This is a genomic window from Micromonospora sp. CPCC 205554 (assembly GCF_036902745.1).
GTDB classification, from domain to species: Bacteria; Actinomycetota; Actinomycetes; order Mycobacteriales; family Micromonosporaceae; genus Micromonospora; species Micromonospora tulbaghiae.
On record NZ_JBAKHP010000002.1, the window covers coordinates 512,115 to 568,274 of the forward strand.

54 protein-coding genes and 3 tRNA genes (1 of these 57 cut by a window edge) are annotated in these 56,160 nt (G+C 73.9%); 31 read left to right on the forward strand and 26 right to left on the reverse strand.

Annotated features, from left to right (window positions below):
• Window positions 1–63: 63 nt before the first annotated feature.
• Window positions 64–139, reverse strand: a tRNA-Lys gene (locus V6U82_RS05410).
• Between the two features lie 187 nt (window positions 140–326).
• On the opposite strand from V6U82_RS05410, the gene V6U82_RS05415 reads away from it, so the two are divergent.
• Window positions 327–1,601, forward strand: coding sequence for an Ig-like domain-containing protein (locus V6U82_RS05415; RefSeq protein WP_334459566.1), 1,275 nt, complete (start codon window positions 327–329; stop codon window positions 1,599–1,601).
• A gap of 162 nt (window positions 1,602–1,763) precedes the next feature.
• Window positions 1,764–3,059, forward strand: coding sequence for a L,D-transpeptidase (locus V6U82_RS05420; protein WP_128137092.1), 1,296 nt, complete (start codon window positions 1,764–1,766; stop codon window positions 3,057–3,059).
• A gap of 47 nt (window positions 3,060–3,106) precedes the next feature.
• Here the strand turns inward: V6U82_RS05420 and V6U82_RS05425 are convergent.
• Window positions 3,107–3,182: transfer RNA gene (locus tag V6U82_RS05425), tRNA-His, on the reverse strand.
• Window positions 3,183–3,271: 89 nt separating this feature from the next.
• A complete protein-coding gene (gene orn / locus V6U82_RS05430; RefSeq protein ID WP_334459569.1) occupies window positions 3,272–3,862 on the reverse strand; it encodes an oligoribonuclease in 591 nt (196 codons plus the stop codon).
• 74 nt (window positions 3,863–3,936) lie between these two features.
• On the opposite strand from orn, the gene V6U82_RS05435 reads away from it, so the two are divergent.
• The gene (locus V6U82_RS05435; RefSeq protein ID WP_334459570.1) at window positions 3,937–5,232 is read left to right on the forward strand and encodes a glycosyltransferase 87 family protein; all 1,296 of its coding nucleotides are present in this window, start codon (window positions 3,937–3,939) and stop codon (window positions 5,230–5,232) included.
• Window positions 5,233–5,335: 103 nt separating this feature from the next.
• Here V6U82_RS05435 and V6U82_RS05440 read toward each other — a convergent pair whose 3' ends face one another.
• The 3 genes from V6U82_RS05440 to V6U82_RS05450 form a co-directional block, all read right to left on the reverse strand.
• Entirely contained in the window at window positions 5,336–6,187 is an 852-nt protein-coding gene (locus V6U82_RS05440; RefSeq protein ID WP_334459571.1) for a hypothetical protein, read from the reverse strand.
• 140 nt (window positions 6,188–6,327) lie between these two features.
• A complete protein-coding gene (locus V6U82_RS05445; RefSeq protein WP_128138309.1) occupies window positions 6,328–7,053 on the reverse strand; it encodes a YcnI family copper-binding membrane protein in 726 nt (241 codons plus the stop codon).
• A 16-nt stretch (window positions 7,054–7,069) separates the two neighbouring features.
• Window positions 7,070–8,737 (reverse strand): copper resistance CopC/CopD family protein, encoded by a 1,668-nt coding sequence (locus V6U82_RS05450; protein WP_442933421.1) that lies wholly within the window; start codon window positions 8,735–8,737, stop codon window positions 7,070–7,072.
• Window positions 8,738–8,958: 221 nt separating this feature from the next.
• Between V6U82_RS05450 and V6U82_RS05455 the strand changes: the two genes are divergently transcribed.
• Genes V6U82_RS05455 through V6U82_RS05470 form a run of 4 tightly spaced genes read left to right on the forward strand, consistent with a single transcriptional unit; the run spans window position 8,959 to window position 11,895 of the window.
• The gene (locus V6U82_RS05455) at window positions 8,959–9,546 is read left to right on the forward strand and encodes a sigma-70 family RNA polymerase sigma factor (protein WP_334459573.1); all 588 of its coding nucleotides are present in this window, start codon (window positions 8,959–8,961) and stop codon (window positions 9,544–9,546) included.
• Between the two features lie 30 nt (window positions 9,547–9,576).
• Window positions 9,577–10,101, forward strand: coding sequence for a MauE/DoxX family redox-associated membrane protein (locus V6U82_RS05460; protein WP_128139121.1), 525 nt, complete (start codon window positions 9,577–9,579; stop codon window positions 10,099–10,101).
• Complete coding sequence (locus tag V6U82_RS05465) at window positions 10,094–10,810, forward strand: thioredoxin domain-containing protein (RefSeq protein WP_334459575.1); 717 nt, start codon at window positions 10,094–10,096, stop codon at window positions 10,808–10,810. Before V6U82_RS05460 ends, V6U82_RS05465 begins: the two co-directional genes overlap by 8 nt.
• Window positions 10,807–11,895, forward strand: coding sequence for a hypothetical protein (locus V6U82_RS05470; protein ID WP_334459576.1), 1,089 nt, complete (start codon window positions 10,807–10,809; stop codon window positions 11,893–11,895). The genes V6U82_RS05465 and V6U82_RS05470 overlap by 4 nt, the downstream gene beginning before the upstream one ends.
• 562 nt (window positions 11,896–12,457) lie before the next feature.
• Here the strand turns inward: V6U82_RS05470 and V6U82_RS05475 are convergent.
• From V6U82_RS05475 to V6U82_RS05490, 4 genes are read right to left on the reverse strand one after another with little or no spacing between them, the layout of a single operon-like run.
• Window positions 12,458–13,219 (reverse strand): energy-coupling factor ABC transporter ATP-binding protein, encoded by a 762-nt coding sequence (locus V6U82_RS05475; RefSeq protein WP_334459577.1) that lies wholly within the window; start codon window positions 13,217–13,219, stop codon window positions 12,458–12,460.
• The gene (cbiQ, locus tag V6U82_RS05480) at window positions 13,216–13,986 is read right to left on the reverse strand and encodes a cobalt ECF transporter T component CbiQ (protein WP_013284390.1); all 771 of its coding nucleotides are present in this window, start codon (window positions 13,984–13,986) and stop codon (window positions 13,216–13,218) included. Before cbiQ ends, V6U82_RS05475 begins: the two co-directional genes overlap by 4 nt.
• Window positions 13,987–13,988: 2 nt before the next feature.
• Entirely contained in the window at window positions 13,989–14,408 is a 420-nt protein-coding gene (locus tag V6U82_RS05485) for a PDGLE domain-containing protein (protein ID WP_334459579.1), read from the reverse strand.
• The gene (locus V6U82_RS05490) at window positions 14,405–15,124 is read right to left on the reverse strand and encodes an energy-coupling factor ABC transporter permease (protein ID WP_128138558.1); all 720 of its coding nucleotides are present in this window, start codon (window positions 15,122–15,124) and stop codon (window positions 14,405–14,407) included. Before V6U82_RS05490 ends, V6U82_RS05485 begins: the two co-directional genes overlap by 4 nt.
• Window positions 15,125–15,247: 123 nt before the next feature.
• Here V6U82_RS05490 and bcp point away from each other — a divergent pair, with 123 nt between their 5' ends.
• The 3 genes from bcp (at window position 15,248) to V6U82_RS05505 (ending at window position 16,502) form a co-directional block, all read left to right on the forward strand.
• Window positions 15,248–15,718 (forward strand): thioredoxin-dependent thiol peroxidase, encoded by a 471-nt coding sequence (gene bcp / locus V6U82_RS05495; RefSeq protein WP_334459581.1) that lies wholly within the window; start codon window positions 15,248–15,250, stop codon window positions 15,716–15,718.
• 112 nt (window positions 15,719–15,830) lie between these two features.
• Window positions 15,831–15,916, forward strand: a tRNA-Leu gene (locus V6U82_RS05500).
• 64 nt (window positions 15,917–15,980) lie between these two features.
• Window positions 15,981–16,502, forward strand: coding sequence for a GNAT family N-acetyltransferase (locus tag V6U82_RS05505; protein ID WP_334459582.1), 522 nt, complete (start codon window positions 15,981–15,983; stop codon window positions 16,500–16,502).
• A gap of 101 nt (window positions 16,503–16,603) precedes the next feature.
• Here the strand turns inward: V6U82_RS05505 and V6U82_RS05510 are convergent, their stop codons facing one another.
• Window positions 16,604–17,692: an expansin EXLX1 family cellulose-binding protein gene (locus tag V6U82_RS05510; protein WP_334459583.1), complete on the reverse strand. Its 1,089-nt coding sequence runs from the start codon at window positions 17,690–17,692 to the stop codon at window positions 16,604–16,606.
• Between the two features lie 54 nt (window positions 17,693–17,746).
• Window positions 17,747–18,046, reverse strand: coding sequence for a hypothetical protein (locus V6U82_RS05515; RefSeq protein ID WP_334459584.1), 300 nt, complete (start codon window positions 18,044–18,046; stop codon window positions 17,747–17,749).
• Window positions 18,047–18,212: 166 nt separating this feature from the next.
• Here V6U82_RS05515 and V6U82_RS05520 point away from each other — a divergent pair, with 166 nt between their 5' ends.
• Together V6U82_RS05520 and V6U82_RS05525 are read left to right on the forward strand one after the other, a co-directional pair.
• Window positions 18,213–19,280: an LCP family protein gene (locus V6U82_RS05520; RefSeq protein ID WP_334459585.1), complete on the forward strand. Its 1,068-nt coding sequence runs from the start codon at window positions 18,213–18,215 to the stop codon at window positions 19,278–19,280.
• A gap of 109 nt (window positions 19,281–19,389) precedes the next feature.
• Complete coding sequence (locus V6U82_RS05525) at window positions 19,390–20,844, forward strand: sugar transferase (RefSeq protein WP_334459586.1); 1,455 nt, start codon at window positions 19,390–19,392, stop codon at window positions 20,842–20,844.
• Here V6U82_RS05525 and rfbD read toward each other — a convergent pair.
• Window positions 20,813–21,691 carry a dTDP-4-dehydrorhamnose reductase gene (gene rfbD, locus V6U82_RS05530; RefSeq protein ID WP_334459588.1) on the reverse strand — a complete coding sequence of 293 codons (879 nt, stop codon included), beginning with the start codon at window positions 21,689–21,691 and terminating at the stop codon, window positions 20,813–20,815. The two genes, V6U82_RS05525 and rfbD, sit on opposite strands and share 32 nt — an antisense overlap.
• Window positions 21,691–22,689: a dTDP-glucose 4,6-dehydratase gene (gene rfbB / locus V6U82_RS05535; RefSeq protein ID WP_128138171.1), complete on the reverse strand. Its 999-nt coding sequence runs from the start codon at window positions 22,687–22,689 to the stop codon at window positions 21,691–21,693. Before rfbB ends, rfbD begins: the two co-directional genes overlap by 1 nt.
• A gap of 86 nt (window positions 22,690–22,775) precedes the next feature.
• On the opposite strand from rfbB, the gene rfbA reads away from it, so the two are divergent.
• Together rfbA and rfbC are read left to right on the forward strand one after the other, a co-directional pair.
• The gene (rfbA, locus tag V6U82_RS05540) at window positions 22,776–23,663 is read left to right on the forward strand and encodes a glucose-1-phosphate thymidylyltransferase RfbA (protein ID WP_334459589.1); all 888 of its coding nucleotides are present in this window, start codon (window positions 22,776–22,778) and stop codon (window positions 23,661–23,663) included.
• Entirely contained in the window at window positions 23,660–24,268 is a 609-nt protein-coding gene (rfbC, locus tag V6U82_RS05545) for a dTDP-4-dehydrorhamnose 3,5-epimerase (protein ID WP_334459590.1), read from the forward strand. Before rfbA ends, rfbC begins: the two co-directional genes overlap by 4 nt.
• On the opposite strand, the gene V6U82_RS05550 is transcribed toward rfbC, so the two are convergent.
• Window positions 24,214–25,131 (reverse strand): YveK family protein, encoded by a 918-nt coding sequence (locus tag V6U82_RS05550; RefSeq protein ID WP_334459591.1) that lies wholly within the window; start codon window positions 25,129–25,131, stop codon window positions 24,214–24,216. The two genes, rfbC and V6U82_RS05550, sit on opposite strands and share 55 nt — an antisense overlap.
• 173 nt (window positions 25,132–25,304) lie before the next feature.
• On the opposite strand from V6U82_RS05550, the gene V6U82_RS05555 reads away from it, so the two are divergent.
• Genes V6U82_RS05555 through V6U82_RS05585 form a run of 7 tightly spaced genes read left to right on the forward strand, consistent with a single transcriptional unit; the run spans window position 25,305 to window position 33,257 of the window.
• Complete coding sequence (locus V6U82_RS05555) at window positions 25,305–26,501, forward strand: hypothetical protein (RefSeq protein WP_334459592.1); 1,197 nt, start codon at window positions 25,305–25,307, stop codon at window positions 26,499–26,501.
• A gap of 2 nt (window positions 26,502–26,503) precedes the next feature.
• Window positions 26,504–27,355 (forward strand): glycosyltransferase, encoded by an 852-nt coding sequence (locus V6U82_RS05560; protein ID WP_145755034.1) that lies wholly within the window; start codon window positions 26,504–26,506, stop codon window positions 27,353–27,355.
• The gene (locus tag V6U82_RS05565; protein ID WP_334459595.1) at window positions 27,352–28,446 is read left to right on the forward strand and encodes a glycosyltransferase family 4 protein; all 1,095 of its coding nucleotides are present in this window, start codon (window positions 27,352–27,354) and stop codon (window positions 28,444–28,446) included. The genes V6U82_RS05560 and V6U82_RS05565 overlap by 4 nt, the downstream gene beginning before the upstream one ends.
• Complete coding sequence (locus tag V6U82_RS05570; protein WP_334459596.1) at window positions 28,433–29,764, forward strand: hypothetical protein; 1,332 nt, start codon at window positions 28,433–28,435, stop codon at window positions 29,762–29,764. The genes V6U82_RS05565 and V6U82_RS05570 overlap by 14 nt, the downstream gene beginning before the upstream one ends.
• A complete protein-coding gene (locus V6U82_RS05575) occupies window positions 29,761–30,678 on the forward strand; it encodes a glycosyltransferase family 2 protein (RefSeq protein ID WP_334459598.1) in 918 nt (305 codons plus the stop codon). Before V6U82_RS05570 ends, V6U82_RS05575 begins: the two co-directional genes overlap by 4 nt.
• Window positions 30,678–31,517 (forward strand): glycosyltransferase family 2 protein, encoded by an 840-nt coding sequence (locus tag V6U82_RS05580; RefSeq protein WP_128137167.1) that lies wholly within the window; start codon window positions 30,678–30,680, stop codon window positions 31,515–31,517. Before V6U82_RS05575 ends, V6U82_RS05580 begins: the two co-directional genes overlap by 1 nt.
• A gap of 54 nt (window positions 31,518–31,571) precedes the next feature.
• Window positions 31,572–33,257 carry a glycosyltransferase family 39 protein gene (locus V6U82_RS05585; RefSeq protein ID WP_334459600.1) on the forward strand — a complete coding sequence of 562 codons (1,686 nt, stop codon included), beginning with the start codon at window positions 31,572–31,574 and terminating at the stop codon, window positions 33,255–33,257.
• Here the strand turns inward: V6U82_RS05585 and V6U82_RS05590 are convergent.
• A complete protein-coding gene (locus V6U82_RS05590) occupies window positions 33,254–34,456 on the reverse strand; it encodes a hypothetical protein (RefSeq protein ID WP_128137168.1) in 1,203 nt (400 codons plus the stop codon). The genes V6U82_RS05585 and V6U82_RS05590 overlap by 4 nt on opposite strands.
• A 114-nt stretch (window positions 34,457–34,570) precedes the next feature.
• Between V6U82_RS05590 and V6U82_RS05595 the strand changes: the two genes are divergently transcribed.
• From V6U82_RS05595 to hutH, 6 genes are read left to right on the forward strand one after another with little or no spacing between them, the layout of a single operon-like run.
• Window positions 34,571–35,416: a MurR/RpiR family transcriptional regulator gene (locus tag V6U82_RS05595; protein WP_334459602.1), complete on the forward strand. Its 846-nt coding sequence runs from the start codon at window positions 34,571–34,573 to the stop codon at window positions 35,414–35,416.
• Between the two features lie 12 nt (window positions 35,417–35,428).
• Window positions 35,429–37,084, forward strand: a complete 1,656-nt coding sequence (gene hutU / locus V6U82_RS05600; RefSeq protein WP_334459604.1) for a urocanate hydratase — start codon at window positions 35,429–35,431, stop codon at window positions 37,082–37,084.
• A gap of 40 nt (window positions 37,085–37,124) precedes the next feature.
• Window positions 37,125–38,324 (forward strand): allantoate amidohydrolase, encoded by a 1,200-nt coding sequence (locus tag V6U82_RS05605; protein WP_334459606.1) that lies wholly within the window; start codon window positions 37,125–37,127, stop codon window positions 38,322–38,324.
• A complete protein-coding gene (locus V6U82_RS05610) occupies window positions 38,321–39,685 on the forward strand; it encodes a formimidoylglutamate deiminase (protein ID WP_334459680.1) in 1,365 nt (454 codons plus the stop codon). Before V6U82_RS05605 ends, V6U82_RS05610 begins: the two co-directional genes overlap by 4 nt.
• A complete protein-coding gene (gene hutI, locus V6U82_RS05615; protein ID WP_334459607.1) occupies window positions 39,682–40,851 on the forward strand; it encodes an imidazolonepropionase in 1,170 nt (389 codons plus the stop codon). Before V6U82_RS05610 ends, hutI begins: the two co-directional genes overlap by 4 nt.
• The gene (gene hutH, locus V6U82_RS05620; RefSeq protein ID WP_334459608.1) at window positions 40,848–42,386 is read left to right on the forward strand and encodes a histidine ammonia-lyase; all 1,539 of its coding nucleotides are present in this window, start codon (window positions 40,848–40,850) and stop codon (window positions 42,384–42,386) included. The genes hutI and hutH overlap by 4 nt, the downstream gene beginning before the upstream one ends.
• 78 nt (window positions 42,387–42,464) lie before the next feature.
• Here the strand turns inward: hutH and rdgB are convergent, their stop codons facing one another.
• From rdgB to V6U82_RS05665, 9 genes are all read right to left on the reverse strand, one after another.
• Complete coding sequence (gene rdgB, locus V6U82_RS05625) at window positions 42,465–43,082, reverse strand: RdgB/HAM1 family non-canonical purine NTP pyrophosphatase (RefSeq protein WP_334459609.1); 618 nt, start codon at window positions 43,080–43,082, stop codon at window positions 42,465–42,467.
• Window positions 43,079–43,804, reverse strand: coding sequence for a ribonuclease PH (rph, locus tag V6U82_RS05630; RefSeq protein ID WP_128138204.1), 726 nt, complete (start codon window positions 43,802–43,804; stop codon window positions 43,079–43,081). Before rph ends, rdgB begins: the two co-directional genes overlap by 4 nt.
• Before the next feature lie 73 nt (window positions 43,805–43,877).
• Complete coding sequence (locus V6U82_RS05635; protein WP_128138203.1) at window positions 43,878–44,624, reverse strand: MBL fold metallo-hydrolase; 747 nt, start codon at window positions 44,622–44,624, stop codon at window positions 43,878–43,880.
• A 225-nt stretch (window positions 44,625–44,849) separates the two neighbouring features.
• Window positions 44,850–45,815: a PLP-dependent cysteine synthase family protein gene (locus V6U82_RS05640; RefSeq protein WP_013284359.1), complete on the reverse strand. Its 966-nt coding sequence runs from the start codon at window positions 45,813–45,815 to the stop codon at window positions 44,850–44,852.
• Window positions 45,816–45,826: 11 nt separating this feature from the next.
• Window positions 45,827–46,165 carry a MoaD family protein gene (locus tag V6U82_RS05645; protein WP_047892373.1) on the reverse strand — a complete coding sequence of 113 codons (339 nt, stop codon included), beginning with the start codon at window positions 46,163–46,165 and terminating at the stop codon, window positions 45,827–45,829.
• A 67-nt stretch (window positions 46,166–46,232) separates the two neighbouring features.
• The gene (locus V6U82_RS05650; RefSeq protein ID WP_128138201.1) at window positions 46,233–46,721 is read right to left on the reverse strand and encodes a Mov34/MPN/PAD-1 family protein; all 489 of its coding nucleotides are present in this window, start codon (window positions 46,719–46,721) and stop codon (window positions 46,233–46,235) included.
• A gap of 55 nt (window positions 46,722–46,776) precedes the next feature.
• Window positions 46,777–47,274: a DUF2017 domain-containing protein gene (locus tag V6U82_RS05655; RefSeq protein ID WP_181726683.1), complete on the reverse strand. Its 498-nt coding sequence runs from the start codon at window positions 47,272–47,274 to the stop codon at window positions 46,777–46,779.
• Window positions 47,275–47,335: 61 nt separating this feature from the next.
• Window positions 47,336–47,626, reverse strand: coding sequence for an ATP-dependent Clp protease adapter ClpS (gene clpS, locus V6U82_RS05660; RefSeq protein ID WP_018786685.1), 291 nt, complete (start codon window positions 47,624–47,626; stop codon window positions 47,336–47,338).
• A 115-nt stretch (window positions 47,627–47,741) separates the two neighbouring features.
• Window positions 47,742–49,283, reverse strand: coding sequence for a hypothetical protein (locus tag V6U82_RS05665; RefSeq protein ID WP_334459614.1), 1,542 nt, complete (start codon window positions 49,281–49,283; stop codon window positions 47,742–47,744).
• Window positions 49,284–49,477: 194 nt separating this feature from the next.
• On the opposite strand from V6U82_RS05665, the gene V6U82_RS05670 reads away from it, so the two are divergent.
• From V6U82_RS05670 to V6U82_RS05685, 4 genes are read left to right on the forward strand one after another with little or no spacing between them, the layout of a single operon-like run.
• Window positions 49,478–52,150: a helix-turn-helix transcriptional regulator gene (locus V6U82_RS05670; RefSeq protein ID WP_334459615.1), complete on the forward strand. Its 2,673-nt coding sequence runs from the start codon at window positions 49,478–49,480 to the stop codon at window positions 52,148–52,150.
• A 16-nt stretch (window positions 52,151–52,166) separates the two neighbouring features.
• Window positions 52,167–53,453, forward strand: a complete 1,287-nt coding sequence (locus tag V6U82_RS05675; RefSeq protein ID WP_334459616.1) for a nicotinate phosphoribosyltransferase — start codon at window positions 52,167–52,169, stop codon at window positions 53,451–53,453.
• Between the two features lie 15 nt (window positions 53,454–53,468).
• The gene (locus V6U82_RS05680) at window positions 53,469–54,050 is read left to right on the forward strand and encodes an isochorismatase family protein (RefSeq protein WP_120571414.1); all 582 of its coding nucleotides are present in this window, start codon (window positions 53,469–53,471) and stop codon (window positions 54,048–54,050) included.
• Window positions 54,051–54,089: 39 nt separating this feature from the next.
• Complete coding sequence (locus V6U82_RS05685; protein WP_334459619.1) at window positions 54,090–55,337, forward strand: MFS transporter; 1,248 nt, start codon at window positions 54,090–54,092, stop codon at window positions 55,335–55,337.
• A 638-nt stretch (window positions 55,338–55,975) separates the two neighbouring features.
• Here the strand turns inward: V6U82_RS05685 and ctaD are convergent.
• Window positions 55,976–56,160: the end of an aa3-type cytochrome oxidase subunit I gene (gene ctaD, locus V6U82_RS05690; protein WP_128137613.1), read on the reverse strand. 1,573 nt of this gene lie beyond the right edge of the window; 185 of the gene's 1,758 nt are visible here — the last part of the coding sequence; its start codon lies off the right edge, out of view — the gene reads right to left on this strand; its stop codon occupies window positions 55,976–55,978.

Below are 56,160 nucleotides of genomic sequence, written 5' to 3' on the forward strand. Positions count from 1 at the left end.
ACCCACGCCCGGACACGAAAAGGCCCTGACCGGCGTGGAACGCCTGGTCAGGGCCTTGATCGTTGGTGCGCCGCCAGGGACTCGAACCCCGAACCCGCGGATTAAGAGTCCGCTGCTCTGCCAGTTGAGCTAGCGGCGCTCGCTGACAACGGGAAGAAGATTAGCACGCCCGCCGAGCCGGGTTCCAATCCGATACCGGGGTCCACCCTTCGGACGAGCTTAACCGGCGAAAGCGACCAAAACGGTCACCTCATCCGGCGCGGGGGCGGGCGCGGGAGCGTCGATGCGGCACGATGTCCGCCAGGCACGCGAGGACAGGGGTGGGCATGGGCAGGTTCGCGCGGGCCGGGGCGACGGTGGGCGCCCTGGTCCTGACGGCGTCGCTGGCACTGACCGGGTGCGGCGGCGGCGACGAGGGGAAGAAGCCGGAGTTCGTGCCCGGCCAGCAGCAGGTCGGCGGCGTCTCGTCCTCCGCGCCCGACCCGAGCGTCGCACCCAGCGACAGCGCCGCCGCGCCGCCACTGACGGTGAGCCCGGCCGACGGCGCGAACGCCCGGCCGGTCAGCACCGAGATCAGCGCCCGCATCCCCGGTGGCGGCACCGTTTCGAAGGTGGTGCTCGCCACCGCCGACGGAACGAACGTCGCCGGGCGGATGCGGCGTGACGGCTCCAGCTGGGTGCCGTCGGCCGCGCTGAAGTACGGCACCAAGTACACCGCCACGGTCACCGGCGCCGGCAAGGACGGCCAGACCTACCAGGGCACCAGCACGTTCACCACGATGGCCAAGCCCAAGTCGATGATCGGCTCCGGCCTCTACATGTTCAGCGGCAAGACGTACGGGGTGGCCATGCCCGTGGTCGCCGAGTTCTCCCCGGGCATCCCGAAGAAGGACCGGGCCGCGGTGCAGAAGCGGATGTTCGTGCAGACCGACCCGCCGCAGCCCGGCGCCTGGCACTGGGTCGACAACGGCACCCAGGCGTACTACCGCGCGCCGGAGTACTGGAAGACGGGCACCACGATCACGGTCCGGCTGGCGCTGGCCGGGATCCCGCTGAGCAACGGCCGGTACGGCAACATCGACCGCAGCGCCACCGCCAAGATCGGCCGCGCGTTCGAGATGACGGTGGACAACGCGACCAAGCAGATGACGGTCTCCGAGAACGGCTCGGTCATCCGTACGCTGCCGGTCAGCCTGGGCAAGAAGAGCACCCCCTCCTCGAGCGGAACCATGGTGGTGATGGAGAAGAAGGAGTCCACCGTCTTCGACACCCGCAGCGAGCCGGACCCGGCCAACCGCTACGTCACCGAGATCGACTTCGCCCAGCGGATCACCTGGGGTGGCGAGTACATCCACGCCGCGCCCTGGTCCGAGGGTGTGCAGGGGCGCCGCAACGTCTCGCACGGCTGCGTCAACGTGTCGATGGCCAACGGCCGGTGGCTGTTCGGCAAGACGATGGTGGGTGACCCGATCACGGTGAAGGGCACCGAGCGCCGCCTGGCCTCGGGCAACGGCTGGACGGCGTGGAGCATGAGCTGGTCGCAGTTCGTCGCCGGCAGCGCACTGCCGGTTCCGCAGGGCGGGCAGCCGGCGCCGTTCTGACCGGCGTAACGTGGTCGGACACGCCACCTCCGACGAAGCGCCGGACGACAGGGGAATCGTTACACCCGCGCGGGGTGTTCCGTTTCACGTCCGGCAACGCGTACCCGCTCCGGCGCGTCTGACCTGAGACGACGGGGAACGGCATCACCTTGTGAGGGAGTCATGCGAGCTGGGCAGGACGAACCGATCCGGGGCGTGAGCGCCCGACGCGTCGGCCGCCGCCGTGCGCTGGCAGCCGGGCTGCTCGCCGCCGCGATGGCCCTGACCGCCTGCACCAGCGGCGGCGGCGACAAGCCGTCGAGCTGGCAGGGCGGCGGCGACGGCGGCGAGAAGGCGCCGAAGGCGACGGCCACCATCAGCGAGCCCGCCGCCGACGCCAAGGACGTGCCCGCGTCCACCGCCATCACCTTCACCACGAAGGAGGCGCAGGACACCACGGTCGAGCTGAAGGACGCCGCCGGCAAGGTCGTCGACGGCACGCTCGCGGCGGACGGCGGGAGCTGGCTGCCGTCAGCGGCCCTGGAGTACGGGCAGACGTACACGGCGACCGTGACCGCGACCGGCGACGACGGCAAGGCCGCCACCGCGACCAGCACGTTCACCACGATGGCGAAGCCGGCCAAGCAGATCCGGGTCACCAGCTTCCTGGGCGACAACCAGGTCGTGGGCGTGGCCATGCCGCTGATCGTGAAGTTCGGCCGGGCCATCCCGGAGGACTACCGCGACGACGTCCAGCGCCGGATGACCGTCACCTCGAAGCCGGCCCAGGAGGGCATCTGGCACTGGGTGAGCCCGACCGAGGTGCGCTACCGGCCCAAGACGTTCTGGAAGGCCAACAGCACCGTCAGCTACAAGGTGCAGGCCGGCGGGCTGCCGCTGGGCGGTGGCTGGTACGGCCGCGCCGACCTCAGCGTCGACATCAAGATCGGCCCGTCGTTCGTGATGACCGTCGACAACCGCACCAAGCGGATGACGGTCACCCGCGACGGCAAGGTGGTCAAGACCATCCCGGTGAGCCTGGGCAAGAAGAGCACCCCCTCCTCCAGCGGCACCATGGTGGTGATCGAGAAGCTCCGGCACACGGTCTTCGACACCATGGAGGAGCTGGGCCCGGAGGAGGGCTACCGCACCGAGATCGACTACGCCCAGCGGCTCACCTGGGGCGGCGAGTTCATCCACGCCGCGCCGTGGTCCGAGGGCGTGCAGGGCCGCACGAACGTGTCGCACGGCTGCGTCAACGTGTCGATGAAGGAAGGCAACTGGCTGTTCGCCAACACCCGCATCGGTGACCCGATCACCGTCAAGGGCACCGAGCGCAAGCTCCAGAACGGCAACGGCTGGACCGACTGGAACATGAGCTGGGACGAGTACGTCAAGGGCAGCGCCCTGCCGTACGAGCCGCCGGCCGCCGACACCACGCCGGACGCCGGCACGCCGAGCGTCGAGCCCACCCCCTGACCCTCGCACACGACGAAGCCCCCTCCCGGAGGAGGGGGCTTCGTCGATGGGGTGACTGATGGGAATTGAACCCACGACAACCGGGACCACAACCCGGTGCTCTGCCAACTGAGCTACAGCCACCATGCTCGCCGCTCCGGTCGCCCGGGCGGTGCGCGGACTAATCATAGCCACACTCCGGCCGACCCCGTCCACCGGGTTCGGCGCGGGCGTCAGAGCTGGGCGGCGATCGCCTTCGCGGCCTCGACGTCCGGCCCCGGCAGCGGGACGAACACGGTCCGCCGGTAGTACTCCAGCTCGCGGATGCTCTCCCGGATGTCGGCGAGCGCCCGGTGGGCCAGGCCCTTCTGCGGCTGCCCGAAGTACACCCGCGGGTACCAGCGCCGGCACAGCTCCTTGATCGAGGAGACGTCGATCATCCGGTAGTGCAGGTGCGCGTCGAGCCGGGTCATGTCGCGGGCCAGGAAACCCCGGTCGGTGGCGATCGAGTTGCCGCACAGCGGGGCCGTACGCGGATCCTTCACGTAGCTGGTCACGTAGTCGAGCACCATGTCCTCGGCCTCGGCCAGCGTCACCGTGGAGCGGCGTACCTCCTCGGTGAGGCCGGACTTGGCGTGCATGCTGCGCACGATCTCCGGCATGCCGTCGAGCGCCTCGTCGTCGGCGTGGATCACCACGTCGACGCCGTCTCCGAGCACGTTGAGGTCGGGATCGGTGACGAGCGCGGCGACCTCGATCAGGGCGTCCCGCCGCAGGTCGAGCCCGGTCATCTCACAGTCGATCCAGACGAGAAGATCAGCCACCGGAACAGACTACGCGCCGCCGACGCGCCCGCGCCTCGGCCCGGCGGCCGAGGTGGACCGCTAGGGTTTCCTGCGTGCCAGCCGAACCCGTCGCCCCACCCGCCGTCCCCCGTGACGACGCGGGCGGGCGTACGGCTCGCCGGGTGGTCGTGGTGCTGGCGCTGATCGCGATCCTGCCGGCGCCCTACCTGCGCAACCTGCGGCACGACTACTACGACCAGAAGATCTACATGTCGGCGATGGACTGGTGGGCGGCCGGGCACCCGCTCTACGACTACGTCCAGCCGGACCGGGTGCAGGGCGCGCTCTACTTCACCTATCCGCCGTTCGCGGCGCTGCTCCTGGCGCCGTTCGGATATCTGCGGCTCGGGGTGGCCATCGCCGCCTTCGCGGTGCTGACGGTGGCCGCGGTGGTGGTGACCACGCGCTGGCTGGTGCTGCCGGTGCTGCGGCGGCACGACCTGCCGCTGGGGTTCGGCCTCACCGTCGCCGTGCTGCTGGTGCTCGCCGTGGAGAGCACCCGGGAGACGATCACGCTCGGGCAGATCAACATGCTGCTCGTGGTGCTGATCCTCGGCGACCTGCTGTTCGCCGTACCGCAGGGTCGGCGCTGGGCCGGCGTGGGCGTGGGGCTGGCGGCGGCGCTCAAGCTCTTCCCCGGCATCTTCGTGCTCTACCTGCTCGCCGCCCGGAAGTGGCGGGCGGCGGCCGTGGCGGCGGTGACCGCGGCGGTGGCCACGCTGCTGGCGGCGGCGGTCGCGCCGGGCGACTCGTGGCGGTTCTGGACCCATGAGCTGTGGGTGACCGACCGGGTGGGCCGCCCCGACTACACCGGCAACCAGTCGCTGTTCGGGCTGCTCAGCCGCCTGACCGCGCCGGCCGAGCCGGACCGGCTGCTGTGGCTGCTGCTCGCGCTGGCGGTGGCCGCGTTCGGGCTGTGGCGGGCGGCGCGCGCGTCCCGGGCGGGGGACGCGCTGGTGGGTCTCACCCTGACCGGGCTGGTGGGCGGGCTGGTCAGCCCGATCACCTGGATCCACCACCTGTACTGGTTCATCCCCGCGGTGGTGGTGCTCGTCGACGCGGCACTGGACGCCGATCCGGCGACGCCCGCCGGGGCCCGCCGTCGCGGCGGCCTCTTCGCGCTGGCCGCCGTCGTCGGCCTGCCGATCGTGTACGGGTTGGTGACGTTCCAGGACTGGGGCACCGCCATCGTGCACACGGACGACCCGGTCGACTTCGTGGTCCGCAACATGTACGTCCTGCTGAGCCTGCTGGTGCTCGTGGCGCTGCCGATCCGCCGGCACGCGGACGAGAAACCGATGACTCGGACTGAACGGACACACCTCGCAACAAACGGCGATCAGCGCTAATCTGGTACCAACTACCTCAGTTTTCTCCCAGGTAGCACCGATCCCCCGGTGAAAGAACGGCCCTCCGCGTCGGCAGCGCGGAGGGCCGTTCGGGTTCTCCTCGTCAGTCCTGGTCGTCGGCGCACCGGCTGGGCGGCGCAGCGATCGCCGCGCGGGTCCGCCCACCGGACCCGGAGCCCACCGCCACCAGGTGCCGCTCGGGTCGCGACGCCGGGCCCGGCTGGCGGCCCAGCCCGCTCAGCGAGGTGACGCCGAGACGCCCGGCCAGCACCGGCACCTGGTCCGGCTCGACCACGAAGACCACCTCACGCGGCCGCAGCGGGCGCAGCAGCACCACCACGGCGAGAACCACCAGCAGCGACCCGCCGGCCAGCAGCGCCCACGCCAGCCCGGGGAACCATCCGGCCCGCAACTCGGCACGCATCCGCAGGTCGAGCCCGTCCGCGCCGTCCACGCGCATCACGACCAGGCTCAACGACCGGCCGGACAGTTCCGACGGGCTCCACTCAAGGGATCCGACGCCCTCGCGTACCCAGAAGGGGGCCGTCATCGGCGCGGCGGTGCCGGCGCCGGCGGTGGCCGGGTCGAGATCGACCGGCAGCGGGCCCCGGGTGACCGCGACGCGGCGCACGGTGCTGTGCGGGACGTCGGCCAGCCACCGGCGCACCTGGTCGGCCGGGGCGAGGCCGAGGAAGACCTCGCCGTCGTCGTCCCGCGCGGTCAGGTGCAGCCGGGCCTGCCCGGTGCGCGCCAGCGGCAGGTCGGCGCGCAGCAACGCGTCCACGTCGGCCACCAGCACCGCGCGGGCCGGCGTGCGGACCGGCTCGAACCGGGCGCCGAAACCGCCGTCCGGGTCGGCGTGCCGGGCGGCGAGCCAGAGACCCCCACCCGCCAGCAGCGCCGGAATCCCCAACGCCAGCAGCACCACGCCGGCGATCGTGCGTACGAAACGCATTCGCGTCGTCCCTCTCGGTAGCCAACTACCCGGCCGACCTTACCGACGCGCGTCGGCCGATCGCCGGATATCGGCGGCACCCGTCCGGGACGGCGACCGGCCCGGCGGATCGTTCCGCCGGGCCGGTGAACCGCTCGCGTTCAGGACTTCGCGGCGGGCTCCCGACGGGTACGCGCGAACGCCAGGCCGCCGAGGGCCAGGCCGCCCAGTCCGGCGACCAGGCCGGCCACACCGAGGGCGGTGGCGGCGCCGGAGCCGTCGTCGTCATCGTCGTCGTCCGCGGCGGCGGACGGCGCGCTCGCGCCCGGCGAGGCGGGCGCCGCGGCGGCGAGCTTGAGCACCGGCGCCGGGTTCTCCGGCTCCTCCGCGCCCGGCGTGGGCTCCTCGATCCACCGGGAGACGTTGCCGTCGGAGTACGTCTGGAGCACCTTGAACACCATCGTGTCGGCCTGCGGCAGCGGGCCCATCGACACCGGGAACTCCTGGAACTCGCCCGGCTTCACACCGCCGTTCGGCGCGGCGGTGAAGGTCAGCTTGGAGACGGCCTCGGTGAGCTGGCTGCCGTGCACCTCGATCGGCGGGTCGACCTTGCGCTTCTCCACCGCGACCGTCCAGCCCGCCACCGGCATGGTGGAGACCGAGCCGACCGGGGCGTTCTCCGGCAGGTTCACCTCGACCTTGACCGTCGACGCCGTGTCGCTCTCGTTCGGCACCCGGAACGCGAACCGGCCGTAGCCGCCCTGCGTACCCTCGGCCGGGTTGATCGTGACGTGCGCCGAGGCCGGCCCGGCCAGGCCGAGCACGGCCGTGGCGACGGCGGTGAGGGTCAGCGCGGCGACTGTCGCGGGACGCCGGAGACGGATCATCAGATGGAACCTTCCGTTACTTGATCGGCACGGTGGCGGTCACCGTGGCCTGGTCGATGTCGGTCGTGCGGACGGTGATGCGCAACTGCCAGTCGCCCCGGGCCGGCAGGTTGACCTCGCCGGTGGCGTGGTTGTCACTCAACGGCAGCAGCGGGACGGTGATCGGCTCGATCCCGGCCGAGGGCAGCGCGGCTGTGACCTTCCACTCCTGCACCGGCTGGGGACGACTGTCCTTGGTGTAGGCGTACAGGTGCATCGAGTTGTTGCCGGTCTCGGCCGGGTCCAGCTGGACCTCCAGCGAGTAGATCGGGCTGCTCAGCGTGGCGGAGAAGTAGCCCTGCTCGGCGCCCGCGACGTCCGCGGCGGCGGTACGCGCCGGGGTGGTCTGCACGAGCGTCGCCGACACACCCAGGACCACCGCCGTGATCACCAGCTCGGCCACCACCGCGCGCCGCATCGCGCCCGGCCGGCCGGCGGCGACCCGCCGCCGCACCAGCGCCCGGGAGTACGCGGCCACGCCGATCACCAGCGCGAACAGCACGATCTTGGCGAGCAGGAGCCGGCCGTACGTGGTGTCGAACAGCGCCTGCAGGGAGGCCACCTCGATCAGGCCCTGCACGGTGCCGGCCAGCAGCAGCGCGGCCACCGCGAGCGCGGCCCAGCGGGACCAGATCGGCAGGATCGCGTCCAGCTCGCGCTCGTCGGCCCGGCGCAGCAGGAACACCGCGAGCATGACCAGGCCGCCCAGCCATACCGCCATGCCGCCCAGGTGCACCGCGTCCACCACCACGGAGACCGCTGGTGCGGGTGAGGCCGCCGCGTGCCCGGCCAGCGGCCAGGTGAACAGCGCCGCGCCGCCGAGGACGGCCAGGATGATCCCGTCGGTACGGCCGATCGGGCCGGCGAACAGCGGCCGGAGCAGGAACGCCGCCGCGGCGAGCAGGCCCAGCCGGACCAGGTGTGTGGTGCCGTAGGCGCTGCCCAGCACGTCACCCAGGCCGGAACCGGTCACGTCGAACAGGCCGCCGCCGTTGACGTACGGCACCTGGAGCCACACCTCGGCCACCGTCGCGACCGCCAGCAGGCCCAGTCCGGTCCAGGCCAGCCGGGCCGGTCCCCGGCGGGACAGCCGGCGCGGCCAGAGCGCGGCCAGCACCAGCGCCGGGCCGACGAGCAGCAGCAGCCCGGCGTAGCCGGCGTACTTTGCCACCTTCACCGCGTTCTCGGTGACCGGATTCGCCCGGTTGTCCGAGCCGCTGTCGGTGGGCGGCTCCGACGGCGCGCCGACGGAGTAGGTGAACGCGCCGGAGACCGGGTGGCTGTCGGCCGAGATGACCCGGTAGCTCACCAGATAGGTGCCGCGCCCGCCGGACGGGTCCACCGGGATGGTGACCTCGGCTCCCTGGAACGTCGGCTCGCCCCGGTCGGCCCGCGAGCCGTCGGGGGCGATCACCCGCACCTTCCCGGGCACCTTGCGGACGCTCTCACTGAACGTGATCACCACCTGCGCGGGCGCCTCGGGCACCACGGCGGAGGCGGCCGGGCTGCTGCTCACCAGCACCGCATGGGCGGCGGCCGGGGTGGCCGGGACGAGCAGCAGGGCGACCAGCAGGAGCAGCAGCCCGGCGACGGCCCCGGAGCGGGCGGCGACGACCCGGGACGGGCGGCGTACGGCAGCAGTCATGACCGCCATGGTTCCCGAACCGGGGCGGGTCCGGCGAGCCGGTCTCCGGCGGGCGTGATCGAACGCCCACCCGCGCGGCGGCGCGCGCCACGCCGCGCCTGCTCGGAGGTCATGGGAAGGTAGTCGGACGGCCGGCCGGAAAAGTTCCCGGCGTGTGCGGGACCACGGAATGGGTCGAAGGACCCTGTCCCCTCCAGGTACGCCGCGTAACCTCGGGTGACGTGATCCCCGGCCCGCGCGACACCGCCGCCGACCGCCCCGAGTCGGCGCCCGACGCTGCCCGGGACGCGGCCACCGGCTGGGCGCTGGCCGCCCGCGACGGGAACCGCGACGCGCAGGCCGCCTTCGTCCGGGCCACCCAGGCCGAGGTGTGGCGCTTCGCCGCCGCGCTCGTCGACCCGGACACCGCGGACGACCTGACCCAGGAGACGTACCTGCGCGCGTTCCGGGCGCTGCCCGGCTTCGAGGGACGCTCCAGCGCGCGTACCTGGCTGCTCGGGATCGCCCGGCGGGCCTGCGCCGACCACCTGCGCACCGTGGTGCGCCGCCGCCGGCTCGACGCGCGGCTCGCCGCCCAGGCCGCCACCGACCGCCCGTACCCGGACCCGGCCGGCCAGCTCGGCGCCACCGACCTGGTCCGCCGGCTGCCCGCCGAGCGGCGCTCCGCGTTCGTGCTCACCCAGCTGCTCGGCCTGTCGTACGCCGAGGCCGCCGACGTGGAGGGGGTGCCGGTGGGCACGATCCGCTCCCGGGTGGCCCGCGCCCGCGACGAACTGGTCGACGCCGTCGGCGACACGCTGGCCGGATAGCGGGAACCTTTCGTGGCGCTCGGACGACGAATGACTGTGACCCCCTCCCCCTCCCGGGCCGGCCGATGGCATGCCCTGCGGCCCTGGCTCGGCGTCGCGGCCCGCCTCGGGCTCGCCGCCGTGTGGCTGATCGCCGGCGGCACCAAGGTCGGCGACCTGGCCGCCTCCGGCCGGGCCGTGAACGCCTACCAGGTGATGCCGTACGACGTGGCCACCGTGATCGGCGCGGCGCTGCCGTTCGTCGAGCTGGCCCTGGGCGTCCTGCTGCTCGCCGGGCTCGCCACCCGGATCAGCGCCGGTGTCTCCGCGGCGCTGCTCGTGGTCTTCATCGCCGGCATCGCCTCGGCCTGGGCCCGGGGCCTGGCCATCGACTGCGGGTGTTTCGGCAGCGGCGGGCAGCTCGCCGCCGGCCAGACGCCCAGCTACCTCCCGGAGATCCTCCGGGACCTCGGGTTCCTGGTACTCGCCGGGTTCCTGCTGATCTGGCCCCGCACCCCGTTCTCCGTGGACGGGTGGCTGGCGGGCGACGACACCGTGGAGGACACCGATGAGTAGTCGCAAGGGGCGCAAGGACGCGGCCCGGGTCGTACGCGAGCAGATCGCCCGGGAGAAGCGGCGCAAGCGCACGCTCTGGACCTCGATCGCCGCGGTGCTGGTGCTCGTCATCGCCGGGGGCATCGGCTGGGCCGTCTACTCCAGCCAGAAGTCCGACGAGTTCACCGCCCCGCCCGGCGCCAACGACGCCGGCACCGGCATCGTGCTCGGCACCGGACCGGTCACCATCGACCTGTACGAGGACTACCTCTGCCCGGCCTGCAAGCAGTTCCAGCAGGTCAACGGCGAGACGCTCAACCAGCTCGTCGACGAGGGCAAGGCGAAGCTGGTGTTCCACCCGGTCGCGTTCCTGAACCGCTTCTCCACCACTGAGTACTCCACCCGCTCCTCGGCCGCCTCCGGCTGCGCCGCACAGGGCGGGAAGTTCCGCGAGTTCACCGACCAGCTCTTCGCCAAACAGCCGCCGGAGGGCGGCGCCGGGCTCAGCAACGACGAGCTCGTCGACATCGGCGCGGGCGTCGGGCTGAACCGCGACGAGTTCGCCTCCTGCGTCTCCGACGGCACGTACCGGTCGTGGACCGAGCACGTCACCGACGAGGCGAGCAAGTCCGGCGTGACCGGCACCCCGACCATCAAGGTCAACGGCAGTGAGCTCCAGGACCGCAGCCCCGAGGGGATCAAGTCGGCGGTGGAGGCGGCCGGCAAGTGACCGCACCCCTGCGCCGGGCCGCGCTGGTGCTCGCCGTCGCGGCCACCGCCCTGCTCACGCTCGCCGCGCCGGCCGCCGCACACGGCGCGGACGCGCCCGACGGCACCGACTACCGCGCCACGATCAGCGGCGTCGACCCGGACCGCCCCGGGCTCACCGCGCGGATGGTGGAAGCCGGCGCGCGGCTGGAGCTGACCAACGACACCGGCGCCGACGTCACGGTGCTCGGCTACTCCGGTGAGCCGTACCTGCGCATCGGCCCGGGCGGCGTGTACGAGAACAGCCACTCCCCCGCCACGTACCTGAACCGGACGCTGGCCGGGGAGACCCGCCTGCCCGCCGAGGCGAACCCGGCCGCCGCGCCGGACTGGCGGCGGATCGACGACGGACCCACCGCCCGCTGGCACGACCAGCGCACGCTGTGGCGGGAGGACGCCCCGCCGGTCGCCGTCGCCGCCGCCCCGGACCGGGAACACCGGGTACGCGACTGGGCGGTGCCGCTGCGCGCCGGTGACACCACCGGAGCCGTACGCGGCACGCTGGACTGGGTGCCACCGCCCGACCCGTACCCCTGGTGGGTGGCCGCCACGCTGGGTTTCCTGCTGATCGGAGCGGCGGGGCTGGCGCCGGGCGGCACCGCCGCCGGGGTGCGGGCGCTACGCGCGGTGGGTGCGCTGCTCGCAGCGGGCGGCGCCGCCACGGTGGCGCTCACCGTGGCCCGCGCGCTGGACACCGGCGCCCCCGGCACCGGCGGAACGCTCGCCGAACTGGTCACCGGTCAGGTGTGGACGCTGCTCACCGGGCTCGGCGCGCTCGCCGCCGGCGGGTACGCGCTGGCCCGCCGCCCGGCCGCCGACTTCGTGCTGGCGCTCGCCGGCGCGTGCCTCACGCTGTTCGCCGGGGTGACGAACCTGGCCGCGCTGTCCCGCTCGATTCCCCCGGCCGCCGGCCCGGCCGTGCTGGTCCGGGTGCTCGTGGTGGTCGGCCTGGCGACAGGCGCCGGCGCGGTGGCGGCGGGCCTGCTGCGCCTGCGCACCGCCGCAAGAGCAGCCCGCCCCACCCCCCACCCAACCCCCACGCCCTGACCCCGCACCGCCCCGGCGATCTGTGAGTGGAGGTTGCCAAGCGTCCCCGGCCCCCGGCCCCCGGCCCCCGGCCCCCGGCCCTCGGCCCCCGGCCCTCGGCCCCCGGCCCTCGGCCCCCGGCGAGATCTTGGTACCAAACGGCCCTCATAGGGGCCCGGTCCTACCAAGATCTGCACTGCTCCCACCATGCGAAACGCCAATCTCGCATAGCGGGAGGGCGCGCCCAGGGCGCTCGCAGCGCTCGGTGATCTTGCGTTGCGGCCCCGGAGATGTTGTGAACGCCTTGGATGCCGGGGCGGAATATGCGAGATCGCGGAGTTTAGGTTCAGGTGGGCAGTAGTTCCTCGTTCGGGCCGGTTGTTGTGGCGAGCGCACGAGTGGAACACCACGGGTGTCAAACCGCCCCCGACACACCCATCACGTTCCACTCCCGCCGCACTCACCCCTGGGCGGCGTGATCTTGCAGTTGCCGCCCCGAGCTTGCGGCTTTTGCCCCGGAATGACCGGACCGAAAGTGCAAGATCGCGGCGGAGAGGGCGGGAGGGGCGAGCGCCGGGCCGGGTCAGGTGGGGCGGGGGGCGAAGCCGTAGGGGAGCTCCAGGCGGTGGGCCGTGAGCAGTGCCTCGTCGGACAGGAGGTCGGCGGTGGGGGCGTCGGCGACGATGCGGCCGGCGTCCAGGATGACCGAGCGGGGGCACAGCTCGGCCGCGTACGGCAGATCGTGGGTGACCATGAGCAGCGTCACCGGCAGGGTGCGCAGGATCTCCGCCAGCTCCCGCCGGGCGGCCGGGTCGAGGTTCGACGAGGGCTCGTCCAGAACCAGGATCTCCGGGCGCATGGCCAGCACGGTGGCCACCGCCACCCGGCGCCGCTGCCCGAACGACAGGTGGTGCGGCGCCCGCTCCCGGTGCTCGCTCATGCCGACGGCCGCGAGCGCCTCGTCGACCCGGGCGGCCAGCTCGGCCCCGCGCAGGCCCAGGTTGGCCGGGCCGAACGCGACGTCCTCGGCGACGGTGGGCAGGAACAGCTGGTCGTCCGGATCCTGGAAGACGATGCCGACGCGGCGGCGTACCTCGGCCAGCGTGTCCCGGTCGCGGCTGACAGTCAGGCCACCGACGCTCACCGTGCCCTCGGTCGGGGTGAGGATGCCGTTGAGGTGCAGCACGAGCGTGGTCTTGCCGGCGCCGTTGGGCCCGAGCAGCGCCACCCGCTCGCCGCGCGGCACGGTCAGGTCCACCCCGTGCAGGGCGACGTGACCGTCCGGATACGCGTACCGGACGCCGCTGATGTCGAGGGAGGGCGGCTGCTGCACGTACCCGATCATTGCAGGACGAGCGCGACGGCGGCGATGGTGGCCGCGATCGCCGGCACCGTCGCGGCGGCCGCCCACTGGCCGGCGGTGGCCGCGCCGGCCCCCTGCCACACCGCCGGCATCCGGCCGGTGTAGCCGCGGGAGAGCATCGCCAGGTAGACCCGCTCGCCGCGCTCGAAGGCGCGCAGGAACAGCGCGCCGACCCCGGCCGCGAAGCCGCGCAACTGCCACAGGAAGCGCGGGTCGTCACCGCGCGACACCCGCGCCACCCGCATCCGCCGGGCCTCGCCGACGAGCACCTCCAGGTAGCGCAGCATGAACGTGGCGATCTGGGTGAGGATCTGCGGGCACCGCAGCCGGTCCAGGCCGAGCAGCAGGTCACGCGTCGTCGTGGTCGCCGCCAGCAGGAGCGACGCGAGTACGCCGAGCGTGCCCTTGGCCAGGATGTTGAACGCGCCGTGCAGCCCGTCGACGGACAGGGCGAGCCCGGCCACCTCGACCCGCTCCCCCGCGCCGAGGAACGGCAGCGCGAACGCGAACAACACGAACGGCAGCTCGATCAGCGCCCGGCTGAGCAGCCAGCGCGGGCCGACCCGGGCCAGCGCGGCCACCACGGCGACCAGGAGCGCGTACCCGCCGAAGGCCCAGTACGCCTCCCGGGGCGTCGCCACCACCGCGACGGTGAACAGCACCATCGCGGCGATCTTCACCTCCGGCGGGAGGCGGTGCACCGGCGAGCCGGACTCGCGGTAGAGCACGTGCGCGTGCCCGGCCCCCATGGTCAGCGGGTGCCGGTGGACGGGGTCGCGGCCTCGTCCGCCGAGTCGGCGCTCGTGGTGGGCGGGGCGGATGCGGCGGGCGTCGCCGGGCCGCGGCGGCGGGCCAGCCAGAACAGGCCGCCACCGAGCGCGAAGGTGAGCAGCACACCGAGTACGCCGGACAGGCCGGTGGAGACGAAGTCGTTGCCGATCCCGCGTACGCCGTAGTCGGCGAGCGGGCTGTCCGCCAGCTCGTGGTCCTTGGCCTGCTGGGCCGGGCAGTTACCGCCGGTGATCTCGTCGTCGGCGTTCACAGTGCAGCCCTTGAGCAGTGACGAGTCGAGGCCGTCCGGGTGCGAGGAGGCGTAGTTGCTGACGACGCCGGCCAGCAGCAGTGCCACCAGCAGGCCGCCGAGCAGGAACGGCCAGTGACGCTTGCTCATCGGGCACCTCCGGCGACCGGGACGGCGGGAGCCGGCGTGGCCGGCTTGAGGGCGCGCAGCGCGTACACCAGGTCGGGCCGGACCTTCGCGACGGTGACCACCGTGGTCGCGGTGATCAGGCCCTCGCCGATGCCGATGAGCAGGTGGGCGACGGCCATGGTGCCGGCCAGGCCGGCGAGGTTGCCGCCGAGGTCGGTGGTGCCGCCCAGCCAGTACTGCAGGACGAAGCCCTGGGACGCGACCACCACGCTGACCAGGGCGGAGACGAACGCGGTGACCGCCAGCCCGGCCGGGGTGCGCGGCAGCACGCGCAGCAGGAGCGCGATCAGCAGGTACGCGGCGGCGGTGCCGAGCAGCGCCATGTTGGTGATGTTGAGGCCGAGCATCGCCACCCCGCCGTCACCGAAGACCAGCGCCTGCACGATCAGCACCACGGCGACGCAGAGCGCGCCGACCCAGGGGCCGACGAGCAGCGCGGCCAGCGCGCCGCCGAGCAGGTGACCGCTGACCCCGGCGGTGAAGATCGGGAAGTTGAGCATCTGCACGGCGAAGATGAACGCCGCCACCAGACCGGCCATCGGGGCCAGCCGGTCGTCGAGGTCGGCGCGGCCCCGCAGCACGCAGAAGGCGAGTGCGGCGAGGGCGAGAGCCGCGAAGATCGCGGCGACCGGACCGTTGATGATCCCGTTGGAGATGTGCATCGCCAGGGTGTCCACGCGCTCAGCGTATTTCCAGGAAGGCACTGTTGCCAATATCTGGCAACAACCCCATGATGGCCGTCACCGCACCCGCGCGTCACCGTCGGCCGCCCGCGTCGGCCCGGCGGTATCGTCACCGCCATGACCGACCGTCTCAAGCCCGGCGACCCCGCCCCCGAGTTCACCCTCCCCACCGACGACGGCGGCACGCTGTCCCTGGCCGGCCTGCGCGGCCGCAAGGTCGTCCTGTACGCGTACCCGGCCGCGATGACGCCCGGGTGCACGAAGCAGGCGTGTGACTTCCGGGACTCGCTCGCCTCCCTCCAGGCCGCCGGCTACGAGGTGGTGGGCATCTCGCCGGACAAGCCGGCGAAGCTCGCCAAGTTCCGCGACCGGGACGCCATCACGTTCCCGCTGGTCTCCGACGAGGACAAGGCGGTGCTGACCGCGTACGGCGCGTTCGGCGAGAAGCAGATGTACGGCCGCACGGTCACCGGCGTGATCCGCTCGACGTTCGTGGTGGACGAGGACGGCAAGATCGAGCAGGCGTTCTACAACGTGCGGGCCACCGGCCACGTCGCCAAGCTGCGCCGGGATCTCGGCCTCGACTGAGGCTGCCGGACGGGCTGCCTCCTCGCGGCTCGTCGCGTCGCGGCCGACGGCGGCCGGCGGCGGCCCGGAGTACACACGGCTGCGGCGCGACACTCTAAACTCAGCGGGTCGGGCGGGAGTGGCGGAACGGCAGACGCGCAGGCCTTAGGAGCCTGTGTCCGAGAGGACGTGGGGGTTCGAAACCCCCCTCCCGCACCATCAGCGATGTCACGCGCATCACGAACGCGGGTTCGGGCCGCGTCGCCACGCGCAGGATGGCGTCGTGGACCTGCGTTTCGTACTCGACCCCGACCTGACCCCCGAACTGCGCGAACAGATCGTCGCGCTCTGGGTGGACGTGACGAACGCCGGCGGCGCCGTCGGCTTCGTCGCCCCCGTGACGGCGGACGAGGTACGCCCGCTCGCCACGTCGACGCTCGACGAGGTCGCGGACGGGCCGGACCGGCTGCTCGCCGGCTACGAGGGCGAACGCCTGGTCGCCGTCCTGGTCATCGCCGACAACCGGTTCCACCTCAAGACGCACTGGCGGGTGCTCAAGCGCGTCATGGTGCACCCCGACACCCAGGGACGCGGGTACGGCGCGGCGCTGATGCGCGAGGCCGAGCGGATCGCCCGTGGGCTCGACCTGGCGGCGCTGCACGTGACGGTCCGCGACGGTCTGGGCCTGGATCGCTTCTACAAGCGCCTCGGATACCGCGAGACCGGCCGCCTCCCCGCCGCGCTGCGCCTGTCCCCCACCGACGCCCGGGACGAGATCCTCATGTGGCTGGACCTCCCGACCTGACCCGCCCGCCCCGGCTCGGCGATCTTGCACTTTCAGCCCCGGCAAAAACCACATCCAGGACACCTGGAGGGCAGCAAGTGCAAGATCGGCGGGGCTGAGGGCTAGGAGCAGGGGGACGGGGTGTGTGGGGCGGCGGCTGCCTGCACCACGGGCTCCGTGAGGGCTTGGGTGGGGGTGGCCGGGGTGGGCGGCGGCGTGGGGGCGGAAGGGCTGGGGGTGGGGGTGGGGCCCGGGGGTGTGGGGCTCGGCTTCTTCGGGGCGGGCCCGGGGGCGGCGGGACCGGTGCCGTACATGCGGGTCCTGCTGCGCTGCACCTGACCGGGGAGCATCCGGATGCCGGTCGCGGTCGCGCGGTGGCCGTACACGTCGGTGACCCGGATCTCGTACGGGCCGGGACCGGCCCCTGACTCGATCAGCCAGTAGTTGTAGTCCTGCCGCTGGGCCGCACGCCACGAGCCGTTCTGCCGCACCTCGACCGAACGCAGCGGGTTGCCGTGGTCACCGACCAGCACGGCGAACCACCACTGCGACGAGCCCTCCTTCACCCGGAAGGTGAGGGGACCGGACAACCTCGGGTTCACCACCGCGCGGTAGCTGACCTTCACCACCCCCTGCACCGGATCGGCGATCCGGGCGAACGCCTCGGCGGACAGGTCGAGGTGACCCGGCGCGCACTCCGGGCACTGGTCCATCACCAGCACCCGCACCGTGCCGCGTGGGCCGGTGACGTCGAGGAAGCCTCCGCAGGAGGCGCCGGAGGCGTACTCGGCCGGGCCGAGCGCGACGTACATCCGGTCGGCGGGCGCGGCCGGCCGGGAACAGTTGCCGCCGGCGCCCTCGGAGTCGTAGAAGGTCGCCTTGCCGCTGCGCGTCGCGCCGCCGACGGGCGGGGCGGCAGCCACCGGCAGGGCAGCGCCGAGCGGCGGAACGGCGGCCACCGGCAGTGCGGCACCGGGCGCGAGCGCGGCCACGGGCGGGAGAGCGGGCACGGCAGCGCGCGGCGGGGCGGCGCAGGCCGGGGCGGCGCCACCGCGTACCGCGAGGGTCACCGCGACCGCGGCGGCCACGGTGACCAGACCGGCGGCGGCCAGGCGGCGACGGCGTGTGGCGGCGCGGCGACGACCGTCCGGGATGGCGGGTCCGGGCGCGTCGCCGGCGTTCGGCGGATGGGCTGTGGGGCCGTCGGTCACGCCGGTCGATGCTGCCCGACCGGCGCGCCCCCGGACAAGCGAGCTAAGCGAAAGCTAAACCGGGCGCAGCGCGCGGGCGGTGGAGACGACACCGGCGAGCCTGCCGGCGAGGTCGGGTTGCTGCCGCAGCGAGTCCTCCAGGCGGACCCGCCACACGCCGGTCTCGACCGGCAGCCGGGCGTCGCCGGCCCAGCGGACCCGGTCCCGGGTCTCGTCGAGGGCCGCCGCCGTGGCGGGGCCCATCAGGGCGCCGAGTTCGCCGCGCAGCCAGCCGAACAGGCGCTCGTCGTGGATCGCCCCGCCGATGACCCGGGCGGCGTCCCACGCCACCCGCGGTTGGTGGATGACCTGCATCTCGACTCCTCGGTCGACCTGGCCTTCCGCACCATCATCGATCCGGCGGGGGCCCGGCGGCAAGGCCCGGCGCCGGCCGGCTCGCCGCGGCGGCCGCGGACCACCGCTGGCGTCACCGGCCGGGCACGGGTCCACGCGGTGCGACGCGAATCAGTAGCATCGCGGCATGTCAGATCGCCACCAGCTCACCGATTCCGGCCGGCGCGCGCAGGGCTCCGATGTGGAGCCTGGCGGGCCCGTGGAGGAGAAGGCGCCCCGGCGCCGCCGGGGCCGGCGGATCGCCCTGATCGTGCTGCTGGTGGTGGTGCTGCTCACCGGCGGCGGCGCCCTGGCCGGTGGTCTCTACTACCGCTCCGTCGACAAGTCCATCGAGCGGGTCGACGCCTTCGAGGGCGTGCCGGAGGAGTCGCGCCCACAGGTCGAGGCCAAGGGCGCCATGAACATCATGATCCTGGGCAGCGACACCCGCGACCCGGAGAGCACGGGCGGCTCGCGCAGCGACACGATCATCCTGGCCCACCTGCCGAAGGACCGGTCGAGCGCCCAGCTCATCTCGATCCCCCGGGACACCTGGACGGCCATCCCCAAGTCGAAGGAGGGCCGCGGCGGTCGCGACGCGAAGATCAATGCCGCGTACGCCTGGGGCGGCGTGCCGCTGATGGTGCAGACGGTGGAGAAGTTCAGCGGCGTACGGGTGGACAACGTGGCGATGGTCGACTTCGCCGGTTTCAAGGAGATCATCGACGCGCTCGGCGGTGTCGAGATCGACGTGGAGAAGGGCTTTACCACGAAGTACTCGCTGATCGGCACGCGGACCTTCGAGAAGGGCCGGCAGACCATGGACGGGGCCGCCGCGCTGGACTACGCGCGGGAGCGGCACGCCTTCCCCGACGGCGACTTCGCGCGGATCCGGCACCAGCAGCAGGTGATCAAGGCCATTCTGGACAAGGCCGCCTCGGGCGGCGTGCTGACGAACCCGGCCAAGCTGAACTCGTTCGTCCGCGCCACGTCGGACTCGGTGGCTGTCGACAAGTCACTGTCGCTCGTGGACCTGGCGATGGAGATGCGGGGCCTGCGCGGCGGCAACCTGACGTTCTTCACCTGCCCGGTGAAGGGCACCGGCCGGGTCGGCAGCGAGAGCGTCGTGTTCCCCGATCCGGCGCGATCCAAGACGCTGTTCGACGCGGTGCGCCGGGACTCGGTCCCCGACATCCTCGCCATCAGCGGAAAGTAGGACGTCGATCTGTCATGCCGGTGCTGGCGGCGAGGCGGGGCCGCTCGTATCCTGCGATCGCCGTCGGTCCCTGCATCCGGGCCGGGGGCGCCACGGGGAAGGATCGACCATGCCACGCCTGCCGGCGTTCGAGCATCCGTCCGCGCCACCGTCCGGTGTGGCCATGAACACGCCGACGGACAGCGGCCTGGACACGACGACAGTGCTGCCGTACGCGGGTTCGCGGGCGTCGACGCGTACCCGCTCGTTGCGGGCCTGGATGGTGACCGCGCCCATCGACGTCGCGGCGCTGCTCGCGCCGCTGCTGCTGACGCAGGACTACTGGCGTGGCACGTTGTTCAACGCCGCGCTCACGGTGGGCCTGTTCGCCGCGGGCGGGCTCTACCGGCCGCGCCGGCACATCAGCATCCTGGACGAGTTGCCGAGCCTCGGCGGCCGGCTGCTGGCCTCCGGCGCGGTGGGGGCGATCATCGCGGCGCTGCGGCACGACTCGGTGCCGCACGTCAGCGGGTTCATGCGCGGCGTCGCGCTCTCCGCCGGCCTGGTGATCGTCGGACGGGCGCTGAACAGCCGGCTCATCCTGCTGGCCCGCAAGCGCCGGTGGGTGGAGCACAACGCGATCGTGATCGGCGGCGGGCCGATCGGCGGTGAGCTGGCCCGGCTGTTGCGCCGATACCCGCAGTACGGGCTGCGGTTCGTCGGCGCTGTCGACGCCCCGTCACGGCCGCGGATCGGCGCGTTGCCGCTCATCGGCACGATCGACGAGCTGGAGAAGCTCGCCGACATGCTGGAGTGCGAGGTCCTGGTCATCGCGGACCCGGACTGCTCCGAGGCCGACCTGATGGAGGCGCTGCTGCGCCCGGCCAGTTCCCGCTGTGACCTGTGGGCGGTGCCGCGCCTGTGGGGGTCGCGGTCGCAGGGCGGCTACCCCGACCACATCGGCGCCATCCCGATCATCAAGATCGGCGACACCACGCTCACCGGTCCCCGGTGGCGGCTCAAGCGGGCCTCCGACGTGGTGTTCGCGGTGACCGCCCTGGTGGTGCTGAGCCCGCTGCTGCTGCTCTGCGCCGTCGCCACGTTCCTCGACGGCGGCCGGGGTGTGTTCTTCCGCCAGGAGCGCATCGGCCGGTACGGCAGACCGTTCCACGTCATCAAGTTCCGGTCCATGCGCCCGGCCGACGAGCACGAGTCGCAGACCACCTGGTCCATCGCGCACGACGAGCGCGTCGGCCCGATCGGGCGGTTCATGCGGCGCACCTCGCTGGACGAGCTGCCGCAGCTGTGGAACATCCTGCGCGGCGAGATGAGCGTGGTGGGGCCCCGGCCGGAGCGGCCGTACTTCGTGGAGAAGTTCTCCGTCGAGTACCCGAGGTACGCGATGCGTCACCGCGTGCCGGTCGGGCTCACCGGGCTGGCGCAGGTCAGCGGACTGCGCGGGGACACGCCGATCTCGGACCGGGCCCGGTTCGACAACTACTACGTCGAGAACTGGTCGCTCTGGCTCGACATCAAGATCGTGCTGCGTACCGTCACCGAGGTGTTCCGGGGCGGGGGGCGCTGAGCGCCTCGGTCAGGTCCGCGTACCAGTGGCCCGGCGGCGGCAGCTTCGCCGCCGCCCACCGGCCGTGCGCCAGCACGCTGTAGCGGGGGCGCGGCGCCGGCCGCGGAAAGCGGTCGCTCGTGGTCGGCCGGACCCGGTCCGGGTCGAGACCGCGCAGGGCGAAGACGGCGCGGGCCAGGCCGTACCAGGTCGTCTCGCCGGCGGCGGTGCCGTGGTACGTCCCGGGCGCCGCGTCGCCGGCGAGCGCCGCGTCGGCGAGCGCCACGAGACGCTCCGCGAGCCGGTACGACCAGGTGGGCTGCCCGTACTGGTCGTTCACCACGTCGAGCCGGTCGCGTTCGGCTGCCAGCCGCAGCATCGTGGTGACGAAGTTGCGCCCGTGGGTGGCGTAGAGCCAGGCGGTCCGCACGACGTACCCGGTCTCGGGCAGCAGCCGGGCCACCGCCTGTTCCCCGGCGAGCTTGCTGCGCCCGTACGCGTTGACCGGGCCGGTCGGGGCGTCCTCCGGGTACGGCTCGGTGGCGTCGCCGCCGAACACGTAGTCGGTGGAGACGTGCACCAGGCGCGCGCCGGACACGGCACAGGCGTGGGCCAGCGCGGCCACCGCGTCGCCGTTGACGGCTGTGGCGTCCCGCTCGCGCGTCTCGGCGCCGTCCACGTCGGTCCAGGCGGCGGCGTTGAGCACCACGTCGTGCCCGCCGACCGCGTTCCGCACCGCGTGGGCGTCGGTGACGTCGAGGTCGGCGCGGCCGGCGGCGGTGACCGACAGGTCCGGCCGGGTCCGCAGCACGGCGAGCAGGTCCCGCCCGAGCATCCCGCCCGCGCCGGTGACGAGCACCCGGGTCATCAGTGGCCGGCCGTCTTCAGCGGCTCCCACCAGGCCCGGTTGTCCCGGTACCAGCGGACCGTCTCGGCGAGACCCCGGTCGAGGTCGATGCTCGGGGCGTACCCCAGCTCGTTGCTGATCTTGCTGATGTCCAGCGAGTAGCGGCGGTCGTGGCCCTTGCGGTCGGTGACCGGCACGACCCGGTCCCAGCCGGCCCCGCACGCCGCCAGGAGACGCTCGGTGAGCTGACGGTTGGTCAGCTCGGTGCCGCCGCCGATGTGGTAGACCTCGCCGGCCCGCCCCTTCTCCTGCACCATCGCCACGCCCCGGCAGTGGTCGTGCACGTGCAGCCAGTCGCGGACGTTGCCGCCGTCGCCGTACAGCGGCACGGTGCCGCCGTCGAGCAGGTTGGTCACGAACAGCGGGACGACCTTCTCCGGGAACTGGTACGGCCCGTAGTTGTTGGAGCAGCGGGTCACCACGACGTCCAGGCCGTGGGTGCGGTGGTAGGCCAGCGCCAGCAGGTCCGACCCCGCCTTCGAGGCGGAGTACGGCGAGTTCGGCGCCAGCGGCCAGCTCTCCGTCCACGAGCCGGAGTCGATCGAGCCGTACACCTCGTCGGTGGAGACGTGCACGAACCGGCTGACGCCGTGCCGCAGCGCGGCGTCCAGCAGCGTCTGCGTGCCGAGCACGTTCGTGGTGACGAACGGGGCGGCGCCGGTGATCGACCGGTCCACGTGCGACTCGGCGGCGAAGTGGACGATCACGTCGTGACCGGGCACCACCTCGTCGACCAGCGCCGGGTCGCAGATGTCGCCGCGGACGAAGCGCAGCCGGGGGTCGTCGCGCACCGGGGCCAGGTTCGCCGGGTTGCCGGAGTAGGTCAGCTTGTCCAGCACCGTGAGCGCGGCCGGGCCCTCGACCGGCACCCCGGCCGCGTCGCCGCCGGGCACACCCAGCAGCATCCGCACGTACTCCGACCCGATGAAGCCGGCGCCGCCGGTGACGAGGATCCTCACGGGTCGTGGAGTCTACGCCGTACCGGCAGCCCGGGCGGGACGTCGACGGGCCACGGGGGCGGCGGCCCCGCGGGTAGTCTCCGCGGGTGCGTGGAATCCTTCTCGCCGGCGGCACCGGATCCCGGCTCTGGCCGATCACCCGGGCCGTCTCCAAGCAGCTGATGCCGGTGTTCGACAAGCCGATGGTCTACTACCCGCTCTCCACTCTGGTGATGGCCGGGGTACGGGAGATCCTGGTGGTGACCACGCCGGACGACCGTGCCCAGTTCGAGCGGCTGCTCGGCGACGGCAGCCAGTGGGGGTTGCGCCTGGCGTACGCCGAGCAGCCCCGCCCGGAGGGCATCGCGCAGGCGTTCCTGCTCGGCGCCGACTTCATCGGCGACGAGTCGGTGGCGCTGGTCCTCGGCGACAACATCTTCCACGGCGTCGGGCTCGGCCGGCAGCTCGCCCAGCACGGCGAACCGGCCGGTGGGCGGGTCTTCGCGTACCCGGTCGCCAACCCGCAGGACTACGGCGTGGTGGAGTTCGACGACGCCGGCCGGGTGCTGTCGATCGAGGAGAAGCCGGAGCGCCCCCGGTCCCGGTACGCGGTGCCGGGCCTCTACTTCTACGACAACCGGGTGGTCGACATCGCCCGCAAGCTGACCCCGAGCGCCCGTGGCGAGCTGGAGATCACCGCGATCAACGAGACGTACCGGGCGTGGGGCGAGCTGACGGTGACGGTGCTCGACCGGGGCACCGCGTGGCTGGACACCGGCACGTTCACGTCGATGATGCAGGCCGCCGAGTTCGTCCGGGTGATCGAGGAACGCCAGGGCATGAAGATCGGCTGCGTCGAGGAGGTCGCCTGGCGGTCCGGGCTGATCGACGACGAGCGGCTGCGGATGCTGGCCCACCCGCTGACACGCAGCGGTTACGGTGAATACCTGCTGGGTCTGCTGGCCGAGCGGTCCGGTTCGGGGAGCGCGTCGTGAAGATCCGTCCGCTGAGCATCGAGGGCGCCTGGGAGGTTACCCCGCGCCTGCACGGCGACCCGCGGGGCCTGTTCCTGGAGTGGTACCGCTTCGACCGGCTCGCCGAGGCGGTCGGTCATCCGCTGCGGCTCGCGCAGGCCAACCTCTCCGTCTCCGCGCGGGACGTGGTGCGCGGCATCCACTTCGCCGACGTACCGCCGGGCCAGGCCAAGTACGTCACCTGCGTACGCGGGGCGGTGCTGGACGTGGTGGTGGACGTACGCGTCGGCTCGCCGACGTACGGCCGGTGGGAGGCGGTACGCCTCGACGACAGCGACCGGCGGGCCGTCTACCTGGCCGAAGGGCTGGGGCACGGGTTCTGCGCGCTCACCGACGACGCGACGCTCAGTTACCTCTGCTCCGCCACGTACCACCCGGCGGCCGAGCACACGGTGCACCCGCTGGATCCGGATCTCGGGATCGACTGGCCGGCGGCGTCGCCGCTGCTGTCCGAGCGGGACGCGGCGGCACCGCGCCTGGCGCAGGCGCGCGACGCGGGGCTGCTGCCCGGCTACGACGCCTGCCGCTCCTTCACGGAGGCGTCGGCCACGCGGCCGTCACTCTGACCCGGCACCCCGGCCGAGTCATCGGCCACGCCGCCCGAAGCCGCCGCGCCCGAAGCCGCCGGACCCGACGACGCCGCCGCGTCCGAAGCTGCCGTGTCCGAGGTCGCCGTGTCCGGAGCCACCGCATCCGAGGTCGCCGTGTCCGAAGCCACCCCATCCGCAGCCACCGCATCCGGTACCGCCGGAGCCGGCGGACGGCGGCGCGCCACTGCCGCCCAGAGTGTCCGCACGTCCGCGCTCACCGGCGTGCCCGCCCGGCGGTAGCCGAGCACCAGGGCGATCCCGGCCCCGACGGCGAGGCCGCCGAGTGCGCCGCCGGCCGCGTACCACTGCCACCGCACCGGCTCGGGACGCGGCGGCGGCGCGGCGGCCCGCACCACCGCGACGTGGGCCTTGAGCCCGAGCCCGGCGGGCGGCAGGTCGCGTTCGGCGATCCGTTGCAGTTCGGCGGCGAGCGCCGCGGCGATCGCCGCGGCGGTGCCGGCGGACCGGTCGGTGACCGCCACGTCGATCGCCAGGGAGTCGACGGTGGACGAGGCGACGACACGGCCGGCCAGGTCGTCGGTGGTGTACGGCAGTCCGAGCGAGTCGATCACCGGGCGGGTCAGCCGAGGCGTGTTCATCATGGTGGCGTACGTCTTGACCCGCCGCTGCATCAGCCGGCCCGCCTCGTCGGCAGGCGGGCGGGGCTGCGGCGCGGCCGACTTCTCGGCGGCGAACGTGACGACCATCTGGGTCTCGGCCCGGTAGACCGGCGGCCGCCGTTCGGCGAGGACCCCGGTGAGCGCGCCGCACAGCAGCGTCAGCGCCAGCACGATCGGCCACCGCCTGCCGATCGTGTCGCGGAAGTGGGCGAGGTCCACGACGCGTCACCCTACCGGCGGCGGGACGCCGCGGGCGTACCCGCCCGCCGGGTCCATTGCGCAGCGGCGCTCATGTCGGGTAGAACAGGCCCGCACACATCCGCGCATCTTGGGGGAAGACGAGTGGATTCCGCGTGGCCGGCTCGCGGCCGGTGCCGGCGCCTGGGCGCCGGGTGTTAGGCCGGGTCCGGCGGATCGTCTCCCCCGAGCGTCTCTATCTGGTCGCCCTGGGCCTGACCGGGCTCGCCGCGCTGGTGTCGGTGACGCTGCCGGCCGCCGAACGCGGTGAACTCGCGGCGAACATGGTGAGCGCCACCGTGGGCGCGGCGCTCGGTGGCCTGTCCGTGGACACGTTCCTGCTGTCCCGTCCGGCCGGCTGGATCATGTCGCGCGGTCGCCTGTGGATCGCCGGCATCCTCACCGTCTCACTCGGCCTCACCGCGCTGGCCGCGGGGCTGCTGACCACGCTCGCCGGGCTGGGCAGCCACCCGGTGGGCATCGGCGCGGGCTGCGCGCTCACCGTGTTCAACACGGCGGCCTCGCTCGGCCTGCGCCTCAAGCGGTTCTGGTTCGTCTACACCATGCGGGCGCTCGGCGGCGCGGTGCTGGTCGCCGGGTACGGGCTCCTCTGGCTGGGCCACCGGCTCGACGGTGGCCTGTGGAGCGTGCTGTGGCTGGGCGTCCAGGTCGCCACCGCCACCGTGCTCGGGGTGGCGGTGCTGGGCTGGGCGCGGCGGTTCGGGCCGGTGCCGGCGGCGACGGCGGGGCGCACGGAGTACCGCGCCGACCTGCTCGCCGTGGGCCGGCTGCACGTCGGGGTGTGCGCGCAGATGCTGACGTACCGGCTGAGCCAGGTCCTGGTGGCCCGCTTCGCCGGCGCGGGCGCGCTCGGCGTGTTCGCGCTGGCGGTGGCGGCGCTGGAGTTCGCGCAGTCCGGCGCGGTCGTACGGGCGCAGCGGATCCTGGCCGAGCGTGACCCGGACGCGATCGGCGACCACGGCCGCGAGGTCGTGAAGTCGGCGCTGCCGATCGCCGCGCTCGCCGTGATCGGCCTGGCGGTGCTCGGCGTGCTGGCGCCCGACTACCGCGACGCCTGGCTCTTCGGGCTGCTCCTGCTGCCCGGGACGCTGGCGTTGTCGGCCGGCAAGACGTGGAGCGCGGCGCTGCTCAAGCGCGCGGGCGAGCAGGCCACCACCGCCGTGGCCCTCGTCACCATGTCGGTGTCGGTGGTGCTGTACGTTCTGCTCATCCCGTGGGCCGGCGCGCTCGGCGCCGCGGTCGCGTCGTCGGTCGCCTACGGCGTCTACGCGTTGCGCACCCGGCAGCGACTCCAGCGGTCCACGCACCTCCTCGTCAATCGGATGGCCTAGCGGTGGACGTCTCAATCGTCGTGTTGACCTGGGAAGACTTCGAGCGCACCGACGGCTGCGTCCGCTCGCTGCCAGACGGTGTGGAAGCCGTCGTGGTGGACAACGGCAGCGCCGCCGAGATCAGCGACCGGCTGCGGGCCATGTGCGCCGAGACCGGCGCCCGGTACGTGCGCTCGGAGACGAACCTCGGCTACGCCAAGGGCATGAACCTCGGTGTCCGGCACAGCACCCGGTCCCGGGTGGTGCTGTCCAACAACGACATCCTGGTGCGGCCGGGCGCGATCGAGCGGCTGGTGGCCGAGCTGGACGACCCGGCGGTCGGCGCGGCGTTCCCGAAGGTGCTCGACGCGACCGGCCGGGACCAGACCGCCGCCGGCCGGTTCCTGACCGTGGGCACCGGACTCGCGCACGCCACCGGGCTCAGCCTGGTGTTCCCGAGGCTGCGGATCGTGGCCCCGCCGGAGCGCGGTGACTGGCTCTCCGGGCCGTTCGTGGCGATCCGGCGGGAGACGCTGGACCGGATCGGCGGGGTGGACGAGTCGTCGTTCTTCTACTCGGAGGACCTGCGGCTGTGCTGGGCGGTGCGCCGGCTGGGACTGCGCCTGGCGTACCTGCCGGACGCGGTGGTCACGCACGAGGACGACGCGAGCGCGAAGCGCCGGTGGGCGGCCGAGGAGATCTCCCGCCGGCAGACCCGGGAGTTCATCCGGGCCAGCCGTGAGCTGGCCGGGTGGCGGGGCACCGTGGCCTGCTCCGCGTACACGCTGGGGGTGCTCGCCCGGGCGGCGGTGGGCGGCGGGGCGGCGCGGCGGGCGATCGCCCGCGGCGCCCTGGAAGGCATGGGCGTCCGATGAGGGTGCTGTTCGTCTGCACCACCGGCGGGTCGGGGCGGCGGCAGCTCGGCGGCGCCGAGCGCTTCCTGATCGAGATGTTGCCGGCGCTCGCGGCCCGCGACGTCGACGTGGTCGCCGCCACGCCCGACGACGAGGTCGCGGCGGCGTTGCGGGAGGCGGGTGTGCCGTGGCGTCCGCTGGGCGCGGCCAAGCGGGTGGACCTCGGGTACGCGCGCGGCATCCGCGCCCTCGTCGAGGAGCTGCGACCGGACGTGGTGAGCGCGCACCTGCTCTCCGCCGCGATGCACGCCCGCGCCGGCCTGGGCGTGCGGGGCCGCCGCACGCCGCTCGTGGTGACGCTGCACAACAGCCTCTGGCAGTACCGCGACACGGCGGAGACGCTGCGCGCCAAGGCCGCGGTGCAGGCCAACATCAGCACCGACCTGATGTTCCGGCGGTTGCGGCCGCACGCGACGGTCGCGGTCTCCGGCTTCGAGGCTGACGAGCTCCGGGTACGCGGGCGGATCCGCGACGTGCGGGTGATCCCGAACCCGCTGCCCGCCATCTGGCCGCAGGTGACCGACACCGGCGGCCTCGCGCCGGACGGCCCGGTGCGGGTCGGCTTCCTCGGCCGCCTGGAACGGGAGAAGGGCGCCGACCTGCTGGCGGACGTCGCCGCGGCGCTGCCGGACGTGGAGTTCCTGGTCGCCGGCGCGGGCACCGTCGAGGTCGAGGAGCGGCCGAACCTGCACCTGGTCGGCCGCGTCGACGCCGCGCCGTTCCTGCAACGGCTGCACTGCCTGCTGGTGCCGTCCCGGGTGGAGGCGTTCGGGCGCAGCGCCCTGGAGGCGATGTCGCTCGGCGTGCCGGTGGTGCACTCCGGCGCGGGCGGGCTGACCGAGGTGACAGCCGCCGGTGACGGTGTGCTCGCGTACCGGGCGGACCTGACGCCGCAGGCGCTGGCCGCCGCCGTGCGGACGGCCACCGACCCGGCCGCGTGGGACGAGCGGCGGCGCGAGCTGGCCCGGCGGTACGCGGTCCGGCACTCGTTCGACGGATGCGTGGACGACTGGCACGACCTGTACCGGACGGTCGCCCGTGCCACCCGCTGAGCGACGCCTCTGGTCGGTCGGGATCCCGTTCGCGCTGGGCGCGGCCCTGCTGCTGGCCACGCTCGACGCCGGGCTCGCCGTCGCGCTCGCGCTGGCGGTCGGCACGCTGCTCGCCGCGCGCCTGCGGATGTGGGCGCTCGCGGCCTGCGCCGCCGTCTGGACCGCCGCGCTGCTCGCCGTGCGGGTGCTGCCCGGCCCGTACGACTCCTGGGCCGGTCGCGGCGTGCTGCCGGTGCTCGCCGGGTACGTGACGGTCTTCCTGCTGGCCTGGGGGGTGGGCCGGCGGCTGATCGACAGGCGGGACGACGGCGAGCGGTCCCGTCCGGCGCTGTCCTGGCCGTCCGAGCGGCGCCTGCTCACGTACCTGTCCGTGCTGCTCGGTGTCGCTGTGGTGACCGCGGCGATCCGGTTCCGGGGCACGGTGCCGCCGCTGCTGGCCGACAACCCGGACGCCGCCCGGCAGGTGCTGCGCGAGCAGTCGAACCTGGTCATCGGGCTGCTGTCCGAGGCGTGGACGCTCGGCATGGCGGTGTCGCTGCTGCGCGCGTTGTCCGCGCGCGGCCGGGCGCTGCCGGTCTACTACGCGCTGACGGCTGTGTTCACCGTCGGAGCGGCGCTCGGCGCGAGCAAGAACTCGGTGCTGGTGGGCATCGCGCCCGCGCTGATCGCGGCGCTGTCGGTACGGCGTACCCGGGGGCGGGCCGCGTCGTTCCTGGCCGCGCGTACGCCGGTGGTGCTGCTGATCGGCGCGGTGGCGCTCGGCGCGGCGGTGTTCCTCGGCGGGCAGCGCACCATGGCCGGCACCGGCGCGTTCGAGACCGAGTTCCGGGCCCGCTACGGCAGCAACGCGCTGACCAGCAGCGCCGGGTCGCTGGACCTGTCGCTGAGTTCGTCCACCGAGACGTTCGGGCGGGTCTGGTCGCAGCGGGAGCACCTGGAACCCCGGTACGGCACGTACTCGCTGACGTTCCTCGGCTCCCGCGTCGAGCCGATCGTCGGCAAGGCGGACCTGTACGGGCTGACGTCCCAGCTCAGCCAGCCGTACCTGATGAACACGGCCACGTTCGTGGCCATCCCGCTGCTCGACTACGGCCCGCTGGGCGCGGTGTTCTTCCTGGCCGCGCTGGGGCTGGCGGTGGGCGCGACCGAACGGTGGTTCGAGTTCTCCCGCGCGCCGGCCGGGCAGCTGGCGCGGGCGTTCGTCGTCTACTTCGCGCTGTTCGGCGTCTACGAGCTGTATCCGCTGATCTATCCGACCTGGCTGAGCCTGGTGCCCGGCCTCTGGGTGCTGCACCGGCTGGGCAGGAGCGCGGCATGACGTTCGACGGCCTCACCGTGGTCACCGTCCTCTACCGGTCCGCCGGCATGCTCGCCGAGACGCTGCCGACCTGGGTACGCAGCGCCGGTGACCTGCCGGTCCGATTCGTCTTCGCGGACAACTGGCCCTCCGACGGGTGCGCCGAGGTGATCGCCGGGCACCTGCCCGCCGACCGGTACGCGTACCTGCCCGACGCCACGAACCCGGGTTTCGCGGCCGGCTGCAACCGGGCGGCGGCAACGGTCACCACGAGCCACCTGCTGCTGCTGAACCCGGACGTGTGGCTGCCCGACGACGCGCTGGCCCGGATCTGTGCCGCCGTCGCCGCCGACCCGGACGCCCCGATCGCGGTCGGCCTGGCGATGCACGGCGGGGAGTACGTGGGGATCGACCTGAACCCGGTGTCGCTGTTCATCGACAGGCGTGCCACGGCGGGCCGTGCCCCGCTCGGCCCGTCCGGCGGCGCGGCGGTCTTCCCGGCCGCGCTGTACCGGCGTTTCGGCGGCTTCGACGAGCACCTGTTCGCCTGGGGTGAGGACGCCGACCTGGCGTTCCGGCTCTACGCGTCGGGGCTGCGCACGCGCGGGCTGGACGTGGTGCTGCCGCACGCGGGCGGGCACAGCGTGGACGGCGACACCCGGTTGCAGGGGTTCCGGGCGTTCCTGCTGGCCCGCAACCGGCTGCTGGTCGCGTCCCGCACGTTCACCTGGCCGCTGCTGCTCGTGGCGGTGCCGGTGCTGGCGCTGGCGCACCTCGCGCTCGCCGCCCGGCGCGCCCGGCAGGGCCTGTTGCGCCCGTTCCTGCGCGGCATCGGACGCGGGCTGGCCGACGGGCCGGCGGCCCGCCGTCGCTGGACCGGGCGGCGGTTCGGGTTCGCGTCCCTGCTCGGCTACCTGACCGCTCGGAGGGCGTGATGACGGCACAGCCGTGGACCGTGGTGACAGTCACCTACCACTCGGCGGAGACGCTGCGCCGCTGCTGGCGCGGCCCGAAGCCGTACGAGTGGCTGGTGGTCGACAACGCCTCGACCGACGACTCGGCGGCGGTCGCCGAGGAGCTGGGCGCGCGGGTGATCCGGCTGCCGGAGAACGTCGGCTTCTCCCGCGCCAACAACGTCGCGTTGCGCCAGGCGACCGGCCGGTACGTGCTGTTCGCCAACCCGGACCTGGAGGTGCGCCCGGACGGACTGGACGCGCTGGCCCGGCACCTGGACAGCCACGGCGGACTGGTCGCGCCGCAACTGCTGGGCACCGACGGCACACCGCAGGCGAACGGGCGCGGCTTCCCCTACGCGACGGCGAAGCTCGGCAACCGGAAGGTGTGGCCGCTGTCCCGGCTGCACGCCTCGTACCGGCTGGTGGCCGCGCCCGGCGAGACGCGCCACGTCGCCTGGGTGATGGGCGCGGCGGTGGCCGGACGCACCGCCGACGTCACCGCGCTGGGCGGATGGAACGAGCGGTTCTTCCTCTACTACGAGGACCACGAGCTGGGGCTGCGCGCCTGGCGGCACGGGCTGCCGGTGGCGGTGCTGGGCGACGTGCGGTGGACCCACCACTGGGCGCGCGCCACCAACTCGGTGCGCTGGTCCCGGGCGCACACGCTGGAGCTGCGCAGCGCCCGGACGTTCTTCGGCATGTTCCCGGAGTTCCTGGTCGGCCTGCCGCGACCGGCGCGCCGGCACCATCGGGCCGCGGGACTGGTCGGCACGGCGGTTTCGCCCGTCGCGTCCACACCGGACCCTCGCGGGGAGTGATCGAGCGCGGTCGCGGGGCCGCTGACGTGAATGACGCTTTGATACCGTCTCGCCGTGTCCGTGACACGCCCGGCCTTCTCCCCCTCGATGGCACCCGCGTCGGCGACGCCGGTGCCGTCGCGGCCGGGCACGCCGGCGGCGTTCGTCGCGGCCGCGTGGGAGCGGTTGAGCCGGTCGCCGTACTGGTCCGTCGCGGGCCTGCTGGTCGCCTTCGGTGCCGTGCTGCGGATCCGGCAGTGGGCGTACGCGCGCAGCTTCTGGAGCGACGAGCTGTACGTCGCGCACAACATCCGGGAACGCGGCTACCTGGAGCTGTTGCGGCCGCTGGCGTTCAGCCAGTCGGCGCCGCCCGGCTGGCTGTGGCTGGAGCGGTTCGTGTTCGAGCAGTTCGGCGACGGTGAGCGGGCGCTGCGGCTGGTGCCGCTGCTGTTCGGGCTGGCGCTGCTGCCGCTCGTGGCGTGGCTCGGCCGGGCCCTCCTGCCGCCCCTCGCCGCGCTGGCGGCGCTGCTGCTGGTCGCCGTCGCGCCGTTCCTGATCGGCTACTCCAACGAGCTGAAGCAGTACAGCGCCGAGGCGTTCGGCGTCACGCTCGTGATCGGGCTGGCGCTGCTGATCGTCCGGACCGGCCCGACCTGGGCCGGGTCGGCGGTGTTCTGGGCGGCCGCGGCGGTCATGGCGTTCGTCAGCACCTTGTCCATTCCGGTCACCGGCGCGCTCGGCGTGCTGCTGGCCGGGTACGCGCTGTCCCGCCCGGACCGCCCTGGGGCGAGCAGGTGGCGTGAGCTGGGCCGGTTCCTCGCCCCGGCGCCGGCCTGGGGCGTGGTGGCGCTCGTGGTGTACGTGCTGTTCCTGGCGCCGGGACTGGCCGATCCGCAGCTCGCCGCGTACTGGCGGGCGAAGTCGATCTATCCGGCGCACTCGCTCACCGACCTGCCGGCAACCGTGGAATGGCTCGTGGCGACGTACCGGAGTCTCGCCACAGTGCCGTTCGTGGCCTGGTCGGCGTGGGTCGTCGTGCCGCTGCTGGTGCTGGGCACGGCCGCCGGGCTGCGCCGGCTCTCCACAGTGGCGGTGCTGGTCCTGCTCACCCCGTTGGCGGCCGGGCTGGCCGGCGCGGCGGTGTCGGTCTACCCGTTCAACGGCCGGCTGGCGCTCTACGCGGTGCCCGCGTGCCTGCTGCTCGCCGCGCTCGCCGTCGCACCGCCACCGCTGCGGGCGGGCCTGCCCGCCCGGATCAGGTGGGCGGTCGGGGTGGTGCTCCTGCTCGCGCTCGCCGTTCCGCAGCTGGCCACCGCCGTGGTGGCGACAGTGCATCCGGCGCGGGCCTTCGCCCAGGGCGGCGGCGCCAACGCGGTCGACTACCGGGGCGCGCTGAGCTACCTGAAGGACAAGCGCCGACCGGGTGACCTGGTGCTGGCCACCACCGTCTCGTGGAACGCCCAGGCCTGGTACGGCCCGGCGGCGGACGCCTACGTGGTCGCCGCCGGCCCCGGCGGGTGTCCGAAGCAGACCGTGTCCACGCTCCTGCCCGGACGGTCCCGGGTCTGGCTGTTCCAGGCCACCGACTGGGCCGACGGGGCGAACCGGGACGTCATCGTCCGGCTCGGCGGCAGCGGCGTGGCCGTCACCGAGCGGCAGTTCAGCGGGGCGCGCGTGGTCCGCTTCGACCTGGCGGCGGGCGTCACCAAGGGCAGCGACGTCTGCCTGGTCCCACCGCCGAACGGCGCCCGCGTCCGTTAGCTGTGGCGCTGCCAGAGGTCGCGCAGCGCGTCCCAGTTGCCGCCGAGCCCGGCCCCGCACGGCGTCTCCATGTAGATCGCGCTGGTGTTGTCGTCGCGGCCCCACCAGATGCCGCAGACCGGGCGGCCGTCCTGGCCGTTGCCGGCGTACTCGACGTAGCTGCCCTGCGCCCCGCTGACGCCGCCGGTGGCCGGCCCGGCCTCCCGCATGCCCGGCGCGAGCGCCCGGCCGATGATGCCCATCTGCTGGCGGAAGGCGCGCGCCGCCTCCTTCTTCTCGGCCGACTCGTACTCGGCGAAGTGCAGCGACACGCCCAGGTAGCGGCAGAAGACGTGCTGCTTCTCGCCGGCGGCGAGCCCGGGACCGCTCTTCTCGGTGTTGATCGCGCAGCCGCCCACCCCGTCGAGCCACGGCTCGGCGATCGGCATGAGCGTGGCGTCGAACTTCGCCTTGTTCAGCGACTGCTGGGTGGCCTCGTAGAGCGCCGGGGAGGCGCTGGCCGCCGGAGTGGACGGTTCGCCACCGTCGGCGAGCGACCGTCCGGCCAGCAGACCGGCGCCGCCGGCCAGCACCGCCGCCATGACCAGGCCACCGATCCACAGCCCGGTACGGCTCTTCGGCGGGCGCGCGACCGGTGCGATCCGGGGACCACCGGTCGGCACGAGCGGATCCGGGGCGGTGGCCTGGGCCGGGATCGCCGGCACCGGCATGCCCGGCGACACCGGCACGCCGGGTGACACGGGCGCGCCGGACGAGACGGGGGCGCCGGAGACCGGCTGCTGCGGCGTCATCGCCCACGGCTGCGGGCTCCACGGCAACTGCGGCGGCGACGAGACCTGCTGCGGCGGCGCGGACACCGGCGGGGGCGGCGGGAGCATCTCGCCGGTGGCGGTGCGCTGGTAGTCCATGCCCAGGCTGCGGAACAGCCGCTCGGCTGCGCCGTCCTCGTCGGACGGATACGCCACCCAGGGCTGGCCGGCGGCGAAGTCGGAGTTGACGTACCGATGGCCGCCGGGCGTCTGGGCCAGCACGTTCGCCGCGTTGGTGAACGCCTCGCGCCAGCGCTGGTCACCGGCTGCAGCACCGTCCAGGACCGCCACGGTGAGCGCGCGGTCCTGCCCGTCGAGCGCGGCCCAGGCCCTGCCGACCTGGCACTCGCCCAGCACCTCGGTGAACCTGTACGGACCTTCCGGCTGCATGCCCCACTCCTCTGCTCACCCGCCGTGCGGATAGTACAGAGAGCACGCTCATCGGATCTCCCTGCGGTCGGGCCACTCTTGCGCTCTGAAAGTTTTCATGCATAGAGTCGCGGGGTGAATGAAAGCGGTGCGGCCTCCCCCGACCGCCTGCTCGACCTGTTCCACGGCGTACGGCTCACCCCGACCCAGCGCCGCATCGCCCACTGCCTGGTGCGGCACGCGGGAACGGCGGCGTACCTGTCCGCCGCCGAGTTGGCCGAGCTGGCGGGCGTCAGCCAGCCGTCGGTGACCCGGTTCGCCATGGCGCTCGGGCACGACGGCTACCCCGCGCTGCGCCGCCGCCTGCGGGAACTCACGGTCACCGGCTCGGCCGGACCGGCCGCCGGCAACGCCCTGCAACGGGCGGTGCACGCCGAGCGGGACAATCTCGACCGGCTCGCGGCGCAGCTCGCCGACGCCGGGCGGGTCGCCGCGGTGGGGAAGCTGCTCGCGGCCAGCCGTCCGCTGCCGGTGCTCGGGCTGCGCGCCGCCGCGCCGCTCGCCGCGTACTTCGCGTACTTCGCCGCCAAGGTGCACCCCGACGTGCGGGTCCTCGACGACGGCGGCAGCATGCTGGTCGACCGCCTGGACCAGGCGGTCGCGGCCGGCGCGACGGCGATGCTCGCGTTCGTGCTGCCCCGCTACCCCCGGGAGACCCTCGACGCGCTGCGCGAGGCCCGGGACGCCGGGCTGACCGTCGTGGCGATCACCGACTCGCCGGTGAGCCCGGCCACCGAGCACGCCGAGGTGGTGCTGCCCGCCGCCGTCGGCGCCGATCTGGTCTTCGACCTGCACACCGCCCCGATGACGCTGGCCATGGTGGTGCTCCAGGCGATCTGCGACGCCGCGCCGGCCGAGACCCAGAACCGGCTCGAGGCGTTCGAGTCGTCCGCCGCCCGCCGCCAGTTGTTCCTCGGCTGAGAGGAGTACGAGATGCACCAGCCCGTCCGCGCCGCCCGCGGCACCGCACGCACCGCGAAGGGGTGGCCGCAGGAGGCCGCCCTGCGGATGCTGATGAACAATCTCGACCCGGAGGTCGCCGAGCGTCCCGAGGACCTGGTGGTCTACGGGGGCACCGGCAAGGCGGCCCGGGACTGGCCGTCGTACCACGCGCTGGTGCGCACGCTGACCGACCTGCGCGACGACGAGACGATGCTCGTGCAGTCCGGCCGTCCGGTCGGGGTGATGCGCACCCACGAGTGGGCGCCGCGCGTGCTGCTGGCCAACTCGAACCTGGTCGGCGACTGGGCCACCTGGCCGGAGTTCCGCCGGCTGGAGTCGCTCGGCCTGACCATGTACGGGCAGATGACCGCCGGTTCCTGGATCTACATCGGCACCCAGGGCATCCTCCAGGGCACGTACGAGACGTTCGCCGCGGTGGCGGCCAGGCGCTTCGAGGGCACGCTCGCCGGGACACTGACGCTCACCGCCGGGTGCGGCGGGATGGGCGGGGCGCAGCCGCTCGCGGTCACCATGAACGGCGGCGCCTGCCTGATCGTGGACGTGGACCGGTCCCGGCTGGAACGACGGGCGCACGACCGCTACCTCGACGAGATCGCCGACTCGCTGGACGACGCGGTCGAGCGGGCGCTGGCCGCGAAGCGGGACCGGCGGGCGCTCAGCGTCGGGGTGGTCGGCAACGCCGCCACCGTCTTCCCCGAGCTGCTGCGCCGGGGTGTGGCCATCGACATCGTGACCGACCAGACCAGCGCGCACGACCCGCTGTCGTACCTGCCGGAGGGCGTGGACCTCGCCGACGCGCGGGACTACGCGGCGGCCGAGCCGGCCGAGTTCACCGACCGGGCGCGGGCGTCGATGGCGAAGCACGTGGAGGCGATGGTCGGCTTCCTGGACGCGGGCGCCGAGGTGTTCGACTACGGCAACTCGATCCGGGGCGAGGCCAAGCTCGGCGGGTATGAGCGGGCGTTCGACTTCCCCGGCTTCGTGCCCGCGTACATCCGGCCGCTGTTCTGCGAGGGCAAGGGGCCGTTCCGCTGGGCCGCGCTCTCCGGCGACCCGAAGGACATCGCCGCCACCGACCGGGCCATCCTCGACCTGTTCCCGGAGAACGAGTCCCTCGCCCGGTGGATCCGGTTGGCCGGCGAGCGGGTCGCGTTCCAGGGCCTGCCGGCGCGGATCTGCTGGCTCGGCTACGGCGAGCGCGACCGCGCCGGGGTGCGGTTCAACGAGATGGTCGCCTCGGGCGAGCTGAGCGCGCCCGTGGTGATCGGCCGGGACCACCTGGACTGCGGCAGCGTGGCGAGCCCCTACCGGGAGACCGAGGCGATGGCCGACGGTTCCGACGCGATCGCCGACTGGCCGCTGCTGAACGCGCTCGTCAACACCGCGAGCGGCGCGTCCTGGGTGTCGATCCACCACGGCGGCGGCGTGGGGATCGGCCGGTCCATCCACGCCGGGCAGGTGTGCGTGGCCGACGGCACCGAGCTGGCCGGGCAGAAGATCGAGCGGGTGCTCACGAACGACCCGGCGATGGGCGTGATCCGGCACGTCGACGCCGGCTACGACGACGCCCGCGAGGTCGCCGAGCGCACCGGCGTGCGCGTCCCCATGACCGAGGGCGGCCGGTGAGCGCCGCGCGCCGGGCGGTCGCGGGCGAGAGGCGGGACCGGTGACCGACCTGGCGGACCGGTTCCGCGCACTGTGGGACGAGATCGCGCCGGTCGGGCGGGACGCCGGCAGCGGCGGCTACCTGCGCTACGCGCTCACCGAGCCGGAGCGCACGCTGCGCGGCTGGTTCCGGGAGCAGGCCGACCGGCGGGGCATGCCGGTGTCCGAGGACGGCAACGGCAACCTGTTCGCCTGGTGGGGCGACCCGGCAGCCGGGGACGCGGTGCTCACCGGCAGCCACTTCGACTCGGTGCCGCACGGCGGCGCGTACGACGGTCCGCTCGGCATCGTCAGCGCGTTCCTCGCCGTGGACGAGCTGCGGGCCGCGGGCGTCACCCCGGACCGGCCGGTGGTGGTGGCCGCGTTCGTGGAGGAGGAGGGCGCGCGGTTCGGCGTACCCTGCCTGGGGTCGAGGCTGCTCACCGGCGAGATCGACGTCGACCGCGCGGCCGGGCTGCGCGACCAGGCCGGGACGACCTTCGCCGAGGCGCTGGGCGAGCGGCCGGTGGGCGCCGACCCGGCGCTGCTCGGCCGCTTCGCGGCCTTCGTGGAGCTGCACGTCGAGCAGGGCCGCGCGCTCGCCGACGGGGACGCGCCGGTCGCTGTGGCGTCGGCGATCTGGCCGCACGGCCGGTGGCGGTTCGACTTCACCGGCGAGGGCAACCACGCGGGTACGACCCGGATGGCCGACCGCCGCGACCCGATGCTCACCTACGCGTTCACCGTGCTGGCGGCGAACAAGGAGGCCCGGCTGCGCGACGCGCACGCCACAGTCGGCCGGGTGTCGGTCGAGCCGAACGCCACCAACGCGATCCCGTCCCGGGTCACCGGCTGGCTGGACGCGCGGGCGGCCGAGGCGGAGACGCTGTACGGTCTGGTCGAGGCGGTACGCACCAAGGCCGCCGACCGGGCCGGCCGCGACGGGACCGCGCTGACCTGCACCCAGGAGTCGGCGACCCCGCTCGTCGCGTTCGACCACGGGCTGGCCGACCGGCTGGCCGCGCTGCTCGGCGCGCCGGTGCTGCCCACCGGCGCCGGGCACGACGCGGGAGTGCTGGCGGCGCACCTGCCCACCGCGATGCTGTTCGTGCGCAACCCGACCGGGGTGTCGCACTCCCCCGCCGAGGCGGCCACCGACGCCGACTGCGCCGCCGGGGTGGCCGCCCTGGCCCGGGTGCTGGAGGAGCTGGCATGCCGCTGACCCGCTGGCTGGCCGAGTACGCCTGGCTGCCCGACCGCGCCGAGCCCACCCGGGACGTGCTGATCGAGGCGACCGACGGGCGGCTCACCGCTGTCACCCCGCTGACCGTGGACGGGCCGCCGACCGCCGGGGTGGAGGTGCTCGCCGACGCGGTCCGGCTGCCCGGGCTGACGCTGCCCGGCCTCGCAAACGCCCACTCGCACGCGTTCCACCGGGCACTGCGCGGGCGCACCCACGACGGGCGCGGTGACTTCTGGTCCTGGCGCAGCCTGATGTACGCCGTCGCGATCCGGCTCGACCCGGACTCCTACCTGGCGCTGGCCCGCGCCGTGTACGCGGAGATGGCGCTGGCCGGGATCACCTGCGTGGGCGAGTTCCACTACCTGCACCACGGTCCCGGCGGCACCCCGTACGACGACCCGAACGCCATGTCCGCCGCGCTCGTGGAGGCCGCCGCGCACGCCGGGATCCGGCTCACGCTGCTGGACACCGCGTACCTGGCCGGGGGCGTGGACGGCGCGCCGCTGGCCGGGCCGCAACGCCGGTTCGGTGACGGCGACGCGCTGCGCTGGGCGCAGCGCGTGGACGCGTTCCGCCCGGCCGACGAGCACGTCCGGCTCGGTGCGGCCATCCACTCGGTGCGCGCGGTCCCGGCCGGGCAGCTCGCCACGGTGGCCGGCTGGGCCGACCGCAACGGGCTGCCGCTGCACGTGCACCTGTCCGAGCAGCCGGCCGAGAACGACGCCTGCCGGGCCGTGCACGGGTGCACCCCGACGCGGCTGCTGGCCGACCACGGCGTGCTCGGCCCGCACACCACAGCCGTGCACGCCACCCACCCGACCGCCGCCGACGTGGCGCTGCTCGGCGACAGCCGCACCCGCGTCTGCCTCTGCCCCACCACCGAACGCGACCTGGCCGACGGGATCGGCCCGGCGCGCCGGATGGCCGACGCGGGCAGCCCGCTCAGCCTCGGCAGCGACAGTCACGCCGTGGTGGACCTGTTCGAGGAGGCCCGCGCGGTCGAGCTGGACGAGCGGCTGCGTACCCGCAGGCGGGGGCACTTCAAGCCGGCCGAGCTGGTCGGCGCCGCCACCGTCGGCGGGCACGCCGCGCTGGGCTGGGGCGACGCCGGCCGGCTAGCCGTCGGGCAGCGCGCCGACCTGGTGACGGTCCGGCTGGACAGCGCCCGCACCGCCGGGATCCCGCCGGTCGGCGCGTTCTTCGCCGCCACCGCCGCCGACGTGACCAGCGTCGTGGTCGACGGCCGGCCCGTGGTGGACGGCGGCCGGCACCTGACCGTGGACGTGCCCACCGAGCTGCGGGACGCCATCGCGGCGGTGACCGCGAAGGAGGACTCGTGACGCGTGGCAGCCTGCTCGTCGACCACATCGGCGAGCTGGTCACCAACGACGGCCGCGACGGCGACCCGCTGGGTGTCCGCCGCGAAGCCGCCCTGCTGATCGAGGACGGGCAGGTGGCCTGGGTCGGATCGGCCCGCGACGCGCCGGCCGCCGACCGGCGGATCGACGCCGGTGGCGCGGCGGTGCTGCCCGGCTTCGTGGACAGCCACGCCCACCTGGTCTTCGCCGGGGACCGGGCCGCCGAGTTCGCCGCCCGGATGGCCGGCGAGCGCTACACCGGCGGCGGCATCCGCACCACTGTGGGCGCCACCCGCGCCGCCTCCGACGACGCACTGCGTGCCTCGGTGGGCCGGCTGCGCGCGGAGATGCTGCGGCAGGGCACCACCACCGTCGAGATCAAGAGCGGGTACGGCCTCACCGTCGCCGACGAGGCCCGCTCGCTGCGGATCGCCGCCGAGTTCACCGACGACACCACGTTCCTCGGCGCGCACGTCGTCCCCGCCGAGTACGCAGACCGCCCCGACGACTACGTGGGCCTGGTGTGCGGGCCGATGCTGGCCGCCGCCGCGCCGTACGCCCGCTGGATCGACGTGTTCTGCGAGCGGGGCGCGTTCGACGCCGACCACGCGCGGGCGATCCTCGACTGCGGGCAGGCCGCCGGTCTGGGCGTACGGCTGCACGCCAACCAGCTCGGCCCCGGGCCGGGCGTTCGGCTCGGCGTGGAGCTGGGCGCGGCCAGCGTCGACCACTGCACCCACCTGACCGACGCCGACGTCGACGCGCTGGCCGGTTCGGAGACGGTCGCCACGCTGCTGCCCGGCGCCGAGTTCTCCACCCGGTCGCCGTACCCGGACGCCCGCCGGCTGCTCGACGCGGGCGTCACGGTCGCGCTGGCCACCGACTGCAACCCCGGTTCGTCGTACACGTCGTCGATGCCGTTCTGCGTCGCGCTCGCCGTACGCGAGATGCGGATGACGCCGGCGGAGGCGGTGTGGGCGGCGACCGCCGGTGGGGCGGCGGCGTTGCGCCGCACCGACGTGGGCCGGCTGACGCCCGGGGCGCGAGCCGACCTGATCATCCTCGACGCACCGTCCCACCTGCACCTGGCCTACCGGCCGGGCGTGCCACTGATCCGCCAGGTCCTGCACAACGGAGTACCGCGATGACCACCGTGACCATCCTGTCCACCGGCGTCACAGCCGCCGACGTGCTCGCGGTGGCCCGCGGCACCGCCAAGGTCGTGCTCGACCCGGCCGCCACCGAGGCGATGGCGACCTCCCGGTCCATCGTGGACGGCATCGAGGCGGCCGGCCGTCCGGTGTACGGCGTCTCCACCGGCTTCGGCGCGCTGGCGAACACGTTCGTCGCCCCGGAGCGCCGGGCCGAGCTTCAACACGCGCTGATCCGCTCGCACGCCGCCGGGGTGGGCGCGCCGATGCCGCGCGAGGTGGTACGCGCCATGATGCTGCTGCGGGTCCGCTCGCTGGCGCTCGGCCGCTCCGGGGTCCGCCCGCTGGTCGCCGAGGCGCTCGTGGACCTGCTCAACCACGAGGTCACCCCGTGGGTGCCCGAGCACGGCTCGCTCGGCGCGTCCGGCGACCTGGCGCCGCTGGCGCACTGCGCGCTGGTGCTGCTGGGTGAGGGCTGGGTGCTCGGCCCGGCCGGTGACCGCATCCCGGCCGCCGACGCGCTGCGCCGGGTCGGGCTCAAGCCGGTGTCGCTGGCCGCCAAGGAGGGGCTGGCGCTGATCAACGGCACCGACGGCATGCTCGGCATGCTGCTACTGGCCGTCTCCGACGCCCGGCACCTGTTCGCCATGGCGGACGTGACGGCGGCGCTGGCCATCGAGGCGATGCTCGGCTCGGAGCGGCCGTTCCTGCCCGAGCTGCACGCGATCCGCCCGCACCCGGGCCAGGCCGCGTCGGCGGCGAACATCCACCGGCTGCTGCAGGGCTCGGCGGTGATGGACTCGCACCGCGACGACCTGGCGCACGCGGTGCAGGACGCGTACTCGATGCGCTGCGCCCCGCAGGTGGCTGGCGCGGCCCGGGACACGCTCGACTTCGTCGAGGTGGTGGCCGGTCGGGAGCTGCTGTCGGTGGTGGACAACCCGGTGGTGCTGCCGGACGGGCGGGTCGAGTCGACGGGCAACTTCCACGGCGCGCCGCTCGGCTTCGCCGCCGACTACCTGGCCATCGCCGCCGCCGAGGTGGGCGCGATCGCCGAGCGCCGCGTGGACCGGCTGCTGGACGTCACCCGTTCCCGGGAGCTGCCCGCGTTCCTCTCCCCCGACGCCGGGGTGAACTCCGGGTTGATGATCGCCCAGTACACCGCCGCCGGGATCGTCGCGGAGAACCGCCGGCTCGCCGCGCCCGCCTCGGTCGACTCGCTGCCCACCAGCGGCATGCAGGAGGACCACGTCTCGATGGGCTGGGCGGCCACCAAGAAGCTGCGCACGGTGCTGGACAACCTGACCAGCCTGCTCGCGGTGGAGCTGCTGGCGGCCGTACGCGGGCTCCAGCTCCGCGCGCCGCTGACCCCGTCACCGGCCGGGCGGGCGGCGCTGGACGCGCTCGGCGGCACCATCGGCGAGCCGGGGCCGGACGTGTTCCTCGCGCCGCTGATGGAGGCGGCGCGCGAGGTGGTGCGCGGTCCCGAGCTGCGCGCGGCGATCGAACGGGAGATCGGCCCGCTCGGCTGAGCGGGCCGGTCCGGCGCTCCGGCCGGCCGGTGCCCGGCCGGCGTTCGCCGCCGGGCACCGGCGGCGTCCGGAAGCAGGTCAGGCAGCGGGTGGGAGCACCTTCGCGACCAGCTTGGCCAGGTCCCGCAGCGCCTTGCCGCGGTGGCTGACCGCGTCCTTCTCCTCGGGCGTCAGCTCCGCGTTGGTGCGCTCCTGGCCGTCGCCCAGGAAGATCGGGTCGTAGCCGAAGCCGCCCTCGCCGCGCGGCGCGCGCAGCAGCCGGCCGGACTGCCGGCCGTCGACCAGGTGCTCCTTGCCGCCGGGCAGCACGAGCGCGACGGTGCAGACGAACGCGGCGCCCCGGTGCTCGTCCGGCACGTCGGCGACCTGGTCCAGCACGAGCTGGAGGTTGGCGTGGTCGTCGCCGTGCCGGCCCGACCAGCGGGCGCTGAACACACCCGGCATGCCGTTGAGCGCGTCCACCGCCAGCCCGGAGTCGTCGGCGATGGTCGGCAGGCCGGTACGCCGGCAGCCCTCCCGCGCCTTGATCAGCGCGTTCTCACCGAACGTGAGGCCGGTCTCCGGCAGCTCCGGGTACTCCTCGACGTCGTCGAGGCCGAGCAGGGCGATCCGGTGCGCGCCGAGCGCGCCGTCCAGGATCCGCTGGAGTTCGACCAGCTTCTTCCGGTTCCGGGTGGCGAGCAGGACCTTGTTCACGAGAGCGCCTTCCGCTGCGCGTCGGCCAGTTCCAGACAGCCCGCCACGCCCAGGTCGAGCAGCGCGTCGAGCTGGTCGCGGGCGAAGACGCCCGCCTCACCGGTGCCCTGCACCTCGACGAAGTCGCCGGTGCCGGTGCAGACCACGTTCATGTCGACCTCGGCGGTGACGTCCTCGGCGTAGCAGAGGTCGAGCATCGGCTCGCCGCCGATCACCCCGACGCTCACCGCCGCCACCGAGCGGTGCATCACCTTCTCCACCTTGCCGGCCAGCGCCTTGCGCTCGGCCAGCCAGGTCACCGCGTCGTGCAACGCGACGTACGCGCCGGTGATCGCGGCGGTACGGGTGCCGCCGTCGGCCTGGAGCACGTCACAGTCCAGCACGATCGAGTTCTCGCCGAGCGCCTTGAGATCGACGCAGGCGCGCAGGCTGCGGCCGATCAGCCGGGAGATCTCGTGGGTGCGCCCGCCGACCTTGCCGCGGACGCTCTCCCGGTCCGAGCGGGTGTTGGTGGCCCGGGGCAGCATCGCGTACTCCGCCGTCACCCAGCCCAGCCCGGAGCCCTTGCGCCAGCGGGGCACGCCCTCTGTGACGCTCGCCGTGCAGAGCACCCGGGTCGCGCCGAACTCGACGAGCACCGAGCCCTCCGGGTGGGTGCTCCAGCCCCGGGTCAGGGTCACCGGTCGGAGTTGGTCGGGCTGCCGCCCGTCAGGTCGCGCCATGCCTGCACCCTATGCGGTGCGGTGATCGCACCGCCCGCGGGTGCCCGCCGACACGACCCGGCCGCCGCCGGGTTCAGACGTCGTAGCAGGCGCCGGGCCGGACCACGTCCAGCGGTCCGGCGTACGCCCCGGCCGCCGCCTCCACGGTCTGCGACTCGCTGCCCCAGGCCGGTACGAGGTGGGTGAGCAGGAGCCGTCCCACTCCCGCCTTGGTGGCCGCCTCGCCGGCCTCCCGGCCGGTCAGGTGCAGATCCGGCGGGTTCTCCACGCCGTCCATGTAGCTCGCCTCGCAGAGGAACACGTCGGCGTCCTGGGCCAGGCGCAGCAGCGCTTCACACGGCGCGGTGTCGGCGGAGTAGCAGAACACCCGGCCGCCGTGCTCCAGCCGCACCCCGTACGTCTCGACCGGGTGGTTCATCCGGTCGACTGTGACGGTGAACGGGCCGATCGGGAACGTGCCCGGCTGGAGGCCGTAGAACTGGTAGACGTCCTCCACCGAGCCCTCCTCCTGCCCGTACGCGGTGGCCAGCCGGTCGGGCGCGCCGGAGGGGGCGTACATCGGCAGGGGCGGGTACGGGCCGTCCGGCGCGTACCGGCGTACCACCACGTAGGACACGGCGTCGAACATGTGGTCGCAGTGCAGGTGGGTGAGGAGGATGGCGTCGGGAGCGTGCAGCCCGACGTAACGCTGGAGCGTGGAGAGCGACCCCACCCCGAAGTCGATCAGAAGCCGAAAGCCCTCGGCTTCCATGAGATAGGCCGAACAGGGGGATTCTGGCCCCGGGAAGCTGCCCGCGCAGCCGAGGACGGTCAGTCTCATCCGGTGGCCTCGATCTCACGATGAGTAGTCGATGCGCCGGCGGCGGCACCGCCGATGATCTCTACCGACGCGCTCGCCACGCTGCGCAGCCTACGCGTCGCCCCGGTCGGGCAAGAATCATCTGCCGGAAGTTGTCATCAACGTGACACCCATACACGTCCGCTCCGGACGAGACCGGCGGTCCGGCCGGCGGGCACGCCACCGACCGGACCGGCAATCGGTCCGTCAGGCCCAGAGCTGGCCCTCCAGGGCCTCCTCCGCGTCGGCGAGGGTGCCGCCGTACGCGCCGGTCGACAGGTATTTCCAGCCGCCGTCGCAGACCACGAACGCCACGTCCGCGCGGCGGCCGTCGCGGACCGCCTCGTGCGCCACCGCGAGCGCGGCGTGCAGGATGGCGCCGGTGGAGAACCCGGCGAAGATGCCCTCCACCTCGACGAGCTGCCGGGTACGCAGCACCGCGTCCCGGGTGCCCACTGAGAAGCGGCGGGACAGCACCCCGGCGTCGTACAGCTCGGGCACGTAACCCTCGTCGATGTTGCGCAGACCGTAGACCAGCTCGCCGTAGCGCGGCTCGGCCGCCACGATCTGGATGCCCTCGACCTTCTCCCGCAGGTAGCGCCCGGTGCCCATGAGCGTGCCGGTGGTGCCCAGCCCGGCCACGAAGTGGGTGATGCCCGGCAGGTCCTGGAGCAGCTCCGGCCCGGTCGTCTCGTAGTGCGCCCGGGCGTTCGCCTCGTTGCCGTACTGGTAGAGCATCACCCAGTCCGGGTGCTCGGCGGAGATCTGCTTCGCGGTCGCGACCGCCTGGTTCGAGCCGCCCGCGGCCGGCGAGAAGATGATCTCCGCGCCGTACATGCGGAGCAGCTGCACCCGCTCGGTGGAGACGTTCTCCGGCATCACGCAGACCAGCCGGTAGCCGCGCAGCTTCGCCACCATGGCCAGCGAGATGCCGGTGTTGCCGCTGGTCGGCTCCAGGATCGTGTCACCCGGACGCAGCCGGCCGGACTCCTCGGCCGCGCGGACCATGAACAGGGCCGCGCGGTCCTTGATGCTGCCGGTCGGGTTCCGGTCCTCCAGCTTCGCCCAGAGCCGCACCGGCGGCGCCCCGGCCGGGACCGTCGGCGAGAGCCGGGGCAACCCGACCAGCGGTGTGCCGCCGCAGGCGTCGAGCAGGCTGTCGTACCGCGCCATCGCGGGCCCCCTCAGCGGGCGGCGCGCGTGGAGACCGCGTGCGAGGCGATCGCCGCGGCGGCCGCGAAGCCGAACGCGCCACCGGCGACGGCCGGCAGGATGGTCACGCTGTCGCCGTCGTTGAGCTTGGCGTCGAGCGCGCCCAGGAAGCGGACGTCCTCGTCGTTGACGTAGACGTTGACGAACCGGTGCAGGGCGCCCGCGTCGGTGACCAGGCGGGCCTTCAGGCCGCCGTGCCGGGAGTCCAGGTCGGCGATCAGGTCGGCGAGCGTGTCGCCGCTGCCCTCGACGACCTTCGCGCCGCCGGTGTAGCTGCGCAGGATGGTGGGGATGCGAACCTCGATGGCCATGGTGTCTCGTGCTCCTCGTTCGGGATCGTGCCAGGTGACGGGAAAAGGAAGGTGCCGGCGCTGAGAGTCAGCGGCCGGAACACTCGTAGTCGACCGTCGCCGGGCTCTGCCCGAACATGTAGGACTGGACGGCGTTCGGGTCCACGGCGGCATCCACGATCTCCACCGGTTCCTCGGTGACCACGCCGTCGACGATCCGGAAGGAGCGGATCTCCTCGGTGTCGGGCTCGCGGGTCGAGACGAGCAGGTAGTGCGCGCCCGGCTCGCCGGCGAAGGAGACGTCCGTACGCGACGGGTAGGCCTCCGTCGCGGTGTGCGAGTGGTAGATGACGACCGGTTCCTCGTCGCGGTCGTCCATCTCGCGCCACACCCGCAACTGCTCCATCGAGTCGAACTCGTAGAACGTCATGGAGCGGGCGGCGTTGTCCATCGGGATGTGCCGGGTCGGGGTGTCGCTGCCGACGGGACCGGCGACCACGCCGCACGCCTCGTCCGGGTGGTCCCGACGCGCGTGGGCGACGATCGCGTCGATGATCGACCGGTCGATGCTCAGCACGCCGCCAAGCCTAGCGCCTGGCCCTCCCGGGCGGCGAGGTGGCAACCGTCACCACTCAGTCGATGAGCGCGTTGAGCAGGGATTCCTGGAGATATCCGAGATAGGCGTAGACCGACAGTTGGAACACCCGGGACGAACCCGGATCCGCGGCCACCGCGTCGTCGAGCTCCTCACCCAGGTCGGTGCCGTCCTTGATCTCCAGGCGTACGCCCATCGCCAGCCGGGCGTCGTTCAGCGCCCGCAGCCACGCCTCGGCCGCCTCCGCGTCCAGCCGCACCTCGCCGCCGGTATCCCCGTCGGGCAGCGCGGCGAGGACGGCGCCCGCCTGGTCGATCTTGCCGGTCTTCAGGTCGCCCTCGGTGTAGCGGCGGAACTCGGCCGTGCCGGCGTCGTCGTCCGGGTAGACGTCGGGGAAGAGCCGCCCGACCACCGGGTCGCCGTGGTCGAAGCCGTCGGTCAGCAGGCCGACCACCTCGTTGGCGACCTTGCGCAGCACCCGGACCTCGTCGACCGCGAACGTGGCCACGTAGTGGTCGCCGCGGCGGCGGAACATGCTCACAGCGCCACCTTTGCTCGCGAGTGCGGGGCTCGCAACACCGGCTCACTCCTCGCGCTCACGAGCGGTCCACCGTCGCCCAGAGCCCGTACGCGTGCAGCTGCGCCGCGTCGTGCTCCATCCGCTCCCGGGCGCCGCTGGAGACCACTGCCTTGCCCTTGTGGTGCACGTCCAGCATGAGCCGCTCCGCCTTCTCCCGGCTGTACCCGAAGAGCTTCTGGAACACCCAGGTCACATACGTCATCAGGTTGACCGGATCGTCCCAGACGATGGTCACCCATGGCCGGTCGGAGACCGGCACCTCTTCGGTGTCCGGCGTCTCGACCGGCGCAACCTGTGGAGCCGCCATGCCCCCCATCGTGCCACCGGATCCGGGGAACCGATGAACCGGAACGGCGTGCGGGTCGTCGTCACCCGCCCGGGCCGCGTACGCGAGCCCGGGTCGCCGTGTGGCGGCGCCGTGGTCAGGCAAGCAGGATGCCGTGGTCGACCGCATCGGCGAGCACCCCGCCCAGCGAGAGACGGATCACCTCGAAGCGGCGGGACACCTCGCGGGACAGTTCGAGTTCGACCTCGCGCAACGCGCGCTGGGCCCAGGAGCGAGCGGCGTTCGGGTCGTTGTTGCCGGGCGCCCGCCAGTGCTGCCAGCAGCCGCCGTTGAGGGCGACGCCGACCGGCGGGAGCACCTCGTCGCGCTGCGCGCCGGGCAGCCCGGCCAGCGCGTCCAGGGCGCCGGCGCCGGTCAGGCCGGCGACTCCGGCCGTGCTGGTCACCAGGAGCACCCGGTCCAGCTCGGGGGCGTCCGGGTGGTCGGCCAGGCCCCAGCGCACCGCGTGGGTGATCCGCCGGCGTACGCCCTCGGCCAGCGGTGCGCCGAAGACCCGGGCGGCGGCCTCGTCGACCAGGCCCCGCACCGCCTCGTCGCACTGGGCGGTGGCGAGCAGCGACAGCGCCTCCAGCTCGCGGTCGAGCATCTGCGGCAGGCCGGCGCAGCCGACCCCGAAGACGATCTCCTGCACCACCCGCAGGTGGATGTTGGCGAGCTCCAGGGCGAGGTGCTGGCGGATCCGGCGGGCGCAGGCGCGGGCCTGACGGTCGATCCGGTCGGCCAGCTCACTCGGCTCGACGCCGGCGAGCACCGGCACCCGGCCGTGCGCACCGGCCGGCACCGGCGGGCGGGCGCTGCCGCGACGCAGCGCCTCGTCGGCGGCCCAGCCCACGAGCGCACGGCGCAGCTGCGGCAGCTCGGCGCGGCGGGCCGGGAACCACCGGGCCGGGGTGAGCGCCGGCACCGCGGCCAGCAGCGCCGCCCGGTGCGCCTCGATGGAGACCGACACCGGGTCGAGCCGGCGGGTGGACCCGGCCGGGCCGGACGCCGCCCGGTCCTGGGGGCGTGCGCCGTCGCCCGGGCCGGCCGGGCCGGTCACGCCGGGCGTGACGGCGAAGAACACCTCGACCGGAGTACGCGCCACCTCGGCCAGCAGGTGCAGCTCGGCCGCGCTGAACGCCTGGTCGGCGGAGATCACGAAGAGCAGCGCGCCGGCCCGGCCGACGGCGTCGCGCAGCACCCGGCCGCCCGCCACGCCGAGCGTGCCGGTGTCCGGCGTGTCGACGACCGCGAAGTGCCGCAGCAGCGGATCGGGCAGGCTCAGTTCGACCCGGCGCGGCGGCCGGGCCAGCGCCGGGCCCGCGGCGAGCGGGTCGGCGCCGTAGGCGTGCGACTGGCGGTAGCCCGGGACGTACGCGGCGCGGGTCGCGGTGGCGGCGTGCTGGACCAGCAGGTTGCTTCCCGGCGGCACGGCGAGCGTCGCGGCCTCGACCCCGAGCAGGCCGGCGATCAGTTCGCGCCGGTTCGCGCCGGCCGGACCGGCGACGACCACCGCCATCGGCTCGTCCGGCCCGGGTGTGGTCACCCCGAGCCGGGTCGGCAGCGGGGCGCATCCGGGTGGCTCGGCCTGCCGGCCTGGGCCGGGCACGTCGACCGAAGGGAGCGGACCTGGCGTCATCAGGTGGGCCTCCCGGTCGGGCGACCGGGGTACCGGTCGCGGATTTTCCCTGGTTGCAGGGGGCTGCCGGAAGAGTACGTGTGTCGGCCATCCGACAACCAACACATCCGGTACTCACGGGTAATGAACAGATTACTCAACTTCACTGCGTGACGGTGCGTACGCGGACGGAACACGGTCGATATGCTGCATCGATGAGTAGGTGGGAGTTCGTCGGCCGTACTGATGAACTCAACCGTCTGTTGTCGGCGGTCGGCGGCCCGGAGGGGCGCGGGTTGCTCTTCAGCGGCGACGCCGGGGTCGGCAAGAGCCGGCTGCTGCGCGAGGGGGTGGCCGCGCTCTCCCCCGAGCGGTACGCGATCTGGTCCATCGCGGCCAGCGCCACCACCGCCGCGTTGCCGTTCGGCGGGCTGGTCCAGGTGCTGCCCGCCTCGCAGCCGCAGGGCCTGTCCCCCGCCGGGATCCTGCGCTGGGCCATGGAGGTGCTCCAGGAACAGGCCGCCGGCCGGCCCGTCGTGCTGGCCATCGACGACGCGCATCTGCTCGACCCGCCCTCGGCGGCCCTCGTGCACCTGGTCGCCCGTTCGGAGAACGCGTACGTCATCGGGACGCTGCGCAACGGCGAGCAGGTCCCGCTGCCGATCCGCGCACTCTGGACCGACGACCTGGCCGACCTGGTGGAGCTGGGCCCGCTGTGCCGCAACGACACCACCGGGCTGCTCGCCGCCATCCTGGGCGGCCCGGTCGACGCCGGCTCCTCGGACCGGTTGTTCCAGCTCTCCGCCGGCAACCCGCTGCTGCTGCGGGAGCTGGTGCTGGCCGCCGACGACGAACTGAACCGCAGGTACGGGATCTGGACGTGGACCGGCCGGCTGGAGCTGGCGCCCAGCCTCACCGAACTCATCGACACCCGGATCGGCCAGCTCACCCCCGGCGTCCGGGCGGTCGTCGAGCTGGTCGCCTTCGGCGAACCGCTGGGCCTGCAACTGCTGGAACGCGCGGTCGACCCGGCGGACGTGGAGACGGCCGAGGAGCGCGGGCTCATCACGCTGGTCCACGACGACCGGCGGCTCAACGTCCGCCTGGCACACCCGCTCTACGGCGAGGTGATGCGCCGGCACTGCCCGGTCAGCCGCACCCGCCGGCTCCAGGCCACCCTGGCCGGGCTGCTGGAACAGGTCGGCAAGCGCCGCCGGGAGGACCTGCTGCGCGTCGCGGTGTGGCGGCTCGACTCGGGTACGGCGCAGGACGTGGCCCTGCTGCTCGAAGCGGCGGTGCAGGCGTTCGGCCGGTACGACGTGCCGCTGGCCACCCGGCTGGCCCGGGCCGCGCTGGAGGCCGGCGGCGGCACGGACGCGGCGGAGCTGCTCGCCACCATCCTCATGTTCGGCGACCGGCCGGACGAGGCGCTCGGCGTGCTCGACCACGTCGCCGGTGAGATCCACGACGAACGGCGGCGCAGCCGGTGGCTGACCGTCCGGGGCATGGTCAGCTACTGGGGACTCAACCGCGAGTCCACGGTGGAGGAGATCGCCGCGCGCGGCGAGGAGCTGAGCGACCCCGCCGACCGGGCCCGCGTACGCGCCTTCGAGGCCATCATGCGGCTGCACCGGCTCGACGTCGACGTCGCGGTACGGCTGGCCCAGGAGGTGCTGGACCGGCCCGCCGCCCCGATGGCCGCCCGGGAGCTGGCCCGCTGCACGCTCGCCCACCTGCAGGCCGCGCAGGGGCAGTACCGGCTCAGCGCCACCGCGATCGCCCGGGTACAGGCCGAGGCGGCGTGCTGGCGGGCCGACATGCCCTACCTCCAGCTCGCCATGGAACTGGCCCGGGGCACCCGGCTGACGCTCTCCGGCGACCTGCCCGGCATCGACGCGATCGTCGTCGACGAGTTCGCCGACCTGGCCGGGGCCGGCGACTTCCGGCTCGGCACCGGCTACCTGGCCATCCTCCAGGCGTACGCGGCACGGCTGCGCGGGCGCGGCGACGACGCGCTACGGACCAGCCTGGAGGCGTGCGCGGTGCTCGCCACCAGCCGGGTGTACGCGGGCCTCGCGCACGCCGAGCGCGCCCAGGCCGCCGCGCTGCGCGGCGACGCGACACACGCGGCCGAGGCGATGGCCGAGGCGGACCGGACGCACGCGCCCGGGATGGCCGTGCTCTACCCGTGGCTGGAGCAGGCCCGGGGCGCGGTCCAGGCCGCGACGGGTGACCTGCCGGCGGCCACCAAGCACCTGTGCGCGCTCGCCGACCGGTTGCGCGAGGACGGCCTGGCCGGGCACGAGCTGCTCGTCCTGCTCGACCTGGTCCGGCTGGACCAGGCCGCCGCGCCGGTCGGCCCGACCTGCACCGACGGTGGCCGGCGCACCGTGGCGCAACGCCTGGCCGAACTCTCCGAGCAGGTCGACGGCGTGCTGCCGCCACTCGTCGCCCGATTCGGCCGGGCCGCCGTCGACGGCTCCGCGGAGGCGCTGCTCGCCGTCGCCGACGGCTTCGCCGACCGGGAGCTGACCGTGTACGCGGCCGAGGCGACCGCCCTGGCGCTGCACCGGGCGCGACACGTCCGGGGCGGCGCCACCGGGCCGATCCGGGAACGCCTCGCGGATCTGCTGCGCCGCTGCGACGAGATCTCCACCCCGGCGCTGCGGCTGCTGCGCCCCACCCTCAGCGAGCGGGAGTGGGAGATCGCCCGCCTCGCCGCCGACGGCGTGACCAGCCGTGCCATCGCCGAGCGGCTGTTCCTGTCCACGCGCACCGTGGAGAACCACCTCCAGCGCGTCTACACCAAGCTCGGCGTCACCGGGCGCGGCGAGTTGCGGTCGGCACTGCGGTCCATGCCGGGGCACGACGGCGCGGACCCGGGCTGAACTCTAGGCTGGAGCGGTGAGCACCCTTCGTCCCGCGCTGCTGACCGACCACTACGAGCTGACCATGGTCAGCGCGGCCCTGCGTGACGGCACGGCCGACCGACGCTGCGTCTTCGAGGTGTTCAGCCGGCGGCTGCCGGCCGGGCGCCGGTACGGCGTGGTCGGCGGGACCGGCCGGCTGATCGAGATGATCCGCGACTTCCGGTTCGACCCGGCGGAGATCGACTTCCTGCGCCGTACCGGAGTGGTGGACGAGCCGGCCGCGCAGTGGCTGGCCGGCTACCGGTTCACCGGCGACATCGACGGCTACGCCGAGGGCGAGCTGTTCTTCCCCGGCTCGCCGATCCTCACCGTGTCGGGCACGTTCGCCGAGTGCGTGGTGCTGGAGACGCTCGTACTCTCGGTGCTCAACCACGACAGCGCGGTCGCCGCCGCTGCCGCCCGGATGGTCACCGCGGCCCGGGGCCGGGCACTGATCGAGATGGGCTCCCGCCGGGCGCACGAGGAGGCCGCCGTCGCCGCGGCGCGGGCCGCGTACCTGGCCGGGTTCCGGTTCACCTCCAACCTGGCCGCCGGCCAGCGCTACGGCATCCCCACCGCGGGCACCGCCGCACACGCCTTCACGCTCCTGCACGACGACGAGCGGGCCGCGTTCGCCTCCCAGGTCGCCACGCTGGGCAAGGACACCACGCTGCTCGTCGACACGTACGACATCGCCCAGGGCATCCGCAACGCCATCGCGGTGGCCGGGCCGGAGCTGCGGGCGGTCCGGATCGACTCCGGCGACCTCGCGGTGATCGCCCAGCAGTCCCGCGAGCTGCTCGACTCGCTCGGCGCCACCGAGACGAAGATCATCGTCTCCGGCGACCTCGACGAGTACGCCATCGCCGCGCTCGCCGCCGAACCGGTGGACATGTACGGCGCCGGCACCGCCGTGGTGACCGGCTCCGGGGCGCCCACCGCCGGCCTGGTCTACAAGCTGGTAGAGGTGGAGGGGCGGCCGGTCGTCAAGCGCTCCGAGCACAAGGCCACCATCGGCGGCCGGAAGGTCGCGGTCCGCCGGCACAAGCCGACCGGCACCGCCACCGAGGAGGTCATCGTGCCGCAGGGCGTGCCGGACCGGCAGCCCAACGACCGGCTGCTGCAGCACTCGTACGTGGTGTCCGGCGAGCCGAAGACGCTGCCCACGCTGGAGGAGTCCCGGGACCACCTGCGCCAGTGCCTGATCTCCATCCCGTGGGAGGGGCTCAAGCTCTCCGCCGGGGATCCGGCCGTACCGGTGACCGTCGTACCCGCGAGCTGAGGAGGAACCCGTCAGATGGCGAACGCCCTGATCATCGTGGACGTGCAGAACGACTTCTGCGAGGGCGGCTCCCTCGCGGTCGGTGGCGGAGCCGGCGTGGCCGCCGGCATCTCCCGGCTGCTCGCCGCCGAGCCGGACCGGTGGGACCACGTGGTCGCGACGAAGGACTACCACGTCGACCCGGGCGCGCACTTCGGCGACCCGCCGGACTACGTCGACTCCTGGCCCCGGCACTGCGTGGTCGGCACCTCCGGTTCCGAGTTCCACCCCGAGCTGGTGACCGACCGGGTGGAGACGATCTTCCACAAGGGCGAGCACGCGGCCGCGTACTCCGGTTTCGAGGGGCACGCCCCCGACGGCGAGTGCCTGGCCGACTGGCTGCGCCGGCACGACGTGGAGCGGGTCGACGTGGTCGGCATCGCCACCGACCACTGCGTGCGCGCGACCGCCCTGGACGCCGCCCGGGAGGGCTTCCGGACCACGGTGCTGCTCGACCTGACCGCCGCTGTCGCGCCGGACACGCTCGACGTGGCGCTGCGGGCGCTGGACGGCGCCGGGGTGACAATGGTGGGCGAGCCTGTGATCAGGACCGCTTGACCGGGTAATCGGTTGCGGGTGTCGTACCCCGGCCCCAGGATGGCGCCGGAGGTACGGTCCGTCGTGAATCTGAAGCCTTACCGGGAAGCGCTCGCGCTGCCCGGTCTCCGATCGTTGCTGCTGGTGTCGGTGCTGGCCCGTGTGCCGCTGACCGCCACCGGAGTGACGCTCACCTTCTACGTGGTGCTCGACCTGGGCCGCGGCTACGGCGCCGCCGGCCTGGTCGGTGCCGCGTCCACGCTCGGCGCGGCACTCGGTGCCCCGCTGCTCGGGCGGCTCATCGACCGCCGAGGGCTGCGGCCGGTGCTGGTGCTCACCACTGTCGCCGAGGCGCTGTTCTGGTCCGCCGCGCCCACGCTGCCGTACCCGGTGCTGCTCCCCGCCGCGTTCCTGGCCGGGCTGCTCGCCCTGCCCATCTTCTCGATGGTCCGCCAGTCGATCGCCGCGCTCGTGCCGGTCGAGAAGCGCCGCCCCGCGTACGCGCTGGACTCGATGGCGGTGGAGTTGTCGTTCATGGTCGGCCCGGCGCTCGCCGTGGCCCTCGCCACCGCCGTCACGCCACGCCTGACGCTCTGGGCGGTCGGCGCCGGCATCGTCGCCTCCGGCATCTGCTTCTGGCTGCTCAACCCGCCGATCCGGGCCGCCGACGAGCCGGCCGCTCCGCCGCGCCCGGTGCACCGCCGCGAGTGGCTCACCCCGCGCCTGCTCGCCGTACTGGCGGTCAGCCTCGCCGCCACGCTGGTGCTCGGCGGCACCGACGTCGCGGTGGTCGCCGTGCTCCGTTCCGGTGGCGAGGTCGGCTGGACCGGGGCGGTGCTGGCCGCCTGGGCGGTCGCTTCGCTGGCGGGCGGCTTCGCCTACGGCGCGGTACGCCGCTCGTTCTCCCCGCTGGCGCTGATGGCCGCGCTGAGCCTCACCACCATCCCGGTCGGGCTGGGCGGGTCGCACTGGTGGCTGCTCTGTCTCGCGCTGATCCCGGCCGGCGCACTCTGCGCCCCCACCATCGCGTCCACCTCCGACGCGGTCAGCCGGCTGGCGCCGCCCTCGGTCCGGGGCCTGGCCATGGGCCTGCACGGCTCCGCCGTCACCGTCGGCATCGCGCTCGGCGCACCGCTGGCCGGCGCGGTGATCGACGCGACCGCGCCCGTGTGGGGCTTCGTGGTCACGGGCGCGATCGGCGCGCTGGTGGCGCTGGCGGTGCTCCCGATCGAGCTGCGTCACCGCCGTACCGCAGCCGTCGCCCCGCCCCCCACCCCCGAGCCCGACCTGGCCCCCGCGCCCTTGTAGCCCTCCGCCCTCCGCCCTCCGCCCTCGCCCCGCCCTCCCGAAGTTGACCAAGGAGTTCACGTCCTCCCCAGCGACGTAGACCGCCCCAAACTCCTTGATCACCGGACGCGGCAGGGGCGGCAGCGCCTCCCCGGGCGGGCACGCCAGGTGTGATCGAGTGTTCGTGCCCTCGCCAGCACGGTGCACCGCCCAAACGCCGTGATGGCCGTCCGCCGCACAGCGTCCAGGCGGGCCTTCCCGGAGGGTGATCAAGGAGTTTGTGTCCGCGCCGGCCCGCTGGGTTGCCACAAACTCCTTGATCACGGGGCGCGGCGCGCGGCGCTGGACCCACCCGGCCTGACCCGCACGTCTGCTCCGAGGCGGCCCGGGCTAGCCCAACCCGGGCTGGGCTGACCTGGTCGCTGGCCCGACCCGAACCCGGTCCGGTGATCATGAAGTTGGCGGGGACAAAATGGACGCCGATCGCCGCTAACTTCATGATCGACGCGACGGAGCGCACGCGGAGAGAGCGCCCACGGAGGGCGGCGGGAGGCGCGGGCACGGGGAGCGCACGCGCGGGGAACGCGAGCGGGAAAAGGGCGGGCGCCGCGCCCCGGGAAGGGGTGCGGCGCCCGTCTCGACGTGGCGGTGCGGTGGTGCTAGCGCTTGTCGAGGTTGCCTGCGGTGTCCTCCTGGTAGCTGGCGCCACCGTTGACCTCGCTGGTCAGCGGCTTGGCACCACCCTCGGGCGGTCCGGCGAGGCTCTGCCCGGCGGCCAGCTCGGGGAACTTCGCGTCGAACGCCGGCCGCTCGGAGCGGATGCGCGGCATGCGGTCGAAGTTGC

Bases quoted from the DNA above. Each gene is read 5' to 3' on its own strand.
- V6U82_RS05415 (WP_334459566.1), top strand. From the start codon at position 327: ATGGGCAGGTTCGCGCGGGCCGGGGCGACGGTGGGCGCCCTGGTCCTG.
- V6U82_RS05420 (WP_128137092.1), top strand. From the start codon at position 1,764: ATGCGAGCTGGGCAGGACGAACCGATCCGGGGCGTGAGCGCCCGACGC.
- V6U82_RS05440 (WP_334459571.1), bottom strand. From the start codon at position 6,187: ATGCGTTTCGTACGCACGATCGCCGGCGTGGTGCTGCTGGCGTTGGGG.
- V6U82_RS05445 (WP_128138309.1), bottom strand. From the start codon at position 7,053: ATGATCCGTCTCCGGCGTCCCGCGACAGTCGCCGCGCTGACCCTCACC.
- V6U82_RS05450 (WP_442933421.1), bottom strand. From the start codon at position 8,737: ATGACTGCTGCCGTACGCCGCCCGTCCCGGGTCGTCGCCGCCCGCTCC.
- V6U82_RS05460 (WP_128139121.1), top strand. From the start codon at position 9,577: ATGACTGTGACCCCCTCCCCCTCCCGGGCCGGCCGATGGCATGCCCTG.
- V6U82_RS05465 (WP_334459575.1), top strand. From the start codon at position 10,094: ATGAGTAGTCGCAAGGGGCGCAAGGACGCGGCCCGGGTCGTACGCGAG.
- V6U82_RS05475 (WP_334459577.1), bottom strand. From the start codon at position 13,219: ATGATCGGGTACGTGCAGCAGCCGCCCTCCCTCGACATCAGCGGCGTC.
- cbiQ (WP_013284390.1), bottom strand. From the start codon at position 13,986: ATGGGGGCCGGGCACGCGCACGTGCTCTACCGCGAGTCCGGCTCGCCG.
- V6U82_RS05485 (WP_334459579.1), bottom strand. From the start codon at position 14,408: ATGAGCAAGCGTCACTGGCCGTTCCTGCTCGGCGGCCTGCTGGTGGCA.
- bcp (WP_334459581.1), top strand. From the start codon at position 15,248: ATGACCGACCGTCTCAAGCCCGGCGACCCCGCCCCCGAGTTCACCCTC.
- V6U82_RS05515 (WP_334459584.1), bottom strand. From the start codon at position 18,046: ATGCAGGTCATCCACCAACCGCGGGTGGCGTGGGACGCCGCCCGGGTC.
- V6U82_RS05520 (WP_334459585.1), top strand. From the start codon at position 18,213: ATGTCAGATCGCCACCAGCTCACCGATTCCGGCCGGCGCGCGCAGGGC.
- V6U82_RS05525 (WP_334459586.1), top strand. From the start codon at position 19,390: ATGCCACGCCTGCCGGCGTTCGAGCATCCGTCCGCGCCACCGTCCGGT.
- rfbD (WP_334459588.1), bottom strand. From the start codon at position 21,691: ATGACCCGGGTGCTCGTCACCGGCGCGGGCGGGATGCTCGGGCGGGAC.
- V6U82_RS05565 (WP_334459595.1), top strand. From the start codon at position 27,352: ATGAGGGTGCTGTTCGTCTGCACCACCGGCGGGTCGGGGCGGCGGCAG.
- V6U82_RS05575 (WP_334459598.1), top strand. From the start codon at position 29,761: ATGACGTTCGACGGCCTCACCGTGGTCACCGTCCTCTACCGGTCCGCC.
- V6U82_RS05580 (WP_128137167.1), top strand. From the start codon at position 30,678: ATGACGGCACAGCCGTGGACCGTGGTGACAGTCACCTACCACTCGGCG.
- V6U82_RS05590 (WP_128137168.1), bottom strand. From the start codon at position 34,456: ATGCAGCCGGAAGGTCCGTACAGGTTCACCGAGGTGCTGGGCGAGTGC.
- hutU (WP_334459604.1), top strand. From the start codon at position 35,429: ATGCACCAGCCCGTCCGCGCCGCCCGCGGCACCGCACGCACCGCGAAG.
- hutH (WP_334459608.1), top strand. From the start codon at position 40,848: ATGACCACCGTGACCATCCTGTCCACCGGCGTCACAGCCGCCGACGTG.
- rph (WP_128138204.1), bottom strand. From the start codon at position 43,804: ATGGCGCGACCTGACGGGCGGCAGCCCGACCAACTCCGACCGGTGACC.
- V6U82_RS05635 (WP_128138203.1), bottom strand. From the start codon at position 44,624: ATGAGACTGACCGTCCTCGGCTGCGCGGGCAGCTTCCCGGGGCCAGAA.
- V6U82_RS05640 (WP_013284359.1), bottom strand. From the start codon at position 45,815: ATGGCGCGGTACGACAGCCTGCTCGACGCCTGCGGCGGCACACCGCTG.
- V6U82_RS05645 (WP_047892373.1), bottom strand. From the start codon at position 46,165: ATGGCCATCGAGGTTCGCATCCCCACCATCCTGCGCAGCTACACCGGC.
- V6U82_RS05655 (WP_181726683.1), bottom strand. From the start codon at position 47,274: ATGTTCCGCCGCCGCGGCGACCACTACGTGGCCACGTTCGCGGTCGAC.
- clpS (WP_018786685.1), bottom strand. From the start codon at position 47,626: ATGGCGGCTCCACAGGTTGCGCCGGTCGAGACGCCGGACACCGAAGAG.
- V6U82_RS05665 (WP_334459614.1), bottom strand. From the start codon at position 49,283: ATGACGCCAGGTCCGCTCCCTTCGGTCGACGTGCCCGGCCCAGGCCGG.
- V6U82_RS05670 (WP_334459615.1), top strand. From the start codon at position 49,478: ATGAGTAGGTGGGAGTTCGTCGGCCGTACTGATGAACTCAACCGTCTG.
- V6U82_RS05680 (WP_120571414.1), top strand. From the start codon at position 53,469: ATGGCGAACGCCCTGATCATCGTGGACGTGCAGAACGACTTCTGCGAG.
- V6U82_RS05685 (WP_334459619.1), top strand. From the start codon at position 54,090: ATGGCGCCGGAGGTACGGTCCGTCGTGAATCTGAAGCCTTACCGGGAA.